Here is a 52700-nt window from a genome sequence, read left to right on the forward strand (position 1 = left end):
AAGGGTCTACCCTTTAGCGTTTGCGAGGTCCGGTTACCCGGCAGGAGTCCCCGCTGTTAAAGAACGGAAAAACGTATAGTGTGTACCAGCACCATATCCGTTCCCATGATCGTGATAACAAGATACCACATATTTCCGGACAAGTAAACTGAAAAGTAAGCCTTTACAAAAACTTTAGAAACAGGTGACAATGGATTTTTTCAAACCGGATTTAACCAACTATTATACAAAGCTCACAATTCAGGCCTGCAAACAGCGGAAAATGGCCTAAATGTTACAGCAACTATATATTTGATTGTGTAAACGGGTTCTCTTTGGCATGTAGCCTCTTTCACACAATCCCCTTAGCGCTATACTTGTTCACGTAAGCACAAGAGGAAGGAGCTTGAATATGAAGGTCATTCAACTAACACCTCAAGACAATGTCGCGGTGCTGGTCGAGCCCGGGAAAAAAGGCGACCGTGTCGACAATATTCCCGACCTGGTATTGCAGGAAGATATCCCGCAAAGCCATAAGATCACACTTGAAGACGTTAAAAAAGGTGAACCGATCCGGCGTTACGGCGTCGTATTAGGTTACGCTTTGAAGGATTTCCCTAAGGGGTCGTGGATCAATGAAACGAGCCTCAAACTGCCCGCTTCACCAGCACTTGATGCCTTGCATGCCAATCCAGACTTTAAAGAACCACAAAACATTCGGCCTGTGAAGCAAAATTACTTTATGGGATTTGCCAACGACCCAGAATTCAGTGAGTATTCTGGGACTCGTAACATTTTAGCGATCCATACCACGGTTCAATGTACGATCGGGATCGTTAATGCAGCAATCAAGAAGATCAAGCAAGACTTGATGCAGAAGTATCCGAATGTCGATGATGTCATCGCCATCAACCACCAATATGGGTGTGGGGTCGCCATCAATGCGGAAAATGCTGATATTCCGATCAATAGTTTGCGCCATTTGCTGCACCATCCGAACTTTGGCGGGCAGATCATGTGTGTCAGCTTAGGCTGTGAAAAACTGACCCCGCAAATGTTGTTAGGCGACTATTGCCAGCCTGAGAATTTGGTCATTTTACAAGAACAGCACGGTTTCAAAGGCATGATCGATGCGATCTACAACATGGCCGACAAGAAGTTAGCCAAGCTCAATCAGCGCACCCGCACCAAGCAGCCGCTGTCCAAGCTGCTGATCGGTTTGCAATGCGGCGGCTCGGATGCTTTTTCTGGGGTGTCTGGCAATACCAGTGTGGGTTATGCAGCGGATATGTTGGTGAAAGCCGGCGCCACAGTGATGTTTTCTGAAGTCACTGAAGTGCGTGATGGCGTGCAATTTATCGCCAATCGGATCACCACGCCAGAAACTTGCGAGAAGTTCAAGGAACAAGTCGGCTGGTATGATGACTACTTGGCCAAGGCCAAAGTCGATCGTTCGGCTAATCCTTCTCCAGGGAACAAAAAAGGCGGCTTGTCCACCATTGTTGAAAAGTCGATGGGCTCGATCGCAAAGTCTGGCTCGCTTGAGATCAAAGAAGTGCTCACGCCTGGTGAGATCCCTTCTAAACATGGGATGATCTTTGCGGCGACACCGGCTTCTGATCTGGTTTGCGGCACAGAGCAAATGTGCTCTGGGGCCACCTTGCAAGTCTTTGTCACCGGTCGGGGTACGCCTTATGGGCTGGCGGCACTGCCAGTGTTGAAGGTCTGCACGCGCAATGAACTCAAGGAAAAGTGGCATGATGTGATCGATATCAACACCGGTTCGGTATTGACAGATGACACATCGATCCAAGATATGGGCGAATCGATTTGCAACACGATCTTAAAAGTTGCCGGTGGCACCCAAAAGCCATTTACTGAGCAATATGGGATCTACAACGATATTTGCTTATTCAACCCGGCGCCAAATACCTGATCATTTGCGCACAAGCGCAATTTAAATGTCATAGATTTTATGGATTCGCTGACTACCAAAGCGGGTCCTTTTTTGGCAACATATGCAGGCCGATGCCTTGTTGGTGGTGGTATGTGGTCGCCGGTGCACCGCGGGCCAAGCTCGCTGACGGGCTGCAGCGGATGGCCAAAGCCGTCACCGCACTGCGCTAAAGCGTTTAATATGGTAAAATGATGATATTCAATCACAGGAGGATTTAATCTATGGAAACAGTTTATACGCCCAATGCGCCAGAACCACTTGGCCCTTACTCACAAGCAAAAAAAGTCGGTGACTTGGTTTTTATCTCCGGCCAAATCGGGATCGATCCGAAAACCGGCAAATTGGTTGAAGGCGGTGTGGCTGCCGAAACCAAGCAGGTGATGACTAACCTCGGCGAGATCTTAAAAGCTGCGGGTAAGAGTTGGGACGATGTCGCTAAAGCGACTTGCCTCCTGAAGCATATCGATGACTTTAGTGCCTTCAACGCGATCTATGGTGAATATGTCACCAGCAAGCCGGCCCGTTCGACGTTTGCTGCGACCATTCCTGCCGGTGCGATGGTGGAAGTTGAATTGATCGTCGGGTAAGATTGATCAAGACTATTGGACATACAAAAAATCCCTGCTGGGCCACTCTTGGCTAAGCAGGGATTTTTCGCGTTTGTAGGCGATCAGTATTCAGTCACCCATTTGGCTTTGTACTCATCTTCGTGGTCGTCATCGACCCCAATATACCCATCGTATTCGATTTCTAGTTTGTGGTTGTTGCTGTACGGCTTGGTCAAGGCGACCCAGGTCGTTAACGTACCAGAATGGCCTTGGCTGACCCCGTCACCGCCGTCTTCATAGTCGGTATCTTCTGCTTTGGCGCCCGTATCGTCATAGATGGTCAGATCAGTGGATGGATCCCATTCTTCATCTAAGCCATAATTTGTATAGGTCATGGCGATTTGAACGAGGTTGGCTTTTTTACCCAGATTGAAATCTGGATCATCCAACAAATCGTCTTCTGTCACATAGCTGCCGAAACTGTTATTGGCTTGGGTCAGTGTCAACCCAACTAGCTTTTTACCCGATTTGTCTTTGATCACATATTCTTTGCCCATCACCGCAGTGGCTTGGGTGGTGGTTTTCTTGTTCGGGCTTGTGGTTGCCGTGGTTTTGGTGCTGTTTTGCGTCTGGACTTGCCCTTTTAAGGATTTGACTTCCTGCTTCAGGCTGCTGTTTTGTGACTGCAACTTGGCGGTATCAGCTTTGGCGCTGGTACCACAGGCGGTTAGTGCCAGTGCTGTCGTTAGAATGATCGGGATCAAAACTTTTTTGTGCATATTTTCCTCCAAAGAAACGATAGTTGTGCAAAAGCGCACCTAAATAGTGTATCGAATATTCTATTAAGAGAATAGACTAATACGGCAACTCTCACGAGAGGTTAATTTTGCCGCCTGCAAAAAATGCAGCTATGGTCGTGACGACCACAGCTGCATCAATGGGATAGTTCAGCCAAGATTGATAAAATCGCCGGCTTGCAACAGCAAATTGACGAAATCCGGTACGGTGTCGGTACGGTTCCAGTCGCGCTGCCATTCGCAGGCTAATTGGGCGTTAGAGACCGGTTCAGCGCCGGCTTGTTCGATGCGGCGTAAAGCTGCGTCATGGGCAACGGTACTGGTGCCGCCCACGGCATCGACGACAGGATACACGTCATAGCCGGCGCGCAAGGCGTCTAGGGCCGGGAAGGTGAGGCAAGCTTCGGTCCATAAGGCGGCCATCACCAAATGCTGGCGGCGGGTGGCTTCCACGGCGGCAACGAAGTCCTTGTCTTGCCACGCGTTGATCGTGGAGCGGTCATAAGTGGGGACGTTGGGCATCAGTTCCTTGAGTTGGGGGATGGTGTCTTGGTTGCGCCCAGAAGCGACATTGACCGTCGATAACACGATCGGCACCGCATAAGCTTGCGCGAGTTTAACGGTCATTTGGATGTTTTGGATCAAGGTGGGGTGGTCGATCGAGCGGATCGATTGGATCTGCGTCGGTTGATAATCGATCACTAGCAAAGCAGAGTTTTCCGGCGTCAATAAAGGATCAGTCGCAGGGTCGCGACGAGGGTAACTGGTCATTTTCACAACACCTCCTAATGGTTATTTTCAGCGTACCGCTAAAGCCGCGATTCCCAAAATAATATGCTTGTGAAGCGGCTAACGACTAGGGCGCCAAGGGATGGGAAAGCTTTGCCAGAAGATCCCCAATCACGGCGTTAACTGCCGGTGATTCAGATAGGTAACAGTGACCTTTATTAATTAATATATGGCACCTGCCCAGTGGCGGCAGGTGTTTTTTTATTTTTCGCAGGATGTCGTCATGACACCGACAAAATTGGCTAAATTAGCCTAAAAATTTGCATTTGGCTGGGGATAGGTGTAAAAGATAAGCAAGGGTGTCATGACCGCTTTTTTATTTTATTAATAAAAGTAATTTCAACTTAAATCATGGCACGGGAGGCCTAATTTGAAAACAGTATTGATCATTGGCGGCGGCTTAGCCGGATGTTATGCGGCGGTCCGCCTGCAAGCAACATGCAACGTGACGATCATCACCAAAGGCGCGCGCGCCGATAGCAACTCGATGTTGGCTCAAGGTGGGATCGCGGCGTCACTTGATCCTGGAGACAGCCCCCAAGCCCATGAAGCCGACACCTTAAAAGCCGGCGTTTATCACAATAATGAACCAGCCGTCGCGCAGTTAGTGACGACCGGGCCGGCACTGTTGGAAGAATTGATTCAAGCGGGGATGCCATTTGACCGGCAAGCGGATGGGCAGTTGAGTTTTGGTCTGGAAGGCGCGCATAGCCACCACCGGATCTTACATGCCAATGGCGACCGGACTGGTGCGGCGATCACCAGCTTCGTTCAAAGCTTGTTGCACCATGTAACTTGGGAGACGCATACAGAAGCGCTGTCTCTTGTTCAAGATGCGGCCGGCTGTCGCGGCGTGGTGGTGCGCCACTTGCCAGATGGCCAACCGCAAGTCAAAACTGCCGATGCCGTGATCTTGGCGACAGGCGGGTTAGGCAACCTCTACGATTTCACCACCAACGACCACACCGTCACCGGCGATGGCATCGCCTTGGCTGCACGCGCCGGCGTGGCGCTGCATGACATGGCTTTTGTGCAATTTCATCCGACCTTGCTGGCCTTGAATGGCCGCTGTTATGGGTTGATCACTGAAGCGATCCGCGGGGCGGGGGCGGTATTGGTCGACGAAAATCACACCCCGATCATGGCGAAGGTGCCGCAAAAGGACTTGGCGCCGCGGGATGTGGTAGCGCGGCATTTGACTGCTTGGCAGGCCAAGGGCCACAAGTTGTTCTTAGATATTTCAGCCGTCGCTGATTTCACCGAACATTTTCCTGGGGTGACGGCAAACCTTGATCGCCATCATGTGCCATTCCGGCAAGATCACTTGATCCCGATCCAGCCAGGCGCGCACTTCATGATGGGCGGCGTCAAGGCAGACTTGCAGGCACAAACTTCCTTGCCGCGCTTGTTTGCAGTTGGCGAAGTGGCTTGCAACGGGGTGCATGGTGCCAATCGCTTGGCCAGCAACTCTTTGCTGGATTGCTTAGTCAGCGCCGCCAAAGCGGCCCAAGCCATCCAAGCCCTGCCAGAACTGGCGCCAGCTCACGTCCCCGCACCGGCTGCGCCAACGCCTAATGCCGGCCGCTTGCCGGCATTAGAGGCGTTGCAACACCGTGCTTGGGCAGAGCTTGGGGTCGAGCGGACCAAAGCGCAGCTGCATGACTTTTTGCAATGGCTGCGGCAGTTTGATTATCGCGATATTGACCCAGCCAGCCTGACGCCGGCGGCATTGACAGTGGCCAATTTGTGCTTGTGCAGTGACTTGATCGCCGAGCAAGCACTGGTCCAGCCAAGCTTAGGGGCGCATTACTTGAAGGAGGCGCAAACCGCATGAATCCAGTCTTGACCCGCCAGCAGCTGGCTGCTTTTTTGCAAGAAGACTTGGGGTTTGGCGATTTGAGTGCCCAATGTCTGCCAGATACTTCAGTGAGTGGCCAAATGGTCGCCAAAGCCGATGGCGTCGTCGCCGGGCAAGCCTTGCCGCAAGTGGTGTATGACTTGCTGGGACAAGCCCAATATCAGCCGCTAGTTGCCGATGGCACGGCAGTCACTGCCGGCACGGCCATTGGTGCCGTCAGCGGGGCCAGCCGCACGATTTTGTCAGGCGAGCGGGTGTGCTTGAATTTGATGCAGCGCATGAGCGGCATCGCCACGGCCACTGCGCTGGCGATCCGAACACTCGCAGATCAGACGATCAAGATCGTCGACACGCGCAAAACGATGCCTGGCTTGCGCGTTTTTGACAAATATGCGGTTACTGTCGGCGGCGGGGTCAATCACCGGCTGGGCCTTGATCACGGGATCATGTTAAAAGACAACCACATCGCCGCAGCCGGCGGGGTGGCGCAAGCGATCGCACAAGCCAAGCGCTTGGCCGGGCCGATGATGCGCATTGAAATCGAGACTGAGACCCAAGCGCAAGTGCAAGCGGCGGTGGCTGCAGGCGCAGATGCGATCATGTTCGACAACCAAACCCCTGCCACGATCCGCCAGTGGCAACAGTTAGTCCCGCCAACCATTTTGACGGAAGCTTCTGGCGGCATCACTTTGGCTAATTTGGCCGATTATGCCGGGTGCGGTGTCAACTTCATCTCATTGGGGTATTTGACCAATGCGGTCCAACCGTTAGACATCAGTTTTGTCCTTAAAGGAGCCGTGAAATCATGATATTGACTGAATTGAAGCAAAAACAGGCTTTTACCCGCTATTATGACGAAGATCCACAAGCGCAAATCGCGCGCATTCGCCAGATCAAAGCGGACATGGGCACAGAGCTGCTCATCGTCGCGCATCATTATCAAAAAGATGAAGTCGTCCAGTTTGCCGATGCGCGCGGGGATTCTTTGAAGTTAGCGCAAGTCGCCGCCAGCAACCATACCGCCAAGCAAATCGTTTTTTGCGGGGTGCACTTCATGGCCGAAACCGCAGATATCCTCACCAGCGATGACCAGCGCGTGATCTTGCCAGATCCCATGGCCGGCTGTTCCATGGCAGACATGGCCAATTCCTATCAGCTAACGGAGGCTTGGCAAGCACTGACGGCGCGGCTAAGCGGAGATATCATCCCTGTGACCTACGTCAATTCCACCGCGGCGATCAAGGCGTTTGTCGGTGAGCACGGCGGTATCGTCGTGACTTCCGGCAACGCGCCAAAAATCGTCAGCTGGGCTTTGCAGCAAGCCAAGCACCTGCTGTTTTTGCCTGATCAGCACCTCGGCCGCAACACCGCCTTGGCGCTAGGCGTGCCAGCTAGTGAGATCGGCTTGTGGAACGCGCAAGCTGGGCAGTTGGAAGCAGATACCGGCGCCGATTATCGGGTGATCTTGTGGAACGGCTATTGTTCTGTCCATCAACAATTCAACGTGGCGCAGATCACCGGCTTGCGGCAAAAATATCCCGACGTCAAAGTGATCGTGCACTCCGAATGCCAACACGCTGTGGTCATGGCCGCCGACGCGTCAGGTTCGACGCGCGATTTGATCGATTATATCCAGCAAGCCCCTGCCGGCACCCGGATTGCTGTCGGCACCGACAACAACTTGGTGGGCCGTTTGATCCGCGAAAACCCGGACAAAAAGGTCATGTATCTCAACCCCATGTCATGCGCTTGCATCTTGATGAATCGCATCGACTTGCCGCATTTGGCCTGGACCATGGACCAGCTAGCCGCCCACCAGCCCGCCAACCAAATCACCGTTGACGCCACCACCGCCCACTGGGCAAAAGTCGCCTTAGATCGCATGTTGAAACTAAGCTAGAGCGCGTCTTCGGCGGGTTTAGGGGTGTGTGTCAGGGAGCCTGATCGGCGTGCGGCGACAGCCGTGCACCGGGCAGGCTCCCTGACACGCGACCCCGTTGCCGAAGAAAGCGCGTTTAAGCAGAGCGTGAGCCAGCACGGGTTTAGGTGAGCGGCGCGCTTTTGGCCGCATACAAACGAAAGGAAACCAAAATGATCTATTTTGACCATGCTGCCACAACGAAAATGAGTGCTGCCGCGTTAGCGGTGTACACCGAAGTGGCGCAGAATTTTTATGCGAACGGGGAAAGCTTGCATCAAGCCGGCAATGAAGCCGGGCAGCTGGTCCGCGATGCGCAGCAAAGCATTGCGCGGCAGCTGGGGATCCAAGCGGATGGCTTGATCTTCACCAGCGGCGGCACCGAAAGCAATCAGCTGGGGATCGCCGCTTTAGCGCATGGCAGCCAAAAGCACGAAATTTTGGTCAGCCCGCTGGAGCATTCGTCGGTGTATGAATTGTTGGATGCGATGGCGCGCGAAGAAGGTTATCGCATCACGACCTTGCCTGTGGATGCCCAGGGGCACGTGACGCCAGCCGCATTAACAGCGGCGATCACGGCGGATACTGCGTTGGTGGTGATCCAAGCGGTCAATGCGATCACCGGGATCTGCCAAGCTGTCGCCGACTTGAATCAAGCGGCACAAGCCCAAGGGGTCCCGCTATTTGTTGACGCAGTGCAAGGCTTGACGAAGGTCGACTTAGACTTGACTGAGTTGGCAGGCTTTAGCGCCAGTGCCCATAAGTTCAATGGGCCCAAAAGCTGCGGCTTCTTGTATCTGTCGCCGCAAGTGATTTCCAAACCGCGTTTTCGCAACGTTTTCCAGCAAAACGGCTACTTGCCAGGCACCATGGATATTCCTGGGATCGCCAGTGCGGAAACGGCGTTCACCGAAAATGTTGAACAACAGGCCAAAGCGTTTGCCCACTTGCAAGCCTTGAAACAGCAAGTCTTGACGCAATTGGCGCCGACGATCACCCCAGTGGCACCATGGGCAGAGTATCCAGGTATCATCGGGCTATTGCTGCCGCACACCCAAGGCCAAGAAGCGGCCACGGCAATGGGGCAGCGCGGCTTGTGCTTTTCTACGGTCAGCGCCTGCAGCATCAAAGACCCGCGTCCAGATAATACCTTGATGGCGCTGGGGTTATCGACTGATGCAGAAGGCCGCTATATTCGGCTGTCATTAGGAGGCGAAAACACCGCTGCAGAAGTGGATCAGGCGGTGGCGTTGTTGAATCAAAATTATGGGTAACCGGTTGCTTAGACAATTATTTTTTCAAAAGGGCTGTGTGATTAACGTCACACAGCCCTTTTATTTTTCCAAACAATTTAGATTTAATTCAATTTAAGTACAATCCGCTTGGTATCAGCGGTTACAGCTGCTACCAAGCAAATACGCGGCAAATTTTTGTACTTACAAATGGTATACATAATATTTATTTGCTCACTTTCAATCATGATTTTTGTGTTAATCGTGCATGTTTGCAAACGTAATCAGTTGTACCATTGTCAATTGTGGGAGCCACTTAGTAATCGATTAAAGTAGCATTCTGCTGTGTTTTTCCTCATTCAAATAAGTATGATGTGATTCGCTTAATCAACTTTAAAGTTTTTTGCGTGGGAAAACTTTAATCATTGCGACAACGAATACACGCCACATCATCTGCTGATGTTGAATCTGAATCATTTATTACTTAGGTGAAAGGAAAAAAGCAATGAAAATCACAAGCGTTGATTTGTTTGAACTGAAGTTTCAATATGACGATAAAGATGTCATTAGTGATGCGTTATCGACAAGTGCAGGGCGCCAAGGATTGTTGATCAAGATTTCTGCTGACAATGGCCAATATGGGGTCGGCGAAGCATGGAGCTATGGCAATCCGACCCGAGTGCAACGGGCGATCATTGAAGATCAACTGGCACCAATGCTGATCGGCCAAGATCCAACGGATATCGAGCAATTATTCCAGACCATGTATTGGCGGACCATCGCGCACGGCCGACGCGGGATCGAAATGGGGGCCATCAGCGGCGTGGATATTGCGCTATGGGATCTGCTTGGTAAAATCGCCAACCTGCCGATCTATAAGCTGCTCGGCGGGCATTCAAATGTGATCCCAGCTTATGCCTGCGGGGGCTTTTATGCTAAAGATAAAGGCATGGATGGCCTGCGCAACGAGATTCAAGGCTGGATCGATGACGGCTATCAGGTCTTTAAGATCAAAGTCGGGCGCAACAATGATAATGGGGCGCTGCCGATCAAATATGTTGCTAATCAGGCCAATAGTATTGGCCTTGATGAAGATCTCAAGCGGGTGGAATTGTTACGGCAAATGGTCGGTGATAAAAAGATCATCATTGATTTCAATGCTTCCTGGGATGCCATGACGATGAAACTGGCGGCACCGCGGCTGCAAGCGGCACGAGTCGACGTGATTGAAGAGCCGTTCCAGTTTGAAGATGTACAAGCTTATCGTGAGTTGAAACAATATCTGCCAAACACCCAGGTCATGGGCTTTGAAACCGAACAAAACGAGTTTAATTTCAAGCACTTCATTGAAAATGGCACGGTGGATATCGTGGAACCTGATGTGGGCTGGTGTGGCGGTATCAGTACGGTTAAGAAAATTGCGCCAGTGGCAGAGACTAACTTCAAGGCCGTTTCGATGCATTCATTTGGTTCTGCGGTCCACTTCGCTGCAAGCCTGCAGTTAGCCGCAGCTATGCCAAATGTCTTCCCAATCGAATCCGAAACTAATTTTAATCCGCTGCGTTCTGATATTTTGCAGTCCCCATTCACCACAGATGAGCACATGAACTTTATCCTTTCTGATCGCCCGGGCTTAGGCATTGATATTGATTGGGATAAGGTTGCCAAGTACCAAAAGGCGTAGGGGGCGAGCTTCATGATCTGGAATATATTAGGTATTGTGATTGCCATTATCGTCTTAGTGGTTTTGATTTTCAAAGGCGTGCACATGATCCCTGCGTCATTGATCGCGTCGTTAGTCGCGATCGTGCTTGGCGGTATTAATATTGCCAAAGGCATTAATAAAGGATATATGGCGTCAGTTTCAAATTATGTCCAACAATTCTTTTTGATTTTCTTCCTGTCCGCGTTGTTTGGGGCAGTGATGTCTGATAGTGGTGCCGCGTCTAAAATTGCCCATACATTAGTCGCTAAAATGGGTAAAAGCAGTGTCATTTTGATCATGTTGCTGACCTCATTGATTTTGTCATATGGCGGGATCATGACTTATTTAGTGGCGTTCACGCTGTTTCCAGTGGCATTGGTGCTGTTCAAAGAAGCGGATATTCCCATTAAGCTGTTTCCAGCGTCAGTCTTGAGTATCGCGGCGACGATTTCCATGACCACTTTGCCAGGGTCACCGCAGATTCAAAACATCATGCCGACGACCTATTTTCACACGACGATTTATGCCGCGCCGATCATCGGGCTTGTTTGTGGGGTCTTCGTCTTCGTCGTGAATTATTTGTATCTCTCCCATGCGCAAAAGCAAGCTTCCGCTAAAGGCGAGCATTTTGTTCCAATGAGTGAAGAAGACGCGCAAGTCGTTGACGTTGATTCTGATAATATGAATTTCTGGTTGTCATTATTGCCGATCATTGTCATGTTGGCTTTGATCTTCTTCCTCAAAGGGCGGATGGATTCGAATTACTCGGTTGAAATTGCGATGTTTGTGGCGAATGTTTTAACCATCGCGATGTTTTTCAAGCGGTTCAAGCATCTTGGCAACACGATCGATACCGGGACGAAGAATGCGATGAACGCTATTTTGACCACCGCTTGTGTGGTTGGTTTCGGTGGGGTGGTTGCGATTTCGCCAGCCTTTACTGAATTGACCAAGCAATTGTGGCAAAATGATTCGCATATTTACTTAACGTCGATGATCGTCACCAGTATCGCCGCTGGGGTCTCCGGTTCGTCTAGTGGTGGTTTAGGGATCTGGTTGACTGCTATGGGCAATCATCTTGCGACCATGAACTTAAACTTCGCCGCCTTGCATCGGCTTGGTGTGATGTCATCTGGCTGGACCGGCATGGTGCCATGGTCTAGTGGTCCAGTGGTTGCCAGCTCGATCGCTAAAGTTCAATTGAAGGATTCTTATCCGTACATCTTTGTGACGGGCATGGTGGTTCCATTCATTGCACTGGTAATTGGTTATTTGATGTTTAGAGTTGGTTTGGTTTAATTTAGAGCATAACAAACGGCGGTTCCCATTTGGGAGCCGCCGTTTGTTATGCTTCAGGATGATAGCTCGTGTTAAACGCATGCCCGTGGCTGGCGTCAAAGGTGATATCGGTACCAGGGTGTACGAGATGGTGAGTATCGCGATATTCGATGCTGAGGTTGGTGTGCGCTTTGAGATCTTTGAGGACTTGACCGTAGAGCGCTTTGTCATGCGGCATTTCTAATAGATCATCGCTGTAGTGGAGCTTGGTACCGTGTTTGTAGGACTGCAAGAAGAAGAGATATTGATTTAGAAAATGATTATCGACGATCAGCAGGTGGTAGCGCCAGCCGTATTTGCGCAGAAATTTGGCATCAAGGTTGGCGATCAAGGTTTTAGATTGACGGATCATATGGCGCCTCCTTATTTGGCATGGCCGCCGACTAAGCCGGCCCGTTCTAAGGCGGTACCGCCGGCGGTTTTGCTTGATGCGCGAAAAATGGCTTTGTAGCCCCATTTGGCGCGGATCTTATCCATAATCAGTTCGAGGCGATCCGTGGCTTCACGATTTTCAGCAGGCTCAAACAAGCTGATCTGCACCGTTTCCGGCGTTGAAACGCGGCTGGCGCGCACGCCCACTGAGCGCAAGACTTCACCGTTCCAATGGGTGCGAAACAGCCACCGCACCGCGCGGTTGATCTCATCGGTTTGGCTCGTGGGGTCGACATGCACTTGCGCGCCCCAGTGGGTTTGACCGGCTGCGTTAGGCTCGGCAAAGCCCACCGAGATCGCAACGACTTGGCAAACTTGGTGGTGTTTGCGCAGCCGGGCCGCCACTTGCCCGCCGATTTCACACAGGACCGTCAAACAGTCGGCGGCGGTGACGTAATCGCGCATCAGCACTTGGCTGTTGCCGACTCCGCGGTTGTCGCTGTGGGGGATGTAGCGCTTGGCTAAGACACTGTAGTCGATGCCCCACGCATGATAATACAAGGCAGTCCCTAGCACCCCCAGCTTGGCTTTGAGCTTAGCTGCAGGCGTGTGGGCGACGTCATAAAGCGTGTGGATACCCATGCGTTCGAGCTTAACGGCGGTTTTGCTGCCGATACTCCAAAAATTGGTCAGCGAATCGATTGCCCACAGCTTCTTAGGGACGTCCGCATATCCCCAGCTGGCTTGCCAAGGCGGGCGGACTTTGGCGTCGTTATCCAACGCGAGTTTTGCCAACAAAGGATTTTGGCCGATGCCGACGGTGGTGATGATGCCGGTGCGTTGAAAGACGCGGTCTTGGATCGCACTGGCGATCGCCTGGTTGCCGCCGAACAGCCCATGGACATGCGACACATCGATGAACGACTCGTCGATGCTGTAAACATACCAATCCGCATCCATGGCGAACTCCCGGTAGATGCTGTTGATCAAGTAGTTGATCTCGATGTACAGCTGCATGTGTGGCGCGCAGATCTGGATATCCATATCCGGGCGGATCTCAAAATAGCGCGTCCCCAGCTTGACGCCGTATTTGGCTTTGACGATCGGGCTGGCTGCTAAGATCAACCCGCCTTGGCTTTCGGCGCGCGACAGCACCGCGTTTTTAGCGGCAAGCGGGTATTCGCCGCGGCGGATCGCTTCGACACTGGCGTAAAAACTCTTGCAGTCGATGCACATGATGTCGCGGCTCGGCAGGCGGGTGGGGTCATCCAGCGGCGTGCTCATGCCGCCCACCAATGCTTGGCAGTCAGTGGCGCGACATGGCGAATGTCTGCGACTAAAATGGTGGTCAACGTCCCAGATGCTTGCACCATCAAGGTCAATTGGCCGGCCGCAAAGCCCATGATCGCTCCTGCCAGCTCAGGGGCATGGTCTTCGTCGTCATATTCTGGCTGCAGCTGCACCTTGATCGGCCGGGTGTGTTCCCAAGCTTGTTGCAAACAAGCGTCGATTTGGGCGGCAGATTGTTCTGGCAAAAGCGGTGTGGGTTGCGCCGCGGTTTGCTTAGCGGATAAAAAAGCGGTGTGGTCTGATAACAACCAGCCCAGCCACTTGGCCATGGTGCGATCGGCATACAGCCAGCGGTCGCGGGGGATGTCTCGATATTCATAATGATCCATCGCAAGGCCTCCTTTACAGATTAGGTATGTGTTCATTATACGAACGTATGTTTGTATTTTGCAAGGGAGAAAGCGGAAAAAATCAAAAAAGCACGCTGACCCGGTGTGGCACCAGGTTGCGCGCTTAGTCAAAATCAAGGTGTGGCAGTGGTCATGCGCCGCTGGCTGTCAGTCGGTTGGCTGCGGCCAGGAGTTTGGTTGGGCGTTTGCAACATGTATTGCTGAATGTAGTTGATGATCTCCCGGTTTTGCGGCAAGTCGCTGTGCTTGGCGTTGTCGCCGGAAACCGTGATCTGGGTGTAATGGGCGGCTTGGTTTTGATAGATATACTTGCCGCATTCGACACTGTTAAGCGGCACGGTGCCGTCACCATCATAGGTTTCCGTACCAGCCAGCGAGTATACCGTCAAAGTTTTAGGCAGGGACTTGCGTTTGGCGATCAAGTCGTTGAGCATTTGGGTGCGGTTGTGCGGGTTGCTTTCTTCCAAATTGTACGGCGTGCCGATGGTCATCAGCCGGTCGATCGACACGTCGGCGCTGGCATAATATTTCTCCAAAAAAAGACTCAACACCAACCCGCCATTACTATGGCCGATGGCGCGGAAGCGATTGAAGTGGTAAGTCGCTGTGAGATGCTTTAACGCTTGGTCAAACCAGCGGGCTTGTTTTTTGATGTTGTTATAGCCGTCGTGATTATTTTGAAAGGCGACGACGATATAAGGTTCGTTGTCGCGCGCGGCAAGCTTGCCGGATTTGACTAAGGTGCCGTTGGTTTTGACCGTGATCTTCAACAGGCTGTGGCCGGTGGTTTGCTGATTCAGCGTCGTGATGAGGCTGTTGAAGCGCTCTTGCGTCGCAGAACTCCCAGGCACTAAGATGATCGGCTGCATCTGCGAATTATGCACCACTTTGGCATCACGCACTTGCCGATGCATCCAAGTCGTCGCCGCGCTGAAAATACCGCCGCCAACGAGGAGGACGATCGCGCTTAATATGAGAACTTTGAGCCATTTAGGCATGCGCCCCACCTCCTGCCAGCATTTTCACAAAAGGCAGATAAATGGCGACTGCCACCGCTAACCCTAGCAGCGCGACGACCAAGGCCGGCCAGTTGCCATTCGTGGCCAGCCATGCCAGCAAAGGCCCAGGCGTCGTTGCCGGGACTTGATAAACCGCCGGCGCCATTAGATGCCAATGCAGCGCCAGCCAAGCAATGCCGGTTGCGGCCAATGGGGCCAGGAAAAACGGCACTAATAACACCGGCTCAAGCACCACCGAATACCCTAGCAGCAGCGGCCAATTCAAGTTGACCAAGCTTGGCGCGAGGCTGAAATAGGCGAGGCGGCGCTTGGCTGGCCGCCGATCGACCAGCAAGATCGCGATCACCAAAGCCAGCGTCATCCCCACGCCGCCAAACAGCGCAAACGGCCGGTACAGCGTGCCTAGCGTGTTAGGATACGGGATCGCGCGATTGGCCAACGCCGCATGCAAGTTGGCCGTCGCCGTGGCACTGGTCATCATTGGCGCAAGTGCTGGGATCGGCGTCGGCAAGCCCAGCCAGCCTAAGCCACTGTTGATCAAGGCGACTAAGCCGGTGTGCAGCGACCAGTGGCTGGTAGCGCCGGTCAACGCCGCCGGCCACGCCGTCAATACCAGTGTGCTGCCGTTTTTGGCTAAGGTGGTGATCCCGACGCGCAGCGCGGCAGCCAGCACCAGCAAAACCGGCGCCAACCACTGCGGCTTGCGCAAGTGCGCAAACAACCAGCCGCACCCGGCGCCAAAGATGAGCCCAGGCAACAACCCGTCTAACCCCAGATTCGGGCCAAAGCTGGTCAAAGGCGAGGTGTTTAAGATCAGCCAGCCCACGCCGCTGGTCAAAGCGGCCCAGCGCGGCTGATCCGCACTGGCGGCGCGTGCGGCAAACACTGCCGCCAACAAGCCGGACAATCCTAGCGTGTATGTGACGATCAGCCCTAAGCCAATATGGATCTGCACAAACCCAGGCACCCAATGCGCCAAGTCAAAGATCACGGCGAAAAACCCGTCGCGGCTGAAGATACTCAACAACAACGCTTGCGCTCCAGTGCCGATGAGGATCAAAGGCATCAACGCCGCAAAAGTCGCGGTAACGACGTGATAAAAGCGGCTATGATAATAACGCTGGCAAAATTTGCTCACAATGACAGCCTCCGTAATCGATACGGCTATTTTAGCAGATAAAAAGCCAATAGGTTAGTCAGGCCCGGAGACGATTTTTAGATTGCGAAAATGATAAATGAGTATGGGATGATTGCTCAAGTTGGCGTAATGTAGTGATAAGTGGTTAAAGGGCCAATAAGCGTACTAATATTGGGGGAGCATGACATGGTAGCTATTACTAAGGCAGCAGCCAGCAAAATAGTAGCAGAACTTAAACAATTGCAAGCCAAACAAGCAACGCTCACGCCGATCAATCAAGCGTTAGCCAATCAGTTGGCAGAGGCAGCTGATTCATTATATCAACGTGAGCAAGCAGATGCGCTTGCTCACTTGACGGTCAAGGAATTAGCGGGATTAAGCTACCAGCTGGATCCGATCGCGCTGGCTGATCAGGGAATTGGTTCCTTGGGTAAGCTGTTAGAAACGATACATCAGCAGAATGCATTACCGGGCGTTTCAGATCGATCAGAACTGCAATCGATCACGACTCAGGCAGAGAAAATTGCCAAGAATTTACGCGCAGCCGTTAAACTGAAGATCGATTTTGATGCTTATGCGACAGAAAGTGCGCGACTAGTCCATTACGTGCGGATCAATGAGGCCGTGGGACAGTTTTTGCAGGCGCAAGCAACGCAATCACGTGAATTGACCCAACGTATCGATGAGGTCACTAACAAGCTGGACATCAACACATTTGGGCGGATTCGCTGGTGGCTGACCCCTGAAAAGGCAAAAGCAGCTCAAGTCGAAAAAGTTGAGACGATCAGCCAGTTAAATACGGAATTGGCGGCTTGGTATACCGCTTGTTTTGACCAGATCAACCACTACACCAGTTACCAAATAGCGGTTGAACGCGCGGAATTTGAGCATAGTGCAGCCGCGTTATACGCTCAGTTTGAAGCGCTGAAGCTTCCCGGTACGGCGACGCCAGTATTTGATCAGACAATGATCCCACGTTCTTTGGCTGCTAAAGTTGAAGCCATCGAGTATGACACAACTTATCTCAAAGCGACGCTGCGAGGGTGGCAGCAGTTTGGCGTCAAGTTTATTCTTGCAAATCATAAAGTACTGCTGGGGGATGAAATGGGCTTGGGAAAAACAGTTCAGGCACTGGCTGCGATCGCGGCCAAACGCGCGGAAGGGGTGACGCACTTTCTGGTCGTTTGTCCAAACAGCATTGTGATCAACTGGTTGAGAGAAATTAAAACCCATACTCATATTTCAGCAATCAATTTGCACGGTGCTCCCGCAGCTCGAGCTCAAGCACTGGCAAAGTGGGTCACAGAAGGTGGGATCGCGGTATGCAACTATGAAGCTGTGTGGCGTTTAGATAAACAAAAGGTGTTTGACAATACGCAGTTTCTTGTAGCCGATGAGGCGCATATGGTAAAAAATCCCGGCCGTAAGCGTTCCGATTTTGTGACATCGTTGGCAGAAGCAGTGCCGATGGCAGTATTCATGACAGGGACGGCTTTGGAAAACCATCTTGAAGATATGATCAATCTGATTGCACCGCTAGCACCGGATATTTTAGATCATTATGGCTTAGCAGAAGTTGACCGTGGCGATGGCTTTTTGCGCTGGTTGCGCCAAGATGAGTTAGATACACTAGAGAGTAGCGGTTTTAAGAAAATGATCGCACCGGTGTACTTGCGGCGTAATCGAGCAGACGTGCTAAAAGAACTGCCGGCAATCACGCAAACACTCGAATGGTCTGAATTTAGTCCCTATCAAGCCGCAGAATATAAACGTGCGGTGCAGGAGCGCGGATTTATGGCAATGCGCCAAGTTGGATGGGCAGGCCAGGGATCAAAAGATACGCCTAAGTTAGAACGGTTAAAAGAGATCTGCGCAGAGGCTGCGACCAATCATGAGAAAGTATTGTTCTTCTCATTTTTCCGTCAGGTATTGCAAAGAGTCGCGCATGAATTATCAGATATTGCAGTTGCCCCAATCATGGGTGGGGTGGCGACTAGTGAGCGTCAAGCGCGCATCGATGAGTTTATTCACTCATCGACCAAGTTTGTGATGCCAGCACAAATCGATACGTTAGGCTACGGCTTAAATTTGCAAGCGGCCAATATCGTGATATTTGCAGAGCCGCAATTGAAACCGTCAACGGAAGCGCAAGCCTTGTCGCGTGCTTATCGTATGGGGCAAACCAAGCATGTTTTTGTCTATCGATTATTGACCGAAGATAGTGTGGACGAGTTAATGCTCGCGATGCTGGATTCAAAGCAACGCTTGTTTGATATTTATGCAAAAGATTCTGTGGCAGCGCGCAGTTCCGCAGCTGCGGTAGATCCAGATGAAGTCAAGCTGGAAAAGCAGATTTTGGCGCACGAGGCAAAACGCTTAGCCGTGTAGGAGCCACGCAAAATTTCCCAATCTCCCCTTGACTTTCGTTTAGTAAGGAACTATATTAAACTACAATTAAGAACTGATTAAGACGTTGATGGAAAGAGTACCATTTGCAATTAGGGTGAAGCGACTGCTGACAGTGTAAGGGCAGACCGAAACCGAATGGGAAGATGAGTCCGGAGTCCGCAAGCAGTGCAAGCTGTTTGCGCGTGTGGATGCGATACGATCCAAGACATGTTAGTGTCTGTTTGAGGCGGTTTTAGTGACCGCAAAATTGGGTGGTACCACGGAATAACCGTCCCTGCATTGATTGCAGGGGCGGTTTTTTTAGCGAAAGGAGGAAATGACGATGGCAAGACAACGTGAACAGAAAGTGAAAACTTGGTTGATCTTTTGGCGGGGCAGCTCCCAAGGGGAAAACGCCATGTGTTTACAGCCGTTGTTAGGTTGTGATCGTCAACACACAGAAAGTGGGTTTCCTCTATGCAATTATTCAAGAAAATTACGTTGCCTTATCAGCTCCTGATCGCGCTGGTATTAGGCGGTTTGTTCGGCAGCTTCGTTCCGGCACTCGATGGGGCGTATAGCGTTTTAGGGACATTATTCATCAATCTAGTCACCATGATCATCTTGCCATTGATCTTTGCGACGGTGATCTTGGCGGTGGTGCACATTTTTGAAAAAAAGTCCTTCGGCAAGTTATTGCTCAAGACGTTCTTGTACTTCTTCATCGTCACGACGGTATTGATCTTTGTCTACTTAGGCGGGGCGTACCTGCTGGGGTTTGGCAAAGGAGTCTCTGGCACAGCCAGCACGACGGCATTAAAAGGGATCGCGACGAATGTCAATTTGGCTGATTTCCTCACTAACATCGTACCGGCCAATGTCTTTGCCGCATTTAGCAACAACAGCCTCTTGTCGGTGATCTTCTTTGCCATCGTGTTTGGGTTAGGGCTAGGCGCATTTGGCGTCAAGCAAGCACAGCCGCTGTTGGCGGTGCTGGAAGTGATCAATGGGGCTTTAAATAAAGTGACGGCGTTTATCATCAAGCTGTCTCCCATCGGGGTCTTTGGGATCATCGCCCATGATGTCAATACAGTCGGCACGGCGCAGCTCACCAGCTTGTTGACGTTTATCATCGGGTTGTACATCGGCTATGCACTGTTGGCCCTCGTGGTTTTCCCGCTATTGGCGGTCAGCTTCCATGTACCATTTGGCCAGACCTTCCATGAGATCCGCGACTTGTTCTCCTTGGCCTTCTTTTCAGGCAGTTCCAGTGTCGTGCTGCCCAACTTGTTACAACGCTTACGGCGCAAAGATGACGATGGCGTCTCAGACTTCGTGGTGCCGTTAGGGTATACCTTCAATCTAGAAGGGGCGGTCGTGTACTTGGCTTTGGCAGTGGCTTTCATCGCCAACAGCTATGGTATCAACATCTCGTTTGGATCGTTGATCACCGTGACCTTGTTATTGACGCTGGTGTCCAAAACGATCGCCACAGTGCCATCCGGTGCCGTTGTCGTTTTGCTGGCAACTGCGGGTCAGCTTGGCTTGCCAAAAGAAGGCGTGGCGTTGATCTTCGCAGTGGATTTCTTCGCCAATGCTGGGCGCACAGCGCTCAACGTCTTAGGCAATGCGATCGCCGCACGGGCGTTGGCGGCACCGGCCCCAGTTGTCAAAGCGGCACATCATGTTAAAGTTGCGAAAGGATAAATCAATATGACAGCAAAAGTATATGTTTTACAAGAAAATATGGAATGGACCCAACATCTCGTCACTCAACTCGAGGCACAAGCGATCCCTTATGAAGTCTGGGACTTGTCCAGCGGGACCTTAGATCTGGCCAGCACGCCGCCGGCAGGGATCTTTTACAACCGGATGTCCGCATCAGCGCATACCCGCGGTCACCGTTTCGCACCGGAATATGCGGCGCAAGTGATCAAGTGGTTGGAAAACAACCACCGCTTAGTGTTGAACGGGACGGATGCGATCACTTTGGAAGTCTCCAAAGTCCAGCAATACTTGGCGCTGGCGCAAAGCGGGATCCAGACGCCCAAAACTGTGGCGGTATTGGGCAAAGACCGCTTAGTTGAAGCGGCAGAGCAATTCAATGTCTTCCCGTTGATCACCAAGCACAACCGCGCCGGTAAAGGAGCCGGGGTGCACCGCTTCGATTCGGTTGCAGAGTTAGCCGCTTATGTGGATTCACCTGATTTTGAAGAACCGACTGACGGTATCACCTTGTTACAAGCATACATCAAGCCTTATGATGGCCGGGTGCGGCGCTCAGAATTCATCGGCCGCCGCTTCTTATATACCGTTGCGATCGACTCCAGCCAAGGCTTTGAGTTGTGCCCAGCAGACGAATGCCAGATCCCCAACCGCGGGCAATCCAAGTTTGAAATCGTTGATCCGCTGCCACAAGCACAACAAGCCGCCTATGAAGCCTTTTTGGAAGCCAATCATCTTGATGTCGCGGCGGTCGAATGGGTCCAAGCCGAAGACGGGCAAATCTATGTTTATGACGTAAATACCAACACCAACTACAATGAGCAAGCCGAATCTGCAGCTGGTGTGCACGCGCATGAACACCTGGCGCGCTATCTCGGTGCTGCCTTGAACTGGGCAGAAACTACTGGGCAAGGCACAGGCATCGCCACTGCTGCAGCGCTTAACCATTAAATCAAGTCAATATCAAAAGGCTGAGACTCTAAGCGGTTTTAGCCGCTGACACAGACGCCTTGGGGCCGCGATTCACTAAGATCGCGGTTCCAAGGCGTTTGTGCTGCGCGTGGCTTGTGAGAACGCGACGAGATGATCAATGGCTTGGGCTTTGGGATTGATTTTGCCGCCCCAGGTCACCACACCAAATATCCCAGCAAAACCACGGCATTGCCAACCGCTGTCAGCACGGCCCCCAAGTCTTGAAGCGGCTGGCTCGTTGCCCAATGATCCCATCGAATAACTGGACCCCGATCATGGTGAGCGCCAAGGCGACTAAGTACCCGCGTGCAGGAAAAATGAGCAAGCCGCACACGGCGATGACTAAGGCTAAACTGCGCGAAAAGGCGTATTGGGCATTGATCAAAGCGGAACCGGCAGTATTTTTGGCTTGCCAGCAGGCTTGGCTGGCAAAGCCCAAGCTGACGCAGGCGCTAATGGCAGTGACAAGGGCACAAACAATGAACATAATAACCTCCTAGCAGTGACATGCTGATTTCCAGTGTACCAGTTTGCCCTGGGTCAATGCCAGCGCTTGCACCATGGATAGGGACGCAAAGCAATGGTCTGCAAAAATTTTTTCATAAAAAAAGGAAGCATTTGCCGAAAAGTTGCGTACAATAACCTATGAGTACTAAACGGCTCGCTTCGGCGAGTTCACCACATCAATCAATCGTCAGGAAGAAATAACCACATATGGAACTAGCGATTATGTTCATTTTATCTTTGATCACTAATATCATCGTCATGATGGGTGCGACCTCATTCTTTTATTGGCTGGAGTCTGGCACCGCCACGCCTTTTGTGGTGCGACACCGCGAGCCGTTGATGCTGGTGGCCAGCATTGCCTTCATGGTGTATCTGTTCGGGCAAGCTTTGACCAACAGCGCCACTGGGGAGGTGGACACCGGGGCGCATTGGACCTATCTCAACTTGTTGATCATCACGATGTATATCTTGAATATTCAAGTGGCGACGCGTTGGCAGGTGATCGTGGATGGCGGCTTGACGCTGCTTTACTATTTAATGTTCAGCGCACATCTTACGATTTTAGCGATATTGGCGTGGGGCGTGGCGATGGGCAGCTTATGGCTGGTGCAGCGCAATAATCATTGGCTAGTCACGCACCGCTGGCCGAAGTATGGGTTGTTTGCAGTATTTGCTGCAGCGATGCTGGCGATGGTGTATCAGATGCAGACGTATCACTTGGATCTTTGGTTTTGGCTGCGGCAGCTGGTCGCGTTAGGGGTCATCGGCATTTTTTGTCTGGAATTTGACCAGATCATGCACGGGACCAAGGTGCGCACGGATAAAATCGCGATGCTGGCCAATCGCGATCAATTGACTGGGCTGTTGAACTTTGGCACGTTCCAAAATACGTTAGCCCTATACTTTAATCGGTATCAAGCGGGTAAGGTGGATGCTTATTCCGTGTTTGAGTTTGATCTGGATTGGTTCAAGCGCGTTAACGATACATACGGGCATTTGGCGGGCAACCGCGTCTTGCACCGGCTGGCAACGGTGTTGGCCTTGTATGCCGATCAAATCGCGTATCCGGCGACGGTGTATCGCTTAGGCGGCGAAGAGTTTGCCATGTTAGTCGCCGCGCCTTTGAGCCGCGATGAAGCCGTGGAGTTGGCGGAAAATTTTCAGCGGCGATTGCGCGAGATCACCTTCACCGATATTTCGCCAGAGCTGCATATCACGTGTTCGATCGGCGAAGCGTGCGTGCAAGAAAGCGATTATAACGATAATGATGCCTACAAGGCGGCCGATCGCAGTTTGTATCATTCCAAGCAAAATGGGCGCGATCGCGTGACCGTCGCCCCAGATATTCGCTAACAAAAAACACTGCGTTGAGCGCCCGGTTTTCCGGAAGTCTCAGCGCAGCGTTTTTTTATCGTGGCAACAAGTTGCCTAAGAGATCCAAGACCCCAACGGTGGCGCTAGGGAAGGCAAAAATCTGCTGTTGCAGCATCGCGGCGGTGTAGCGGCCGTTGATGATCATGGTCAAAAGGTTGACCAAATCGTCGCTGTCATCGGCATAAAGACTGGCGCCGACGAGATAGCCGTCATGGTCAAACACCAAGGTCGCTTCGGCTTCAGTGGCGCGCTTATATTGGAAGGCCAGCTGTTGGCCAAAAGGCAAGACTTGCGTGCGGAAGTCGTCAGGATGGGCTTGGGCTGTGGCTTGCGAAACCCCGACTTCAGCTAAGCGCGGCATGGTGAAGACGACACTAGGGATCACGGGATAGCTGATCGGTGCCGGATCGCCTAAGATGGCGCGGGCGATGTAGTTGGATTCAAATGTCGCCGTTGGGGTGAGCTTAGCTTGCGGCTTGTCGATGACATCCCCGCTGGCATAAATGTTCGGTACAGCAGTTTGCAGGTGGTCATTGACCTTGATCCCGCGCCGCGATGCGCTGATCCCTAAAGCTTCCAAGCCGAGGTTTTCGACATTGGCCACGCGGCCGGTGGCGCCGAGGATGTAGTCGGTTTCGAGCATCAAGCCGTTGTTGGTGGTGACAGTATAGCCTGTGGCTGTTTTGGCCACGGCGCTGACGGCTTCGTTGAAGTGGAAGCGCACGCCTTGAGCCGTGAGTTTTTGCTGCAGGCGGGCGACATACGTCTGGTTAAAAGGCGCCAAGGCCTTGTCGCTGAATTCCACGATATGGACTTCTTTGCCCATTGTTGCGGCCATGGCAGCAAATTCCATGGCGATGATCCCAGCGCCGATGAAGACCAAGCGCTCAGGCATGTCAGGCAAGTCTAAAAATTCGCGGCTGTCATGGATATGTTCTGCGCCAGCAATAGCCAAAGTCGCCGGACGCTGGCCGGTGCCGATGACGATGTTATCCGTGGTGTAAGTTTTACCGGCCACGGCTACGGTATGGTCGCTCGTGATCGTGGCGGCACCGGTGATCATGGTGATCTTCATTTGCGTGAACAGCTTGGTCATCGTCGGGGCCAAAGGATCGATCACTTGATGCTTGTAGGCCATCAAATCCGCCCAGTTCACCACCGGCACCGCATCGATGCCGTGGCCTTTGAAGCGGTCGAGTTGTTCGACCAGCTGAAATGCGCCGTCTAAAGCGATCTTAGCATCGCAGCCATAGTTGGTGCAGGTGCCGCCGACTAAGTCTTTTTCCACGATCGCCACGCGCTTACCCATTTGCTGCAGCGCCACGGCAGCATGCCAAGTCGCATGCCCGGAACCGATCATCATCACGTCAAAATCCATTTGTGTTGCCTCCATTTTTCTAATTGATCGTGCACGACTGATAAGGGGAAGCAAAACCGCCTAGCCTTGCAAGGCGGCGATCAACTTCTGATTCAATGCCAATGCCTCTTCGTAATCGTCAACGGTGAGGTGATAGCGGCCTAAACAATCTGCCAAGGCTTGTTGGATCGGCGCTTCTTGGGCCTTGGCTTGCGGCGTCAAGTTGATCACCAACCGGCGCTTATCTGCTTGAGGATGCACCCGGGTGAGCCAACCGCGCTCTGCCAGCCGCTTGACCATCGGGGTTAAGGTGTTGGAGCTGAGCTGCAATTCTGAGCCGAGGTCGCGCATTTCGCGGTGGTCGCGATTCCACATCGCCGTCAGTACTAAGTATTGCGGATAGGTCAGGCCAAAATCCGCCAAGGCGAATTGATAAAATTTGTTGAACAGCCGGTTCACATTGTAAACGCTAAAGCACAATTGATCCGCTAAATTCACATGCGAAGTCATGAGATTCTCCTTATTAGTCGTGCACGATTGAAATCAGCATAACGCTTTTGATAAGCAGGCACAAGGACAAGTTTTCAGCCTTGGCAAGCAAAACGCCTTGCAACCGCGATTCTAACAACGAATCGCAGCTCCAAGGCGCTGATGTGATGGGCTAAAACCGCGTATCGCTTAGCCTTTAAAATCAGGGAACCAGATCTTGATCTCCCGCTTGGCACTGGCAGGGGAATCAGAAGAATGGACCACATTGCGGATCGCCCCGAGGTCCCATGCGCGCCCGAAGTCACCGCGGATGGTGCCAGGCAAGGCGTCTTGAGGATTCGTCGGGCCGGTCATCTTACGGAAGGATTCGATCACGTCGACACCGCTGGCAACGATCGCCACTAAGGGGCCTTCCAGCATGAATTCTTCGACATCCGGGTAGTAAGGCTTATCCACGAGTTGGGCATAGTGTTGGCGCAACTCGGCTGGGGTGGCATGGACGACTTTCAAGGCATCGATGCTGAATCGCCGGCGTTCTAAGCGGGTGATCACGTCACCGATATGGCCAGTGGCCACGCCGTCTGGCTTCACTAAGATCAAGGTACTTTCTGTTGGCATAGCGCCCTCCTTATGTTTATCCATAGCTATATTTTACAGTTTTCAGGCGCGGGATGCCACTGTTTCAGAAAAAGGGAGTTAAAAATAGACAGTCTTAAAGAAAGCGATTACAATACGAAGTACATATTCTTTTAATTCCGGAATTGGGTTGTGAGAAAACGTACTATCTTAAAGGAGATGAAACAATGATCATCAGGCAATTGAACGGCAACCAGACCAAGAATATTTTAAAGACGGCAACAACTAGGGTCAAAAATGTGTATTCCAAGGATATCGCATTTATTGCCACCACCACCTATGGTCAGTATCCCACGGTATTCTTTGATACGGTTTTAGGAGCACTGGGCGACTCGCGGCATATCCGAGCTGTGATCCGTCAGGTACGTGAATATTGTCAGATCGACACGCCAGAACGCCAAGCAATCATCTTGGCAGCCTTTCACGCGATCGCACTGGCCAAAACGGGTCAGCATCGGCACCCTGCAGTACCCGTGTCAGCGACGCGCACATTATGGACACCGTTTCCGATCGGGGCAAAAGAGGTGATCTGGTTTGTGAGTAATCGGACGCAAAATTTTGTCGTCAAAGGCAACCGGCTTTATTTTGAGACGATTGCGCATAATGGACAGGTGATCCAGTGGGTGGTCGAAAACGCGATGTTCGTGCCTGAGCGGGTACCCATGATGCAGGAATTCTCGCAACTTGTGATGGCAGCTTTGACACAGCTGGATGCAGGAAGGCTCACATTGATGGATGATATGCTCGACGGCGATTATGCCAATCGCGTCGAACAAAGCCAGCCAGGTCCACCAGCCGATCAAAAACGCTTATGGCACCGCTTAGTGACACAAAGCTTGAATCAATGGCTAGGGGAGGAATTTACGTCAAAACAAATTGAGGAGCTGGCCAGACAATTGATTATCATTTTCGAGAAATAATTCCAGGTAGATCCAACTGCAAAATGTTGATTTAGTCGGTTTCTTGGCCAGCAGCCATACACGTGAGCCACCTTAATTCCTTGCCGCCCAAGGGTTTGGATCGACGCGTGCGGCCAGTTGAGGTGATTGGTATGCTGTGGCCATCTTAAGCGCTTAAGAAATATCCGCCAGTCAGCGGCCGCTGGCTGGCAACAGGATGGATCAGATGATGACAGGTTATGCACTGTTGTTAGCCAACCCTGCCGTGGTGCGCTGGGCCGTCAAACAGCTCGGGCTGACGCCGCAAGCGGCAGATTATGATGATTATGTCAGTTTAGGCGAAGCGCGGTATTTGTATTATTTTGACCGGATGCAGCCACCGCTAAAAACGCCGCAACAACAGGCCAAATTCAATCGCGATGCGGCCTGGCGGATCTACCGCGACCTCAACAAGCACCGCTTGCGCGAAAAGCGGCGCGGCTCACTGGAACAGCTGGCGCCGCAGCCGCCTGTCGCCACAGGCGTGGACACGACTAGATTGGAGGTGGCAGAAGCACTTGTTGATCTGTGGCCAAAGCTGACGCCACAAGCCCAGGCAGTCTTGCAGCTGCGTTTTGATTCGCAACTGACCAATCGTGAAATCGCCGCGCGCTTAAAAATCTCAGTCCAGCGGGTCTGGCAGCTGACGCAGCAGATCCAGCAAGCCTATCAACGCGGGCTAACACCAGATTAGCGGGTGTACAAAGCCGGCAGGCGGTGTGATCAGACCAGCGGCAGCTCCCAGCGCAGCAGGCAAAAACGCCTCATTCAAGACATGCGTAAAGTACCAATTGTTTACACCGTTGTATGAGAAAATGAAAGCGCAGAAAAATAGCGGGTCCCACCTGGCAGTCGTCAGTGGGGACCCGCTTTTTGTAGAAGATCAAAGCTTGGTGTATAGGCCTTTGAAGTCATAACTCATATCCACGCCCAAGCCTTGGAAGTTGTTGGTGTACTGCCAAGTGCCGACGCCATCGACGCCTGGCTTGGTGACGCCGTAATTGGCGATCCAGCGATTCTTGGCAAGCAAGAGGTTAGGGTCTAAGCGCTTGTTCCAGATCCAGCTGGCCATCGTGTAGAAATCGACCTTCGGATAGCCGGCTGCTTTGACGGTCGCCAAGAAGGTATTGGTCAACGCCGTCAGTCCCGTCTTAGGTAAGGTGCCATCTTCGACATCAGCGGCTAACACAGACGTGCCATTGAGCCCCAAGGACTTGGCGACTTGGGTGAAAAACCTGGCTTCGGATTGCGCTTGGGCGGTGGTTTGATACCGCGCATAGTGGTAGCCGTGCACATGCAGCCCTGCCGCCCATGCCTGGCGGATCTGGGCGCTGGCTTTGGGATTCTTGTAGGTCGTGCCTTCGGTGAGCTTGACGATCACAGCCTTGACGCCTTTTTGCGCCAAGGTCTTGAAAAATGCGGCAGTATCCGGATTCCAACTGGAAACATCGGCGACAAATTGGTAATTAGCCATGATTCAACGGGTCCTCCTTCTTGATCGCTTGCGTCAGCGCCTGAATATCGGCGGACATCAACTCCAGGCGCTTGTCGATTTTCGTTAGTAAAATGATGGCGATCACGCCACCGATCGCCTGATCAAGCAGGCTGCTGACAAACTGTGTGTCCATCGTCTTTCCTCCTTCTAGCATACCCCTGATACCCTCGACCCGCAGGCCCTCGCTGCCACCCGCGAGCGTTTAGCGCAGGACGATTTGATGCGTGGTCGTGGTGACTTGGTTGGCTTCAAGGGCTTGCGTATAAAGCAGCACCTCGCCGCGTTGGAAAGCATTCAAATTCGCCAGATCATCCAAAGCCGCATCCGCCTTCTCGACGGTCACATCATTGCGCAACTGCGACACCGTAAAGTTATACCGACCGCCATCAGAGCCAAAATAGCTCAACCGGACAGTCCGAGTAGTCGTATCAGCCATCAAGATCCTTCCTTTCAAGTAAAGAGCGTGAGCCAGCACGGTTTTAGGTGAGTGCACAAGACAGCGTGACGGGGTGCGGCGTCAGCCGTGCGCCGGTGCGATGGCTTGTGTGCCTCACCGTTGTGCTGGGGATCGCGTTTAAATCAGAGCGTGAGCCAAGGCGCACTTAGGGGTGTGGGTAAAGCAGCGTGACGCCAGCGCGGCGCAGCCGAGCGGGTGGCGCGATGATTTACCCGCGACCCCGTTGCCTTGGAGATCGCGTTTAGTCAGAGCGTGAGCCAGCACGGTTTTAGGTGCGATGCCTCACCGTTGCCTTGGGGAACGCGTTTAATCAAACCGTGAGCCAGCCTAAATCAACCCTTATTCCGGATTGATCTCATCAACTCGACTCAGCAAAAGGGAACCGTGCAGATCCTCATCAAACGAATTAACGATGCGCTCGATGCCTTGCAGCTGCACATCGGTGATGCCGATGATCAAGTTGGAAAAGGCGCGAGTGGTGCTGGCGTTAGGATCGTCGCCGTGAACCGACCGGATCCGCACACTATTGGAGATCGTTGTGCGTGCCATGGGAATTCCTCCTTTCAAGTTTGATCGTGGTACACCCTTATAAGGCATTGAGAACCAAAATTTTAAAGGGAATGACGAAAATATTTCACCCAAGTGTTCCCAATTTAGACAAAAGTTTTTATGCATCTTGATAAACATTTCAGAATATTTCGCCTATAATAAATCTTGTAAGCCCGCATTTTGCAATCTTGTTAGTTATCGAAAATTTGTCAGGAGGAATTATTCATGAAAGATCGTCGTGGGGATAAGAAATTATATAAGACACGTCGGGGGTGGATGGCCGCAGGGGTCGCCGCATTAGCCCTGCTGTCTGCTCAAGCAATCAATACCCCAACTGCACAATCGGTGCACGCCGATACCACTCAAAGCCAAACGGCCACAACAGACACCTCGACACCAGCGTCAACTGCTGGTGCCGCAACGGCAACGCCAACCACCGCGGCTCAAGACCAATTGAATGCCGCCGTCCAAGCCATGATCGACGCGGTGAACAACGCTGATCTCAGCTCCGATGCTGGGATCCAAGCCGCAGCTGCAGCCGCCGCCAAACAAGAAGGCGCCATGAATGACGCCGTCACGGCGGGGGCGTCGATGCAAGCAGTGCCTGCTGATTTGATGACGAACATGCAAGCGGCCATGACCAAGCTTAGTGACGCGCAAAAAAAGGCCGTTCCACAAGCCAAACTGAACACCGCCATCCAGACCTTGATCGATGCGGTGAATAACGCGGACTTGAGCACCGATGCCGGCTTCAAAGCCGCCACGGATGCCGCGGGCCAACAAGAAGCGGCGATCAGTGATGCCCTCAATGAAGGGGCTTCGATGAATGACGTGCCGGCTGACTTGCAGTCTGGAATGGACGCTGCCTTAGGCAAGTTAAGCGACGTGCAACAAAAGGCAGTCCCACAAAACAAGCTCAACGCTGCGGCGCAAGCAATCGTTGACGCAGTGAATAATGCTGATCTGACTACTGACGCCGGCTTCAAAGCGGCCAGCGATACTGCCAGCCAACAAGAACAAGCCATGAGTGACGCCACCAATGATGGCGCGTCGACAGATGCCATGCCTGCCAGCTTGAAGAGTGATCTGCAAGCGGCCATGGCCAAGCTCAGCGCCGTGCAGCAAAAAGCGGTCCCACAAAACAAGCTCAACGCCGCGGCCCAAGCAATCGTTGATGCGGTGAATAACGCTGATCTGACTACTGACGCCGGCTTCAAGACGGCCAGCGATACCGCCAGCCAACAAGAACAAGCCATGAACGATGCCGCCAATGATGGTGCCTCTACCGACGCCATGCCTGCTGACTTGAAGAGTGACCTCACTGCCGCATTGGCAAAACTTAGTGCCGTGCAACAAAAGACGGTGCCGCAAGACCACTTGAATGCCGCGGCGCAAGCGATCGTTGACGCGGTGAACAACGCTGATCTAACCACTGACGCTGGCTTCAAAGCAGCTAGTGATGCCGCCAGCAAACAAGAACAAGCCATGAGCGATGCCGTCAACGATGGTGCTGCCACCGACGCCATGCCTGCTGACTTGAAGAGCGAGCTCACTGCCGCATTGGCCAAACTCAGCGCGGTGCAGCAAAAGACCGTGCCGCAAGATCATCTCAACGCTGCCGCGCAAGCGATCGTTGATGCGGTAAACGCGATCCCAGATGGCGCGACTGCTGATGATCCAACCGTACAAGCGGCTAAGACCACCGCGGACCAACAAGAACAAGCCATTAGCGACGCGACGACAGCTGGGGCTTCCATGGATGCGGTGCCGGCTGCGTTGAAGAGTGACTTGCAAAACGCCTTGACCAAGTTAGCCGGTTATCAAAATCTTGCGGTTGCCCAAACCAACTTGAATAACGCCGCGCAAGCTTATGTGGATACCATGAAGCAGCTTGTGAAGCCGGCAGATGTGACCGAAGACTTGGCGAAGTTAGCGACGATCGATGGCGATATCCAAAAGGCCTTAGCTAATGGGGCCACTATTGATGCACTGCCAGACGATTTGATCTACCAATATTATGGCGCGATCGACAGTGAAGTATCACCGTTTACTGTGATCAAGCGCGATCAGACGACTGGCATGACTGTCGGGGATCCGGTGACTTTATATGGGCCAACAGGCAAGCAATTTACCGTCGCTGATCTAGGGGACGCCTTGGCGCTGCCTGGTTATAAACTGTCTAACACCGTTGCTGATCCGATCACTGCTGATGGCAAGAGTCATTTTAACGCTTGGTATAATGCCTTGCCGCAAGACTTAACGGTGCGCTACGCTGATACCACCGGCAAGCAGCTCAAGGATGACACGACATTGGCTGACGTGGCCAAAACCGGCGAAACCGTTGACTTGAGCAAGCTGGGTCTGGACACCACGGTGGCCGGCTACACCTTGCAAAGCACCTTGAATCCCGCTTATGTGGTTAAAGGCGCCGACAATCTGGTCACCTTGTTGTACCAAGGCGATCCGCAAACAGTCAGCGTCCACTATACCGACGTGGCGGGCAACGAATTGCAAGCCGCGACTGATTTGGATGCGGTCACCGGTGAAACCATCGATCTCAGCAAGCAAAACCTCGCCACCACGATCCCAGGCTACACCTTGCAAAGCGAATTGAACCCAGCTTATGTGGTCAAAGACGGCGACAATAAGATTGATCTGTTATATGCTGCGGCGCCACAAAGCCTGACCATCAACTACCAAGACGCCACCACCGGCAAGATCCTTAAAGATGCCACTGATCTGGGCAAGATCGGTGTCACTGGCGAAGCCGTCGATTTAGGCGCTCAGGGACTGGAAACCACGATCCCCGGCTACACCTTGCAAAGCACCTTGAACCCGGCCTATGTTTTGAAGGCTGGCGGCAATGCGATCACGCTGTTGTACCAAGGCAACCCGCAAAAAGTCAACGTGCACTACACGGACGTAGCCGGTCACGAACTAAAGACTGCGACTGGCATTGATGCGATCACTGGCGAAACTGTCGACCTCAGCAAACAAAATCTCGACACCGCGATCCCAGGTTACAGCTTGCAAAGCGGCTTGAACCCGGCTTATGTGGTCAAAGACGGCAACAATAACATTGCTCTGTTATACACGGCAGACCCGCAAAGTCTCACGGTCAACTACCAAGACGCCACCACCGGCCAGACGCTGAAAGATGCGACTGATCTGGGTAAGATCGGTGTCACTGGCGAAGCCGTTGACTTAGGCGCTCAAGGGCTGGAGACGACGATCCCCGGATACACCTTGCAAAGCACCTTGAACCCAGCCTATGTATTGAAAGCTGGCGGCAACGCGATCACGCTGTTGTACCAAGGCAACCCGCAAAAGGTCAACGTGCACTACACGGACGTGGCCGGTCATGAACTGAAGCCGGCTACCGGCATCGATGCGATCACTGGCGAAACGGTCGACCTCAGCAAGCAAAATCTCGACACCGCGATCCCAGGTTACAGCTTGCAAAGCAGCTTGAACCCAGCGTATGTGGTCAAGGATGGCAACAACAATATCTACTTGCTGTATACCGCCGAAACGCAGCCGGTCACGGTGCACTACCAAGACGCCAAGACTGGCCAAGAACTGAAGACCGCTACTGAATTACCAGCCGCGGCTACCGGCACCGTGATCGATTTGACCAAGCAAGGGCTGGATACCACGATCCCTGGTTACACGCTGCAAAGTCAGCTGAATCCGGCTTACACGGTCAAAGCCGGCGCCAACGACATCACCTTGCTGTATTTAGGCGATGCGCAGAATCTGATCGTGCACAGCGTCTTGGCAGGAACTAAGACCAAGCTGATCGCCGATCAAACCTTTGCCCCATTTGCTGCGACTGGGGATGTGGTTGACCTCAACACCGTCGGCATCCGCACCTTCGTGCCAGGCTATGAGCTGAAGACGCCATTGGATCAAGCGTATACCGTCACCGCTGGCGATAACGAGATCTGGGTCGAATATGTCAAAAAGGACCTCGATTCTGATCCAATCATTACCCACCCAGCCACTGGCGATAACGGCGACAACGGTGACACCACCGGCAAGCCAAACACCGGGGACAATGGCGGCACTACCACGACGCCGAATAACGGCGACAACGGTGACACCACCGGCAAGCCAAGTACCGGCGACAACGGCGGCACTACCACGACGCCAAATAACGGTGACAACGGCGGCACTACCAGCAAGCCGAACACCGGCGACAACGGCGGCACCACCACGACGCCGAATAACGGCGACAATGGCGGCACCACCAGCAAGCCGAATACCGGCGACAACGGTGGCACCACCAGCAAGCCAAATACCGGCGACAATGGCGGCACGGCGACCAAGCCAACTACTGGCGATACCGCCACGACACCAGACTTTGGCAACGATGGCGCGCCTGCCACAGGCAACCAAGGCACGCCAGCTAAGGGCACTGCTGGCACGCCAACCAGCCTGGTTCAGCCGACTGTTAACCAGACGCCAGCGACAACGGCGCCAGTGGCTGCGGCAACAAGCAAGCAGGCCGCTTACCCGCAAACCGGGGATGACACCAACACTGCTGCGGCTGTTGCAGGCATTGGTGTGATCGGGGCGTTCTTGGCCTTAGCCGGGATCGACCGCAAGAAGCGCCGCGCCTAAATTAATCTGGATGACGAAAGCCACGACTCATTGAGCCGTGGCTTTTTTGTGTGGGGCGATAATAAATTTTGTGATTGCCATTGACACGGTGTCACTATGTGGTAAACTGATCCCTATCAAGTCGGTGACACGATGTCACCAAGGACAGGAGAACCTATGCCATTACCAACCTTTAACCATTTACCTGCTGATAAACAAGCCCGCGTGCGCGCGGCGCTGCTAGAAGAGTTCAGCCAATACCCGCTGGCGCAAGCGCAAGTGGCGCGCATCGTCAAAAGCGCCGGGATCGCGCGCGGAGCCTTTTATAAATATTATGCCGATCTCAATGATGCCTACCGCGACTTATTCGGCGTGGCGATGCAGGCGATCCATCAAGGGATGCCGGCGCGGCCGACCGCGGACAATATTCCCGCGTATGTCGACACGATCCGCGAGTTCATGGCTCGCACCGATCAAAGCGGCTATCGGCGCCTGATCGCGATGCATTACCGCTATAACGAAGGGGCTTTTGGGGCTCAGCCGACGAAGCTGACCGCAGATCCCCAAGCAGCGCGGGAGTGGGCGCGCACGGTGTTGTACCACCAGACGGTGCGCGATATCGTGTTGGCGCCAGAGACCCAAGCCGCACGACTCAAGCAGCTGGAAGCGGCGCTTTTAGTTGGAAAGGATGCTTAATATGTTCTTAGCCTTAAAAGAGATCCGCAAAGAAAAAGTCCGCTCAGGCTTGATCATCGCCATGATCGTCTTGATCGGGTACTTGATCTTCATCTTAACGGGCTTGGCCTTAGGGTTAGCCCATGAAAATACCGCCGCCATCAAGTCTTGGGATGCCGCCAAGATCACCTTGAATGCTGACGCTAACGTCGACATGCGCCAGTCGTTTCTGACCAAGGCCCAAGCCGGCAAGCTGACCAAGTCAGAAGCAGTGATCGGCGAAACGGCTGTCGTCGCCAAGGCCAAAGGGCACAAGCAGCTGTCGGCGACTTTCTTAGGCGTATCCAGTCAACAATATATCGCCAAAGATCTGCAGCTCACCAGCGGCCGCGCGGTGCGCCAGTCGCATGAAGTGGTGGCAGATGACTCGCTGAAGCTGTCAGGCTACAAGCTGGGCAGCAAGCTGAAGCTCAATGATGCCAGCAAGGCTTATACCATCGTCGGCTTCACCCAAAACGCCAAGCTCAACATCTCGCCTTTGATCTACGGGCAGCTGCCAGACTGGCGGGCTTTGCGCGGGTTAGGGCCGGACATGGCCGCCAGCGCGGTGATCTCCAAAGACGCCGACTATGATGCCGGCACCACTGGCAGTAAGACCTACTCGGCAGCCACTGTGATCCAAAAGCTGCCAGGCTATACCGCGCAGAATTTGACCTTTGCGCTGATGATCGGCTTTTTGATGGTGATCTCCTTGATCGTGATCGCAGTGTTCTTGTATATCTTGACGCTGCAAAAGCTCCCGAATTACGCCGTGCTGCGGGTGCAAGGGGTGCCGCGCAAGGTCTTAGTCGGCGCGACGATCAGCCAATCGCTGTTGTTAGTCGCCGGCGGCTTGATCGGCGCCACGCTGTTGACGGTCGCGACGGCGGCGATCATTCCTGCGGCAGTGCCGATGGCCTTTGACGTGCCGGCTTTGACGGCAGTCGGCGTGGGGTTGTTGGTGATGGCAATGTTAGGTGGGCTGATCCCGGTACGGCGCGTGTTGCGCGTCGATCCCGTCAGCGTGATTGGAGGATAACACATGGCAGTTTTAACACTAGAAAAAGTAAACCAAGTCTTCGGTACCGGCATCGCCCGCGTGCAAGTCTTGCATGATGTGGATTTTGCCGCAGAAGCCGGGGAAGTCAGCTTGATCATGGGCCCTTCCGGCTCTGGCAAAAGCACCTTCTTGACCATCGCCGGCGGATTATTGACGCCGACTGCCGGCACGGTGACCGTGGCTGGCAAGCACTATGCGGATCTGTCCAAAAAAGCGCGCGACGCTATTCGCTTAGATGAAATCGGCTTCGTCTTGCAACAATATCATCTCTTGCCGTATCTGACTGTCGCGGATCAATTCAAGCTGGTCGACAAGATCAAGCGCCAGGGCAACTTAGACCAGGCGGCTTTTGCCGGGGTCTTGCAGACGCTGGGGATCCAAGAGCTGCTGCACAAATATCCTGGCGAGCTTTCCGGCGGGCAGCAACAGCGCGTGGCGATCGCGCGCGCCTTGTATCCTGACCCGGCGATCCTCTTAGCCGACGAACCCACTGCTGCGTTAGACGCGGCGCGGGTGGCGGTGGTCGGGGACTTGTTCCGCGAGTTGGCGATCCAACACCACAAGGCCGTGGTGATCGTCACCCATGACCCGCGGCTGATCCCGGCCGCCGATCATGTGTATGATATGAGCGATGGGGTGTTGACCCACGCGCAATCGGCTTAATCAAATAACCGTCGCGATGATCGTCTAACAGGCGAACACCGCGGCGGTTTTTTGGTTGCGACAAAAAATGCTGCCGCCTTGATGGCAGCAGCATTTAGCTTAATCTTCTTTGCGCTTATAACTCGAATACCCATAGTACCCATAGCCATAACCATAGCCGTAGTACCCGCCGGCATCATGTGGGACGCGGTTTTGCACCGCGCCGATGATGTTGGCGTCGACTTTTTCAAGCATCGCTTTGGCGGCGAGGACGGCGCCTTTTTGGGCGATTCCATAAGGCACGACCAGCACCGTGGCGTCGACTTTTGAAGCCAGGATCTGCGCGTCGGTGACCGAATCCAGCGGCGGCACGTCAAAGATCACCATGTCGTAATGGGCGGCTAAGGTATCGATCAGCCGCTCCATGCGCTTGGAACTTAAGAGTTCTGAAGGGTTCGGCGGCAGCGGGCCAGTCGGCAAGACACTGAGCTTCACGATAGAAGTGGGCACGATATAATCGGCCAGATCCAGTTCTGTCTTAGCCGTCAATAAGTTGACCAAGCCGCGCTCGTTCAACAAGCCGAACGTCGCATGCACCGTCGGCCGGCGCGTATCCGCGTCGACGAGCAACGTGCGCAAGCCTTGATTGGCGAAGGTGACAGCGACATTGGCAGCTACCGTCGACTTGCCTTCACTGGCACTGCTGGAGGTGAACACCAAAGTCTGCAACTGTTTATCAGCCGCAGAAAAGGCGATGTTCGTCCGCAGCGTCCGATATTGTTCAGAGACTTGCGACTTAGGATCATAGTCGGTGACCAGGCTGACGCCTTTGGTCATCGACTGATCATCGAGCTGGCGTTGTTTGCGATGAAATAGCTTCATACGTGAGTCCCTCCATTGCTGCGGCGCCGCGTTAACGTGGGGGTCGCCGTAGAACTGGCTGCGGTGGCATGGCCGAATTGCATGTTGCGCGCATCCATATCAGATATCGAGCCTAATAGCGGCAAGCCCACGGTATCGGTGATGAATTCTGGTGCCTTGACCGTGGTATCGGTCAATTCGCGAATGAAGGCTAACAAGATACCGAGCACAAGTCCGGCAAGCAGGCCCACTGCCAAGTTGATCATCGGCCGTGGCGAGACTTGCCCCTTATTCAGCTTAGCGTCGGAAATGATCGAAACGTTCTTGGCGTTAGCCATGATCTTAGTGACTTTGGTTTTGAAGACCCGGGTGACTGCGTTAGCGATATCACGCGCAACATAAGGACTAGTCGCTTCAGCGGTAACTTTGACCACTTGCGAATTCTCATTGTTAGAGATCGTTAAGGCGTTGGCCAAATCAGTCGCAGTACCAGCAAATTGCCCAGATTTCTGCAGATCTGCCGCCGCTTGGTCTAAGATGACTGGCTGGGTGAGGATGTCTTTATAAGTATTGATCATCTGCAGGTCAGTCTGGACTTGGTTATATTGTTGCCCTGCATCGGCAGGGCTCTTTTGATTGACCAAGATCAACGCAGATGAGTCATACTTTGGTGTCATGGCGAAGTAAGTGACCCCAGCAGCCGCCACGACACCGACGAATGCGAGGACAATGATCATAATAAGATGTTTGCGTAGCGTCCTGAACACTTGGCTCAGGCTGATGACGTCGTCTTCCATAATACCCCCTGAAACGAATCATTCCGATTAATATAAACTAGCCCATTTTACCATATTTCGTAAAAATTCATAGCTGAAATTCACCATCCATAAGCGGAATTAGACACAAATTCCGAATATTACAAGTATATTGCCTAAAAAATTCCGTAAATATCTCGTTGAGAATCGCCTGTGTAGTGGATTGAGTCGCTGACATTGCTTCGTCTTTATCAACGGTATGGAAACTCGTCACGCCGCTGATGTCATAGTCGACCACCTTGCCTAGGAATTGCAGATTCAGACGAGACTAATTTTTCAATACCTAGTAAGCTTTCAATTGCTTGAGCCCAAGATTGTTTGCTATCCGATTTTGATTTTTTTATTCAGGTGGTTATTGCTGCTCTGGCCGGTATTAGTGGGGCGAAGGCACTATTACCATATATCTTTGTACATTAAATGTTATGACCCAAATGCGACCACTTTTTTCTAAGGGTATAAGGGTATATATGAGGTTGCGCTCATATATGAATAACAGTAGAATTAGTCCCGCTGAGAAGCAAAATTCGTAATGACTGAAAGTGTTTGACAAAGATTTTAGCGGAATTCCGACTTTTTAGTCACGCAAATTTTGCACTCTAGTTTTAGAATCTTTGTCGCAGCTGTTGTGTGCTGACAGTCAGATTAAAGGAACGGACAGCCTTTCATGTATAGCACTGTTCGTAAGAAAATTGAAGAGTTGGTTTTGGATGCACCTGAGCGTGGTACTTCGATTATTGTCAGCAGTATGCGGGTATCGGTACGACGCAAATAATTGTATAACGAGATTGCTTAGCAGCCAAGGTTTGCTTCACGTAGTTTGACGATTCAACAAATGGAGAGCCGTTGGCAATAACGTCAGCAGTGAGTTGTAATATTCTGAAACTGGTAAGATTTGGAAAACATAAACGGTATGCGCGCATTACTGTTATCAAATTTCGACTGACATTTTTCCTAACTTTCAAAATTTTGAGCATCGGAAGGCTCATAATTGGTAGTACAGAACAGATAATCAATAATGAACATTACAAGAACATTTCAAACAAAAATAACCGTTTTCAACATGTTGTGGTTGATTAATTGTGAGGTATACTAAAATCTAGGGTGCTATAAAGATAATTTAGATTTTATCCCACTATATAAATTATTTTTACGTAAGTAGAAAGAAATCTACGCTCGGTTGGGTAAAGCAAGTAATTAGTCGTTTTTTCGTAAACTAAGTACATAAAAACATATACTGTTTTTATGTACTCGAGCTCACTTCGAACCACGTTCTCATTCTTAAGTTAAAATAGTCTGAGATATGAAAATGCAAGACCTGCAGAATTAATGCTACTGCTACATAGCAATGAAATAGAGCCATTTTCGTAACCATAATATTATTATTTTGTTAATTCATACTCAAGATATCAGCTCAAGAGCTTTCAAAATTGGTTAAGATGCTATGAGTGAAATAAAATTTCTTGGTTTATAGCTTGTTGACGCAGCTGAAATAAAAGTTAACGGTAAAGGAATTGTGATATACGTGAAAATTTCATACACAACTGTATTTTTCAATAACACGATTGATCAAATTTCAAAACTTGTCTCGAATATTGAAAATACGGTTCCACCAGATTTTCAATACGATTATTATCTAGTGAATAACTCTCCAGATAATACCGAAATAACAAATCACTTACAGGCACTATCAAAGAGAAATCAGCATATACACTCAATAATAGCTAAGGAAAACCGTGGATTTGGGGCTGGTAATAATTTAGCGATTTCGTTTCTTGAATCGGACTATCATATTATTGTGAATCCAGACGTTACGATTCCTGATAAGTGTCAAATTAATATGATGATTCAATACATGCACTCACATGAAGTTGTTTTGTTATCCCCATTAATTAAAGATAAACAAGGCTATATCCAAAAGCTTGTAAAGCGAACTCCGACAATTTTGGATATGGGGCTTCGTTTTGCAGGGCAAAGTTTTTTTCCACAACGGCAGCGTTGGTTCACTTATGACGATCAGTATGGTCATATTCACGAATCTAGTAACCTTCCCGGATCTTTTCTTGTTTTTAAGACAGACACGCTAAAAAAAATCGGTGGTTTCGACGAACGATATTTTCTGTACATGGAAGATGCTGACATAGCTAGATCAATGGCGCTTTGTGGTAAGACCGTTTTTTTCCCAAATGCCTACATAATTCACGAGTGGCAAAGAGAGAATAAAAAATCGATTAAGGGAATTTTACGAATGGTTGTGAGTATGTACAGATATTTTTCTAAGTGGGGATGGAAAGTGTTTTGAGTTAGCATATTAGATATTTGTTCCATAATTCAGATTAAGATTGTAAGTGAAGGGCATATTCAGCGGGAGAATTCACATCTGTTAAGCTGTTTTTTTGAAAGACGATCTTGTTTTAAGTTAAAGGCGCTGATATGTAGCCATGTTCGATTGTCACGGTTTGAATACGAAAGGAATGTTAATGCTGAGAATTGTTGTTAATGATGGAGTGGCGGTACCAGGCGCGGGTGGCGTATATTCAGTGCTTAAGGATTTTGAAAAAATGATTGGAGCATACAGCTCTGATCCAATTGAATGGATTTTTATCCTTTCTGGACCATTCGTTCAAGAACGTGATCATGTCAAAGTAATTCAGCTTCCCAAGTTGAAGAGCTCCAAATTGTATCGGCTTGGATTTGATTTTCTCTGGGGTCGTCGATTCATTAATCAATTGGATCCAGATATCTACATTTCATTTCAAAATACAGCCACCTTGGGTGTCCATGCCAAACAGTTTGTATATTTACATCAACCACTGAATTATGTTATGGATATACATAAGTTCTCGTTTCTTAATCAAAGAGAACGAAAACTTGCAATATATCAGCGAATATTCGGACCTATCATTAATCTCCTGATTAGATTTGCAAACGCGAACGTAATTGTTCAAACCGAATGGTTGAAGAAAATTTTAGTTAAACGAAATATTCAGTCTTCACAGAAAATCACCGTGATTTCGCCGACTGTTTTCGTAACAAACAAGAAAATTCGTCAAAGACCAGATAACTTTTTTTATCCAGCAACTCCCATGATTTATAAGAATCATCGGACGCTCATTGACGTTTGCAGGATTCTATCAGAAAAGGGGATAAATTCGTTTAGAATTTTTTTAACTATTACAGAACAAGATTTAAGAGAACTTTCCGGTGCGGAAAATATTCCATTTCAGATTAAATGTCTTGGAAGTATTGAAAGATCTAAAGTTTATAAGTTAATGGAAGAATCAGTACTTCTCTTTCCCTCAAGTATTGAGACGTTTGGATTGCCCTTACTGGAAGCAAAAAACATGGGAACCGAAATATTCTCGGCGAATATCGGCCCAGCTCGCGAAATTCTTGAAAATTATGATAATGTTGAATTTTTTGAAGTTGGAAATTCAGCACAACTTGCAGAGTTAATGAAATCATGGCTGAATAAGGATATTCCAATCAAATTCCAACAAACGGATGAAAATATTCATGAACAGCCGCAAAATGTTGCAGATTTTCTTGTGAAAGAGGGAAATAATCGATGACGGTCGCTATTCTAATGGCTACGTATAACGGAGCGGAATATCTACGTGATCAGATTGAGTCAATTATCCGCCAATCATTTACCGATTGGCGCTTATTCATTCGGGATGATGGATCTACTGATGGCTCAAAAGCTTTGATTGAAGAGATTAAAAAAACAGAAGACCGAATTATTATTGTGGAAGATAATACTAATCGTGGAAAAGGACAATTAGCAAACTTTTCCACACTTCTAGATTCTGTTGATGATGGATTTCAAGCTTATATGTTTGCTGATCAAGACGATATTTGGTACAAGGATAAAATAAAGGTCTCTTTGGATGAACTCTCGCGGAATTTGGTGAATAATGTGGGTCCAGTGTTGGTTTATACAAACTATGATGTTAATGATTCTCGCAGCCAATACTTGCTACATCCTGCGTATTCTGTTGATCCAAATGTAAATTTAAGTCGGAGAATTCTTGTGCAGAATTGGATGATGGGATGTACTATGATGTTTAATAAGTCGCTTTATCATCTTGTTACCAACATTCCAAAGGTCACAGAGAATCACGATAATTGGGTTGCAAAGGTTGCTTCTGTTACTGGTGAAGTTAGGTATGTTTCTAAACAGACTATGTGGCATCGAATACATTCCTCGAACGTTACCACAAATACTTCTAGCAAGAGTTTTTCAGGTCATCTCTTAAATCTTGGTCTTACGTGGCGAGATGCTAAAAAGCACTTCATGAATCAGAAGAGGACTCTTTTGGCATTACAGCAGTTAACATCTAGTTCGGGATTAGCTTCATCTCCGAACCTGGAAGAACTGATAAAAATATATAATTCGACAACTCCTTTGCGGTTATCAGAATTCTGTTTAAAGAAATATTCTGCATTCAATTGGAAGCAAAACATTCTTCAATATATTATTTTGATGAGAGGATAGCTATTGAATAAAATAATAAAAAACCCTTATTATATATTTGGCGTTGAGTGGGCTTTTATCATTGCTACGTATCAGTTAGGGTGGTCGAATGTATATCCTAAGCTGCGATTCAACGTTCTAATGTTCTTTTTGCTTGCAGTCCTTTTGACTGTTTTAGTTGGAATTCTGTATTCTAAATTAGATTGGGCTGCAAAATTCTCCGATACGGGAAAAAAAGAAATTAATTCAAGTTTATATTTCAAGAGTAGTGTTTTCTTTTGTGTGGTGTTTCTGATAGAGGCACTATATTCACATGGTATCCCCCTTTTTGGTGCGATAAGCTATACGGAGTTTGGTATTCCGAAGATTCACACCTTTATTATGGTCGCCAATACGTATTTGGCAATTCAAATTGGAAATCAGATGGTCAAGCGAAAGAATGTGAGACGAGCTGATCTATTAAACTTAATTCTTTCGATAACGCCATTTATTCTCCAGATTTCCCGTGGAACAATTGCAATCGTACTTATGGCCATCTTCGTGATTTTTATAACCCAATTTAATCGTGAACGGAAGATGAGGGGCCGGACGAAGATGCTGCTTGTGCTCTTGGTGGCGATTGGCTTATATTTGTTTGGTATCCTGGGAAATTATCGACTGAACACCGGAATGCGACTAACAGAGCCCCTCGTAAAATCCACTTTAATAATGGAATATACTGATGCTTCCCCGAAGTTTAAAAACGCAAAAATCCCGAAGCCATATTACTGGACATACTTGTATGCTACCTCGCCCCTTGCCAATCTACAAAATCAGATTTTGGTCCTGCAAGGGAACCAATCGGCTTTGACCGATTCAGTTGTTGTTTCTCGTCCAGTAGATTTTATTTTTCGATGTTTTATTCCAGATGTTTTCTCGAAAAAATTGCTAGGTATCAGATTATTTCCTGTAATACAAGTTTCACCGGTGCTTACAGCATCATCAGGGTTCTTTATGCCGTATATGTTTTATGGCTTTGGGGGAATGATGCTATATCTCATCTATCTTCTTTTACTACCACTGTGGTATATGGTGCTTGTTAAGAGGACTTCACCAGCACGAATGGGTTTGGCTAATGCATTGTTGGTCGTGTTGTTCTTGTTATCACCATTCGATAATATGTTAGCTTTTTCTGGGGTTTCTTTACTTTTACCAATACCAATCCTTTTAGGATTGGTGGATAGCTGGAGGGGAGCTCATCATTATCGTTCATACAAGGAGTTTTCTTAAATGTGTAATGCAGTTGAACATTCAAGACCGGATGTGTCTATCATCATACCAGCGCATAATTCAGAAAAGTATCTGATTGATTGTATTGACTCAATTAGACTGCATTTGCCGAATAATCTAACAGTAGAGGTACTGGTGATTCTTAATGGAAGCACGGATACTTCTGCCGAATTGATTAATGCATACTCAATCAAGTATTCTTGGATTAAGTACTGGAATTTGGAAAGATCAGGCAGGAGTTACGCGCGAAATTTTGGAATTAGCAAGGCTTGCGGAAGATATTTAATGTTCCTCGATGCGGATGATTTTTTTGTGTTCGGAGTTGGAATTAAAATGGCCGTGAAGATTCTTGACTCGAATGAAGAATTATTTGCAGTATGGAGCGATACCATAGTTAGAAATGGTAGGCAGGACAGTCGTATCGAGGCTACTGGTTTTAAATATTCTGATTTAGAGAATAGGAATTGCTTTTCAATTTCATCTGTCTTAATTAGAAATGAGAATTTAGGCAGATTTCCAGAGGATATGTACTTATATGAAGATTGGGTTTTTTGGGCTCGAAGTCTGAAGGGAAGAAGTGTAGTCCCATTAAACCAGGTTTCTAGCATTGTGATCCACAATGAAGAGAATACAACAGCAAGAGCAGTATCCGGCATTTTGACTGGACAGATTCGAGCTCGGGCCAGAATACGCGATTTGTTTCCCAGACGACATTTCACGGTAATTCTTCGAGATTTAAAAAAAGAGGTATTGTATATTAGCGGTATGTCACGAGAGAATAATGACGATTCGGTTCTTGCCAAGTATCGTTTTTCCATGAGGACTCTGAGACAGCTCTCACGGATACCGTTTGTTAAATATGTATTTACTAGTCTATACAATAAAAGTCGCGAAGAACACTTAAGCTCGTATCGGGATATTCAATGAGCAGATCGTAGACATCATCATTCGTTTAGACCCGTCGGAGGTAGTACAAATATTGAAAGTTTTACTTCGAGGATACTTTGCTTCGAATCTAGGGGATGACCTATTTATTCGAATAATTTCCCATAGATATCCTACAACTCAATTTTATCTAGAATGCTCTGCAATGCATAGCTTAAACTTTCAAGACTTATCAAACGTAACTGTAATTACTCATAATCGGTTAACGTTAAGAATCAGAAATATGCTGCTCAAGATGATAAATTATTCAAGTTTAAGTATGCGAAAATTTGATGCAATTGTTGAAATTGGTGGTTCTATATTTCAACAACAAGTTATGGGAAGGTTCTTGCTACCGTATCGGCGAGCAAACGTGACTGCTTTTCCTTATTTTGTGATTGGGAGTAACTTTGGACCTTATTTTGAAAAAAAATTCGTACTTGAACATCGTGCTTTTTTTGCGCATACCGTTGGCACTGTGTTCCGAGACAAATTCTCATATGATTTGTTTCGTGACCTTCCGAACGTGTCATACGCACCGGATGTTGTTTTTAACTTATCTGTTCCGTCTAACGCTCTTGGTCAAGCAAATCATGGAAAGGTACTTGTAATCGCACCAATAGACTTATCGCTTTCTGTACGAGCAAATTTTGAATCATTGGTTGCACATAAACAAGAATATGAAAAAAACACTGCAAAGATAATTTCTAAATTTCTGGAATTTGGTGAATACGTACAGTTACTGCCCTTTAGTATGGCAGAGGGAGATGGCGAAGCAGCGAAAAGAATCAAGGCGTATGTACCCGAGCAAGCTCAGAGTCGAGTCTCAATTCTTACAAACCTTACGGCAGACCAGAAGGTCTCAACAATAGCAGATTGTGATTATTTTGTTGGATCGCGGTTTCATGCCATGATCCTTGCTTGGTTGCTTCAGAGGCCATCATTAATAATATCGTATAGCAAGAAAACCAATCACGTTAAGTCGGATTTGTTTGAGGAGCAGTATTTTATGAGCGTTTCTGAGTTTTCTGATGCCAATCTGGAGTTCGACTTTTCTCAAATGAATACTATATCGCCAGTTAAATTAAAGAAAATTCAAGATTTGGCACGTCTTCAGTTCAAGTATCTTGATGAGTTCTTAACTAGTGTTTAGGGAAGAGGAGCAACCAGATGAATTCTGTATCCATTAGCTTTATTATCACAACATATAATCGGGAGGGGTACGTTCTTCAAGCTATTCGATCTGTGCTTAATCAACAATTTGAGGGTAATGTAGATATTCTTGTTATTGATGATGATCCTACAAGCCAATTAGGAGTTGTGCTGGATGAAAATTTTGGTGAATCTGTACGATATCATCGGGTAAATAAAAATAACGGTCCAGGTTTGAACCGACACTGGGGATTTATGAATTCAATTGGACAATATGTTGTTTTCATGGATGATGATGATTATTATACGGACAGAGATTTTGTAAACAAAGCAATTCGACATTTTCGTGAAGAAGATGGTTTGGCATTTGTTGGTTTTAACGCGAACGACTTTTACGAAGTCTCCGGAGAAGTAAGATCTGGTATGCAGCTTGAAAAAAATGGTAAGATTTCTCGAAATCTATATCTTATGAAATTTACTCACGGAATTAGCAAACCAAAATCGACATTTTCTTCAGTGTTTTCAAGAGAATTGCTAACTATGGCGGGCATCAGAACGATCGAAATGTTAAATGATTCGGTCATTTATCTGCGTGCGCTTCTTGTTGGAGATGCCTATTTGGACAGTACGGTGATTGGTAATTATCGAATTCATAATAGTAATATAACGAAAACAATATCTGAAAAATTTATAATCGACAATTTAAACGAGAAAAAGACAATATCAAGGCTATTGCCATTTAGTTATGTTCGAAGATCGTTTTGGTTATACGTTCAATCCATCAATACTATTGGATATTATTTATCCGAAAACAGTCATAGGGAACAAACCACTTTGCTTCAGCAGTGGGTTGGTGAACAAGTGTTCTTCGTGAAGGTTCTGATTCGATTATCGTTGGCAAAGTCCGGGTTGTTATTCACTCTGAATGGCGAAGGAGGTAAACATCATTAAGTCTCGAACTCATTATTCGATGGTGAACTCTTCAGTGTCCGCTATAATCTATTTATTGCGTACACTCCTTGGTTTCGTTTCGAGATCATTTTTCATCCATTACTTGGGTGTAAACTTTTTGGGACTGAATGGACTGTTTACTAATGTACTTAGTTTTCTATCATTAGCCGAGTTGGGAATCGGCTTTACGATTGTTTATGAGCTTTATTCACCACTAGCAACAGGAGATACTGAAACCACGAAGTCATTGATGCTAGTTTATCGAAAAGCGTATACTATTATCGGTATAGTGGTTGGTGTTGCAGGAATTTGTTTAGTGCCATTTCTATCACTAATTATTCACGGAACATCTGGGATTAGTAATGTTTATCAGTATTATTTATTATTTTTAAGCAATTCTGTCGTTAGTTACTTTTTTACTTACAAACGCTCATTATTAAATGCAGATCAAAAAAACTATATAACTGTCGTAAATGATTTTGTGTTTTACTCTGCCTCTGTTGTTTTGCAGATCCTGTTTTTGGTACTCTACCAAGATTATTCGATTTTCTTAATTATTCAGGTCTTGACCACCTTAGCTTCAAATATATATATTTCTAGCGTTGTAAATAAACAGTATCCGTATATCCGTGAGAAAAATGTTAAACCATTATCAAAAGCCGTAAGCACCGAGCTTAAAAAAAATATACTTGGAAATATGTCAACACAAATTGGATCAATTATTGTGTTGGGTTCGGATAATATTTTGCTTTCTGCGTTTGTCGGATTATCAGCAGTTGGAATTTATTCGAATTATACTTTGATTACGAATGCCGTAAAAAGTATCGTACAGCAGGCGACAAGCTCCATTATTTCAAGTGTTGGCAATCTTGTTGCGAAAAAAGATAATTTGAAAATTTTTTCGGTATTTCAAGAATATTGGTTTATTAATTCCAGTGCAAGTTTTCTTACAAGTACGATTACCTTTGCTTTAATTAACGGGTTTATTTCTGTTTGGATTGGGCCAAAATATCTTCTCCCGAGGAAAACGGTTTGTTTGATTGCCACATACTTGATTGTACTTATGTATCAAGGCTCCACTAGGACTTTTATTTCTGCTTACGGGTTATTTTGGCAACAAAGATGGAAACCTATATTTGAAGCTGGTACAAATCTTGGCTTTTCGTTATTTTTTCTTCAAGTTTTCCACCTGGGGTTAGACGGAGTTTTATTGGGAACGATTTGTTCCTCTATTTTTGTTAATGCATGGTATGAGCCCTATATCGCTTTTAAATTTGGATTTCACCAATCTTTGTATATGTACTTTCTCAGGACGTTGTTATTTTATATGAAATATAGCGTTGCAATTGCTGTACTTTGGATTGTTCAGCTACATCTGTTCGTTGATTCATTAATGAGTTTTGTTAGATTTACTTTTGTCTCTGTAATTCTTGTTGGAGTTTTATATCTACTGCTTTTTTCATGGGAAAAGGAGTTTCGGAGCGCATTTAATCGATTCAAACGAATGATTTGATAAAAAGATTATCCTGTAAATGAGTCTTTAATATATCTTGGAGGAAATATGCAGAGTATTAATCAGAAGTTCCACGGTCTACGCAGTTATACCAGCTTTTATTTTCATAAATTATTCAGTTCGCATCCGCAAGTACTCACACTTGAGCAGACTGTCAATGAAATTGTGAGTGGGAAATCCTGCGCGCGTTTTGGTGATGGAGAGTTTGGATTGATTTGTGGTAAAACTTCAATTTCATTTCAAAATGCATCTAATGAGTTGCGAAACGAGCTAGAAGCAACCCTTAGAAGCAATACTGATGAGCTGCTTATTTGTATTCCAAGTGCTTTTACGTTTCGACTTAACAATTATGTTAGAAAGTCGAAGAAATTCTGGATGCAGTCGCTTGGCCAAAATTGGAAATATTGGATTCGGGAACTCAGATTCGGCTACCGTTATGGTGATGCACAGTTTACACGACCATATATGGATGTGAAAAATAAGAATCAAGCGCTGAACCAATTTTCAACAATAAAGCAGATATGGCAGGGACGAGATCTCCTAATTGTTGAAGGCAATGAAACCAATTTCGGACTAGGAAATGATTTGTTTGTTAAGGCTCGTAGTATTCACCGCATAGAGTGTCCACAGACTAATGCCTTCAATTCTCGAAAACAAATACTTGATACAATTATTAAGCAAGCTTATCACGGTGAACTTGTGCTAATCGCCTTGGGTCCAACTGCAACGATATTAACCTTTGAACTTTCTAAAAGGGGTATTCAAGCAGTAGATATTGGGCACCTGGACGTTGAATATGAGTGGGCTTTGCGAGGTTCTCAAGAAAAGGTTGCTATTCCTGGAAAATACGTCAATGAATCAAAATCCAAAGTCAAAGTTGTAGGGAGTTTGGATGCAAATTTTGTTGAAATGAAAAAGTTACAAGTAGTTGATAATATTAAATAAGTTCGCTTCATATGCCGAGGTGCTTAACCAAGAAAACTTTAGGAATTGAATTAATCATCTATGGTGTGTTCTCAGTGTTCAGCTGGGGTTAAGCCATTTTTGTTTCTTTAGATTCTGACGTTGTTGAACCGTAAGCACTTAATAACAGACCAAATATGACTCGCCTCAAATTGGCGGTATTCATACCGTATCATAATGAAGGGTGAGGTATTTCTATGGCAGAGAAACCTGCGATTGCTGAGGTTAAGATGGACAAACTATTGTGGCCTAAGTCAAGAATCAACCAAAGTCTACAGATCAAGATAGACACCAATAAGTCGATTGTTGTCTACAACCATATTCAAGTCTACATCCTTCACTTGAAGTGATCATAATAGCCGTGTTTACTGATGTCCATTGATCCTGCACGACTTTCCTGCACGACCTCACGACATTTATTTTGTATGTGTTAGAACTGATTTCGACGTAGAATCGATGGCACTGCCACCTTGGTTCTAGAACACACAGCTTGATCCACATAACCAAGCACTCTATTTGTTCTGTTGTCGATGCAAAGACTTCTTCGAGGCATTGTACTGGGACGGTGAAGGCTCATTCTTCTCTGGATACGTATCGAGAATGGCCGCATTCATTTGCCAACAAACATAGCGAGGCAGTGCCATTGGCAACGACAACCAAAAATCTGCTTAAGTATAATGACCACGGTCGAACAAAATGCAAGTTTACTTGAACAAGTCCAGCTCCGTGCAGAGCAAGTGGCTTATTTGACTCAACACCGTTTAGGTTGCAACTCGAAGCAATCAATCCCGATCAGACGTCATTATTGTAGGGTGATAGTGTTTTTACTGACCCAGAGTAAACTAGGCAACAAAGCGAAGACATAGCTAAACAAGCAAAATAAGACAAAGGAGAAGCGTTCTGAAATTGTTGCGAAAGATCTGCTGGTAAAAAAGCATTCATTACTAAGAATGGTAAGTATTGCGAACGTGGACATGACCTAAAGGCTTTCGGGAAGCAGTTACTTCGAGAAGAAGAGCGGTTTATTCGTACGCGTTTGTTTGTTGAGAAGATCCACGTTTAACCGTACAAGTGTGACTAATGTGAACAAGAGGATGGGCGCAGCCATTCTTATCGAGCCGATGCTCCAATGCGCTGAACGTTTACGGTATCGTAACTCCGTCGTTGATTGCGTAAATCCTTCACCAGAAGTACATTCTGGCGACTCCGTTGTGCCGTCTATTAAGAGATTGGCAACGAGCTGGTGCAATACTCGGAAAAACGACTATTGCTAACTAGATAATCAAGTGTGCTAAGCTGGTGAGACCGGTATGTGGTGTCATAGCCGAACACCTGATGAGTCAAGGCTTTCTCCAAGGTGATAAAATGCCGTATCAAGTATTGCATGAACCTGGAAAATAGCGACAAACAAATCGTATGTCTGGAGGCTACGAAGAATCACACGTGCCATTTAGCCAGTTGGTAATTATGCCTATGCGAATACCCAGTCAGGGAAATAAAATTTGCGAAAGCTTATATAGTCCATCTCCTGTCGCCTAAGTGTGACAGTTACGCCAGTATTATTTAATCGCGGTTAATCTCTCAATCAGTTGTTGCGCTCATGCAAGTCGCAATTTCTTTGATGACTTTACCATAACTAAGGTGATGACCATTGGACTGAGGCTACATAATTAGATGTTTGAGCTTGAGCACCACAGGAAAAAATATTCCAGCGGAGGGGTGCGTGAACAGACGTCAGCAAGAGCTCAAGCCCCTAATTGAGCAGTTCTGGAAATGGTGTGATCAAGTCGATACCCTGGCCTAAAACTCGATTTGGTAAAGCCATCACTTACGCGCAAGGACAATGAACTGCTTTAAATTGAGTGCTTATTATGATGAAATTGGTCTGAGTAACAATGCATCAGAACGTAAAAGAAGACCTGCGTCAGTGTGCGAAAAAAACCCGTTGTTCAGTACAAGACCAAAAGGTGCCGAAGCGAACATAATTTGGACGACAATGATTGAAGCCGCAAAGCGAATGAACTTGATCCAGTTCAGTATTTCAAAGATCCACTTCAAAAAGAGTCAAAGTTGCCAACTTTCGCAAAAAACAAAGAACGGGAAGATTGGTTACCGTATAATTTAATCCACACTGCGCCAAAATTTAAAAAACTTGCCTAACCAAGCAGAGCCCCGCAATCTCAAAGCCGAGATTGCGGGGCTCTTTAGTACAGTCAATTACTAGGTGCCTACCTTTAAGAGATGTCATACCCTGGGTTATCCTGCATCATTAAGAATTCTGGACAAAATGATTTTGTGTTTTTGGTTAGTCTGATTTTGGTATATAATTAATTTTATTCTTTCTTATTGAAGATCGTCTAAATCAAATTCTGGTCTATTGAATTTATCCTGTATTTGCGAATCTCGTGGGTAATATAATTGCTTTTCCCTGGACTAACTAGCGATAGTGAGTCATAACGACTCGGAATTTTTCGAGACTTAAAAATCAGAGACTTTTACGTAATTTTCTGAAATCACAATAAATGGTTTACCAATATTATCTTTAAACATCGGGAATAAGAAGTAATTATCAAACTTTGCAATTGCAAGGATGATATCCAAAACTTTTAAAGTACATTAGCCAACAATCTTAAGGTCAAAAAAAGATATGTATAAACAATAATCGCTCAAAACACTGACATACTTCTAGGGAATTAGCATATGGGAAAACATTTTAAATGATTTATAAAATAATTGTAGGGGATTATTGTTATGATTAATACAAGTTCGAGAAATTATGGCATAGATATTGCGCGTATTTTATCCATGTTTTTTGTGGTTCTTCTACATAATTTGTTGCAAGGCGGGGTACTTCACAGTCCTGAGCTGCAAGGTGTAAATTTTGCCGTTGCATGGTTTCTGGAGAATCTAGCAATAATTGCGGTAAATCTCTTTGCAATGATTACTGGATTTCTTTCGTTTGGTAGATCATTTCACGTAACTAGAATTGTGTCAATTATAGTACAGGTGCTGTTTTGGTCTTGGGTTATTTTAGCGCTCTTAATGCTTTTTAAGTCAAATCTTGCACTAAAAGACATAATTATTGGAATAATACCTGTCACATTGTATTGGTATATAAATTGTTACATTGGTTTAATGTTGCTATTGCCCTTCTGCACTGAGGGTATAAAATCTTTATCTCAACACAAGTTTTCACTTGTTCTTGGATCTTTATTAATCATCTCTGTAACTGTTGGATTCATTCGACATTTTTCATTGGATGATGGGCTCTCGGTTTTTTGGTTGTTGATACTATTCTTTGTTGGTTATTATATTAGGAAATTTGGGCTTCTTGAAAGAATACACTCAACTTATTTTATTCTTGTCTATTTCTTACTAGCAATGATTTCATTATTGGTCGAGATACTCTGTAAGAAATATCACATCAATTACGATATAATGATTTCCGCAAATTGCAAGAACAAGTTAGCCACCCCATGGCACGACACCGTGAGATGAACTGTTATCTTTGATGAGTTGAGTT

Annotated in this window: 44 protein-coding genes and 1 pseudogene; 28 read left to right on the forward strand and 17 right to left on the reverse strand. The window is 48.5% G+C overall.

Features of this window, described 5'->3' with window-relative positions:
• The first annotated feature begins 391 nt into the window (after window positions 1-391).
• Both EKM91_RS08105 and EKM91_RS08110 read left to right on the forward strand, forming a co-directional pair.
• On the forward strand, window positions 392-1915 hold the full coding sequence (locus tag EKM91_RS08105) for a UxaA family hydrolase (protein ID WP_125752492.1): 1524 nt from the start codon (window positions 392-394) through the stop codon (window positions 1913-1915).
• Between the two features lie 242 nt (window positions 1916-2157).
• A complete protein-coding gene (locus tag EKM91_RS08110; protein WP_125752495.1) occupies window positions 2158-2523 on the forward strand; it encodes a Rid family detoxifying hydrolase in 366 nt (121 codons plus the stop codon).
• A gap of 83 nt (window positions 2524-2606) precedes the next feature.
• Here the strand turns inward: EKM91_RS08110 and EKM91_RS08115 are convergent, their stop codons facing one another.
• Together EKM91_RS08115 and EKM91_RS08120 are read right to left on the reverse strand one after the other, a co-directional pair.
• On the reverse strand, window positions 2607-3263 hold the full coding sequence (locus tag EKM91_RS08115) for a hypothetical protein (RefSeq protein WP_125752498.1): 657 nt from the start codon (window positions 3261-3263) through the stop codon (window positions 2607-2609).
• A 168-nt stretch (window positions 3264-3431) separates the two neighbouring features.
• On the reverse strand, window positions 3432-4052 hold the full coding sequence (locus EKM91_RS08120; protein ID WP_125752501.1) for a hydrolase: 621 nt from the start codon (window positions 4050-4052) through the stop codon (window positions 3432-3434).
• A 388-nt stretch (window positions 4053-4440) separates the two neighbouring features.
• Here EKM91_RS08120 and EKM91_RS08125 point away from each other — a divergent pair, with 388 nt between their 5' ends.
• From EKM91_RS08125 to EKM91_RS08150, 6 genes are all read left to right on the forward strand, one after another.
• Complete coding sequence (locus EKM91_RS08125; protein ID WP_125752504.1) at window positions 4441-5904, forward strand: FAD-dependent oxidoreductase; 1464 nt, start codon at window positions 4441-4443, stop codon at window positions 5902-5904.
• Window positions 5901-6737 carry a carboxylating nicotinate-nucleotide diphosphorylase gene (gene nadC / locus EKM91_RS08130; RefSeq protein WP_125752507.1) on the forward strand — a complete coding sequence of 279 codons (837 nt, stop codon included), beginning with the start codon at window positions 5901-5903 and terminating at the stop codon, window positions 6735-6737. Before EKM91_RS08125 ends, nadC begins: the two co-directional genes overlap by 4 nt.
• The gene (gene nadA, locus EKM91_RS08135; protein WP_225419476.1) at window positions 6734-7828 is read left to right on the forward strand and encodes a quinolinate synthase NadA; all 1095 of its coding nucleotides are present in this window, start codon (window positions 6734-6736) and stop codon (window positions 7826-7828) included. The genes nadC and nadA overlap by 4 nt, the downstream gene beginning before the upstream one ends.
• Window positions 7829-8019: 191 nt before the next feature.
• Complete coding sequence (locus EKM91_RS08140; RefSeq protein ID WP_125752510.1) at window positions 8020-9120, forward strand: cysteine desulfurase family protein; 1101 nt, start codon at window positions 8020-8022, stop codon at window positions 9118-9120.
• Window positions 9121-9583: 463 nt separating this feature from the next.
• Window positions 9584-10762 (forward strand): mandelate racemase/muconate lactonizing enzyme family protein, encoded by a 1179-nt coding sequence (locus tag EKM91_RS08145; RefSeq protein ID WP_125752513.1) that lies wholly within the window; start codon window positions 9584-9586, stop codon window positions 10760-10762.
• A 12-nt stretch (window positions 10763-10774) separates the two neighbouring features.
• The gene (locus EKM91_RS08150) at window positions 10775-12082 is read left to right on the forward strand and encodes a GntP family permease (protein ID WP_125752516.1); all 1308 of its coding nucleotides are present in this window, start codon (window positions 10775-10777) and stop codon (window positions 12080-12082) included.
• A gap of 46 nt (window positions 12083-12128) precedes the next feature.
• Here EKM91_RS08150 and EKM91_RS08155 read toward each other — a convergent pair whose 3' ends face one another.
• The 5 genes from EKM91_RS08155 to EKM91_RS08175 form a co-directional block, all read right to left on the reverse strand.
• Entirely contained in the window at window positions 12129-12473 is a 345-nt protein-coding gene (locus tag EKM91_RS08155; protein WP_125752519.1) for a hypothetical protein, read from the reverse strand.
• An 11-nt stretch (window positions 12474-12484) separates the two neighbouring features.
• Window positions 12485-13777, reverse strand: coding sequence for a Y-family DNA polymerase (locus EKM91_RS08160; RefSeq protein WP_125752522.1), 1293 nt, complete (start codon window positions 13775-13777; stop codon window positions 12485-12487).
• Window positions 13774-14172, reverse strand: a complete 399-nt coding sequence (locus EKM91_RS08165) for a DNA-directed RNA polymerase subunit beta (protein WP_125752525.1) — start codon at window positions 14170-14172, stop codon at window positions 13774-13776. The genes EKM91_RS08160 and EKM91_RS08165 overlap by 4 nt, the downstream gene beginning before the upstream one ends.
• A gap of 134 nt (window positions 14173-14306) precedes the next feature.
• Window positions 14307-15191 (reverse strand): alpha/beta hydrolase, encoded by an 885-nt coding sequence (locus tag EKM91_RS08170; RefSeq protein WP_125752528.1) that lies wholly within the window; start codon window positions 15189-15191, stop codon window positions 14307-14309.
• Entirely contained in the window at window positions 15184-16350 is a 1167-nt protein-coding gene (locus EKM91_RS08175) for a PTS transporter subunit EIIC (RefSeq protein WP_125752530.1), read from the reverse strand. Before EKM91_RS08175 ends, EKM91_RS08170 begins: the two co-directional genes overlap by 8 nt.
• A 186-nt stretch (window positions 16351-16536) precedes the next feature.
• Here EKM91_RS08175 and EKM91_RS08180 point away from each other — a divergent pair, with 186 nt between their 5' ends.
• The 3 genes from EKM91_RS08180 to EKM91_RS08190 all read left to right on the forward strand — a co-directional run bounded on the left by EKM91_RS08180 (window position 16537) and on the right by EKM91_RS08190 (window position 21414).
• Complete coding sequence (locus EKM91_RS08180; protein WP_125752533.1) at window positions 16537-18738, forward strand: DEAD/DEAH box helicase; 2202 nt, start codon at window positions 16537-16539, stop codon at window positions 18736-18738.
• 477 nt (window positions 18739-19215) lie between these two features.
• A complete protein-coding gene (locus EKM91_RS08185; RefSeq protein WP_125752536.1) occupies window positions 19216-20445 on the forward strand; it encodes a dicarboxylate/amino acid:cation symporter in 1230 nt (409 codons plus the stop codon).
• A gap of 6 nt (window positions 20446-20451) precedes the next feature.
• On the forward strand, window positions 20452-21414 hold the full coding sequence (locus EKM91_RS08190) for an ATP-grasp domain-containing protein (RefSeq protein ID WP_125752539.1): 963 nt from the start codon (window positions 20452-20454) through the stop codon (window positions 21412-21414).
• 223 nt (window positions 21415-21637) lie between these two features.
• Here the strand turns inward: EKM91_RS08190 and EKM91_RS08195 are convergent, their stop codons facing one another.
• Window positions 21638-21922 carry a hypothetical protein gene (locus EKM91_RS08195; RefSeq protein WP_225419477.1) on the reverse strand — a complete coding sequence of 95 codons (285 nt, stop codon included), beginning with the start codon at window positions 21920-21922 and terminating at the stop codon, window positions 21638-21640.
• A gap of 227 nt (window positions 21923-22149) precedes the next feature.
• On the opposite strand from EKM91_RS08195, the gene EKM91_RS08200 reads away from it, so the two are divergent.
• On the forward strand, window positions 22150-23295 hold the full coding sequence (locus EKM91_RS08200; protein WP_125752542.1) for a GGDEF domain-containing protein: 1146 nt from the start codon (window positions 22150-22152) through the stop codon (window positions 23293-23295).
• Between the two features lie 55 nt (window positions 23296-23350).
• Here the strand turns inward: EKM91_RS08200 and EKM91_RS08205 are convergent, their stop codons facing one another.
• The 3 genes from EKM91_RS08205 to EKM91_RS08215 form a co-directional block, all read right to left on the reverse strand.
• Window positions 23351-24694, reverse strand: coding sequence for a dihydrolipoyl dehydrogenase family protein (locus EKM91_RS08205; protein ID WP_125752545.1), 1344 nt, complete (start codon window positions 24692-24694; stop codon window positions 23351-23353).
• A 60-nt stretch (window positions 24695-24754) separates the two neighbouring features.
• A complete protein-coding gene (locus tag EKM91_RS08210) occupies window positions 24755-25183 on the reverse strand; it encodes a MarR family winged helix-turn-helix transcriptional regulator (RefSeq protein WP_125752548.1) in 429 nt (142 codons plus the stop codon).
• 168 nt (window positions 25184-25351) lie between these two features.
• Complete coding sequence (locus EKM91_RS08215) at window positions 25352-25780, reverse strand: nucleoside-diphosphate kinase (RefSeq protein ID WP_125752551.1); 429 nt, start codon at window positions 25778-25780, stop codon at window positions 25352-25354.
• Window positions 25781-25965: 185 nt separating this feature from the next.
• Between EKM91_RS08215 and EKM91_RS08220 the strand changes: the two genes are divergently transcribed.
• Together EKM91_RS08220 and EKM91_RS08225 are read left to right on the forward strand one after the other, a co-directional pair.
• The gene (locus tag EKM91_RS08220) at window positions 25966-26718 is read left to right on the forward strand and encodes a hypothetical protein (RefSeq protein ID WP_125752554.1); all 753 of its coding nucleotides are present in this window, start codon (window positions 25966-25968) and stop codon (window positions 26716-26718) included.
• A 205-nt stretch (window positions 26719-26923) separates the two neighbouring features.
• Window positions 26924-27430, forward strand: a complete 507-nt coding sequence (locus EKM91_RS08225) for a sigma-70 family RNA polymerase sigma factor (RefSeq protein ID WP_164508507.1) — start codon at window positions 26924-26926, stop codon at window positions 27428-27430.
• A 198-nt stretch (window positions 27431-27628) separates the two neighbouring features.
• Here the strand turns inward: EKM91_RS08225 and EKM91_RS08230 are convergent.
• The 4 genes and pseudogenes from EKM91_RS08230 to EKM91_RS08245 all read right to left on the reverse strand — a co-directional run.
• Window positions 27629-28210 (reverse strand): annotated as a pseudogene (locus EKM91_RS08230) (GH25 family lysozyme); the annotation flags it as partial.
• Complete coding sequence (locus tag EKM91_RS14080) at window positions 28203-28364, reverse strand: YvrJ family protein (RefSeq protein ID WP_225419478.1); 162 nt, start codon at window positions 28362-28364, stop codon at window positions 28203-28205. The pseudogene EKM91_RS08230 and the gene EKM91_RS14080, both read right to left, overlap by 8 nt.
• A 69-nt stretch (window positions 28365-28433) precedes the next feature.
• On the reverse strand, window positions 28434-28667 hold the full coding sequence (locus EKM91_RS08240; protein ID WP_125752563.1) for a DUF2922 family protein: 234 nt from the start codon (window positions 28665-28667) through the stop codon (window positions 28434-28436).
• Between the two features lie 360 nt (window positions 28668-29027).
• Window positions 29028-29237, reverse strand: a complete 210-nt coding sequence (locus EKM91_RS08245) for a PH domain-containing protein (protein WP_125752566.1) — start codon at window positions 29235-29237, stop codon at window positions 29028-29030.
• 225 nt (window positions 29238-29462) lie between these two features.
• Between EKM91_RS08245 and EKM91_RS08250 the strand changes: the two genes are divergently transcribed.
• The 4 genes from EKM91_RS08250 (at window position 29463) to EKM91_RS08265 (ending at window position 36276) form a co-directional block, all read left to right on the forward strand.
• On the forward strand, window positions 29463-33860 hold the full coding sequence (locus EKM91_RS08250; RefSeq protein WP_125752571.1) for a MucBP domain-containing protein: 4398 nt from the start codon (window positions 29463-29465) through the stop codon (window positions 33858-33860).
• 156 nt (window positions 33861-34016) lie between these two features.
• Window positions 34017-34535: a TetR/AcrR family transcriptional regulator gene (locus EKM91_RS08255; RefSeq protein ID WP_125752573.1), complete on the forward strand. Its 519-nt coding sequence runs from the start codon at window positions 34017-34019 to the stop codon at window positions 34533-34535.
• Between the two features lies 1 nt (window position 34536).
• Window positions 34537-35592, forward strand: coding sequence for an ABC transporter permease (locus tag EKM91_RS08260; protein ID WP_125752576.1), 1056 nt, complete (start codon window positions 34537-34539; stop codon window positions 35590-35592).
• A 3-nt stretch (window positions 35593-35595) separates the two neighbouring features.
• A complete protein-coding gene (locus tag EKM91_RS08265) occupies window positions 35596-36276 on the forward strand; it encodes an ABC transporter ATP-binding protein (RefSeq protein ID WP_125752579.1) in 681 nt (226 codons plus the stop codon).
• Between the two features lie 99 nt (window positions 36277-36375).
• Here the strand turns inward: EKM91_RS08265 and EKM91_RS08270 are convergent, their stop codons facing one another.
• Window positions 36376-37137 carry a CpsD/CapB family tyrosine-protein kinase gene (locus EKM91_RS08270; RefSeq protein ID WP_125752582.1) on the reverse strand — a complete coding sequence of 254 codons (762 nt, stop codon included), beginning with the start codon at window positions 37135-37137 and terminating at the stop codon, window positions 36376-36378.
• Window positions 37134-37913: a YveK family protein gene (locus EKM91_RS08275; RefSeq protein ID WP_125752585.1), complete on the reverse strand. Its 780-nt coding sequence runs from the start codon at window positions 37911-37913 to the stop codon at window positions 37134-37136. Before EKM91_RS08275 ends, EKM91_RS08270 begins: the two co-directional genes overlap by 4 nt.
• A gap of 1540 nt (window positions 37914-39453) precedes the next feature.
• Between EKM91_RS08275 and EKM91_RS08280 the strand changes: the two genes are divergently transcribed.
• The 10 genes from EKM91_RS08280 (at window position 39454) to EKM91_RS08325 (ending at window position 52675) form a co-directional block, all read left to right on the forward strand.
• A complete protein-coding gene (locus tag EKM91_RS08280; protein WP_125752587.1) occupies window positions 39454-40230 on the forward strand; it encodes a glycosyltransferase in 777 nt (258 codons plus the stop codon).
• Window positions 40231-40387: 157 nt separating this feature from the next.
• Complete coding sequence (locus EKM91_RS08285) at window positions 40388-41500, forward strand: glycosyltransferase (protein ID WP_164508508.1); 1113 nt, start codon at window positions 40388-40390, stop codon at window positions 41498-41500.
• Window positions 41497-42426: a glycosyltransferase gene (locus tag EKM91_RS08290; RefSeq protein WP_125752593.1), complete on the forward strand. Its 930-nt coding sequence runs from the start codon at window positions 41497-41499 to the stop codon at window positions 42424-42426. Before EKM91_RS08285 ends, EKM91_RS08290 begins: the two co-directional genes overlap by 4 nt.
• 3 nt (window positions 42427-42429) lie before the next feature.
• On the forward strand, window positions 42430-43674 hold the full coding sequence (locus tag EKM91_RS08295; RefSeq protein WP_125752596.1) for a hypothetical protein: 1245 nt from the start codon (window positions 42430-42432) through the stop codon (window positions 43672-43674).
• Complete coding sequence (locus EKM91_RS08300; RefSeq protein ID WP_125752599.1) at window positions 43675-44601, forward strand: glycosyltransferase family 2 protein; 927 nt, start codon at window positions 43675-43677, stop codon at window positions 44599-44601.
• 52 nt (window positions 44602-44653) lie between these two features.
• Entirely contained in the window at window positions 44654-45751 is a 1098-nt protein-coding gene (locus EKM91_RS08305; RefSeq protein WP_225419479.1) for a polysaccharide pyruvyl transferase family protein, read from the forward strand.
• A gap of 17 nt (window positions 45752-45768) precedes the next feature.
• On the forward strand, window positions 45769-46701 hold the full coding sequence (locus tag EKM91_RS08310) for a glycosyltransferase family 2 protein (RefSeq protein WP_125752605.1): 933 nt from the start codon (window positions 45769-45771) through the stop codon (window positions 46699-46701).
• Window positions 46702-46720: 19 nt separating this feature from the next.
• A complete protein-coding gene (locus EKM91_RS08315) occupies window positions 46721-48214 on the forward strand; it encodes a lipopolysaccharide biosynthesis protein (protein ID WP_225419480.1) in 1494 nt (497 codons plus the stop codon).
• A 48-nt stretch (window positions 48215-48262) separates the two neighbouring features.
• Window positions 48263-49159, forward strand: coding sequence for a GT-D fold domain-containing glycosyltransferase (locus EKM91_RS08320; RefSeq protein ID WP_125752611.1), 897 nt, complete (start codon window positions 48263-48265; stop codon window positions 49157-49159).
• A 2769-nt stretch (window positions 49160-51928) separates the two neighbouring features.
• Window positions 51929-52675 (forward strand): acyltransferase family protein, encoded by a 747-nt coding sequence (locus tag EKM91_RS08325; protein ID WP_125752614.1) that lies wholly within the window; start codon window positions 51929-51931, stop codon window positions 52673-52675.
• Window positions 52676-52700 lie beyond the last annotated feature (25 nt).

Origin of the sequence: Lacticaseibacillus baoqingensis (assembly GCF_003946165.1) — a bacterium.
GTDB lineage: Bacteria > Bacillota > Bacilli > Lactobacillales > Lactobacillaceae > Lacticaseibacillus > Lacticaseibacillus baoqingensis.

Coding starts and splice junctions, on each gene's coding strand:
- EKM91_RS08105 (WP_125752492.1), top strand. CDS start 392: ATGAAGGTCATTCAACTAACACCTCAAGACAATGTCGCGGTGCTGGTC.
- EKM91_RS08110 (WP_125752495.1), top strand. CDS start 2,158: ATGGAAACAGTTTATACGCCCAATGCGCCAGAACCACTTGGCCCTTAC.
- EKM91_RS08115 (WP_125752498.1), bottom strand. CDS start 3,263: ATGCACAAAAAAGTTTTGATCCCGATCATTCTAACGACAGCACTGGCA.
- EKM91_RS08120 (WP_125752501.1), bottom strand. CDS start 4,052: ATGACCAGTTACCCTCGTCGCGACCCTGCGACTGATCCTTTATTGACG.
- nadC (WP_125752507.1), top strand. CDS start 5,901: ATGAATCCAGTCTTGACCCGCCAGCAGCTGGCTGCTTTTTTGCAAGAA.
- nadA (WP_225419476.1), top strand. CDS start 6,734: ATGATATTGACTGAATTGAAGCAAAAACAGGCTTTTACCCGCTATTAT.
- EKM91_RS08140 (WP_125752510.1), top strand. CDS start 8,020: ATGATCTATTTTGACCATGCTGCCACAACGAAAATGAGTGCTGCCGCG.
- EKM91_RS08145 (WP_125752513.1), top strand. CDS start 9,584: ATGAAAATCACAAGCGTTGATTTGTTTGAACTGAAGTTTCAATATGAC.
- EKM91_RS08150 (WP_125752516.1), top strand. CDS start 10,775: ATGATCTGGAATATATTAGGTATTGTGATTGCCATTATCGTCTTAGTG.
- EKM91_RS08155 (WP_125752519.1), bottom strand. CDS start 12,473: ATGATCCGTCAATCTAAAACCTTGATCGCCAACCTTGATGCCAAATTT.
- EKM91_RS08160 (WP_125752522.1), bottom strand. CDS start 13,777: ATGAGCACGCCGCTGGATGACCCCACCCGCCTGCCGAGCCGCGACATC.
- EKM91_RS08165 (WP_125752525.1), bottom strand. CDS start 14,172: ATGGATCATTATGAATATCGAGACATCCCCCGCGACCGCTGGCTGTAT.
- EKM91_RS08170 (WP_125752528.1), bottom strand. CDS start 15,191: ATGCCTAAATGGCTCAAAGTTCTCATATTAAGCGCGATCGTCCTCCTC.
- EKM91_RS08180 (WP_125752533.1), top strand. CDS start 16,537: ATGGTAGCTATTACTAAGGCAGCAGCCAGCAAAATAGTAGCAGAACTT.
- EKM91_RS08185 (WP_125752536.1), top strand. CDS start 19,216: ATGCAATTATTCAAGAAAATTACGTTGCCTTATCAGCTCCTGATCGCG.
- EKM91_RS08190 (WP_125752539.1), top strand. CDS start 20,452: ATGACAGCAAAAGTATATGTTTTACAAGAAAATATGGAATGGACCCAA.
- EKM91_RS08195 (WP_225419477.1), bottom strand. CDS start 21,922: ATGTTCATTGTTTGTGCCCTTGTCACTGCCATTAGCGCCTGCGTCAGC.
- EKM91_RS08200 (WP_125752542.1), top strand. CDS start 22,150: ATGGAACTAGCGATTATGTTCATTTTATCTTTGATCACTAATATCATC.
- EKM91_RS08205 (WP_125752545.1), bottom strand. CDS start 24,694: ATGGATTTTGACGTGATGATGATCGGTTCCGGGCATGCGACTTGGCAT.
- EKM91_RS08210 (WP_125752548.1), bottom strand. CDS start 25,183: ATGACTTCGCATGTGAATTTAGCGGATCAATTGTGCTTTAGCGTTTAC.
- EKM91_RS08215 (WP_125752551.1), bottom strand. CDS start 25,780: ATGCCAACAGAAAGTACCTTGATCTTAGTGAAGCCAGACGGCGTGGCC.
- EKM91_RS08220 (WP_125752554.1), top strand. CDS start 25,966: ATGATCATCAGGCAATTGAACGGCAACCAGACCAAGAATATTTTAAAG.
- EKM91_RS08225 (WP_164508507.1), top strand. CDS start 26,924: ATGATGACAGGTTATGCACTGTTGTTAGCCAACCCTGCCGTGGTGCGC.
- EKM91_RS14080 (WP_225419478.1), bottom strand. CDS start 28,364: ATGGACACACAGTTTGTCAGCAGCCTGCTTGATCAGGCGATCGGTGGC.
- EKM91_RS08240 (WP_125752563.1), bottom strand. CDS start 28,667: ATGGCTGATACGACTACTCGGACTGTCCGGTTGAGCTATTTTGGCTCT.
- EKM91_RS08245 (WP_125752566.1), bottom strand. CDS start 29,237: ATGGCACGCACAACGATCTCCAATAGTGTGCGGATCCGGTCGGTTCAC.
- EKM91_RS08250 (WP_125752571.1), top strand. CDS start 29,463: ATGAAAGATCGTCGTGGGGATAAGAAATTATATAAGACACGTCGGGGG.
- EKM91_RS08255 (WP_125752573.1), top strand. CDS start 34,017: ATGCCATTACCAACCTTTAACCATTTACCTGCTGATAAACAAGCCCGC.
- EKM91_RS08260 (WP_125752576.1), top strand. CDS start 34,537: ATGTTCTTAGCCTTAAAAGAGATCCGCAAAGAAAAAGTCCGCTCAGGC.
- EKM91_RS08265 (WP_125752579.1), top strand. CDS start 35,596: ATGGCAGTTTTAACACTAGAAAAAGTAAACCAAGTCTTCGGTACCGGC.
- EKM91_RS08270 (WP_125752582.1), bottom strand. CDS start 37,137: ATGAAGCTATTTCATCGCAAACAACGCCAGCTCGATGATCAGTCGATG.
- EKM91_RS08275 (WP_125752585.1), bottom strand. CDS start 37,913: ATGGAAGACGACGTCATCAGCCTGAGCCAAGTGTTCAGGACGCTACGC.
- EKM91_RS08290 (WP_125752593.1), top strand. CDS start 41,497: ATGACGGTCGCTATTCTAATGGCTACGTATAACGGAGCGGAATATCTA.
- EKM91_RS08300 (WP_125752599.1), top strand. CDS start 43,675: ATGTGTAATGCAGTTGAACATTCAAGACCGGATGTGTCTATCATCATA.
- EKM91_RS08310 (WP_125752605.1), top strand. CDS start 45,769: ATGAATTCTGTATCCATTAGCTTTATTATCACAACATATAATCGGGAG.
- EKM91_RS08315 (WP_225419480.1), top strand. CDS start 46,721: ATGGTGAACTCTTCAGTGTCCGCTATAATCTATTTATTGCGTACACTC.
- EKM91_RS08320 (WP_125752611.1), top strand. CDS start 48,263: ATGCAGAGTATTAATCAGAAGTTCCACGGTCTACGCAGTTATACCAGC.
- EKM91_RS08325 (WP_125752614.1), top strand. CDS start 51,929: ATGATTAATACAAGTTCGAGAAATTATGGCATAGATATTGCGCGTATT.